The following is a 57,671-nucleotide window of genomic DNA, read 5'->3' on the forward strand; positions in this document are numbered from 1 at the left end:
CCGAGCCCACGATTCGAACTACGAAACCACGTACCTGCCCACCGGCAAGGTCCAGTTCCACCGACGCACGTGACGGCGGGGTGGAGAGCGACATGCGCCGCGTCAACGGGGGAACCCTCCGGTCATGGCCGGCAAGCTCGACATCTATCGCGGGATGCGCGACTTCTCGCGCACGCCAGAGCCGGCCGGTGCGGTGGGTGGGGCAGAGGGGGAGCGCCGGTTCGTCGTGCAGCGGCACCGGGCCAGTCGCCTGCACTACGACGTGCGCTTCGAGATCGACGGAGTCCTGGTGAGCTGGGCGGTGCCCAAGGGGCCGACGCTCGACCCGAAGGCGCGCCGACTCGCGATGCACGTCGAGGACCACCCGGTCGAGTACCTGCACTTCGAGGGCGTGATCCCGTCGGGGGAGTACGGCGGCGGCGACGTCATCGTGTGGGACACCGGCACGTGGGAGCCCGTCCACACCGACGACCCCGGCGCGGCCGTCCGCGACGGCGAGCTGCACGCGGAGATGCACGGCCACAAGCTGCGCGGGCGTCTTGTGCTGGTGCGCCGCGACGACCGGGGCGGGGCGGGCAGCGACGAGTGGATGCTGCTGCACAAGCACGACGACCACGCCGTGGGCGGCTGGGACCCGGAGGAGCACCCGCGCTCCGTGCTCAGCGGCCGCACCAACGAGGAGGTGGTCGAGGACCCGCACCGCATCTGGCGCTCCGAAGCCCCCGCCGCCGAGGCGAGCGTCTCCCTGCTGCCGGAGAGCCTGCCCGCCGAGGCCATCGACGAGCTCGAGTCGCTGGGATCGGGCGGCACCTGGGAGGTCTTCGGGCGACGGCTGAAGGTGACCAACCTCGACAAGGTCCTCTTCCCCGCCGACGATCGTGGCCGGTCGGTCACCAAGCGCGAGCTGCTCGCCTACACAGCCCGCGTCGCGCCGGTGGCCCTGCCCTACCTGGCGGGTCGGCCGCTCAACATGCACCGCTACCCCAACGGCGTCGGCGGCAAGGGCTTCTGGCACAAGCAGCGGCCCGAGCACGCACCCGGGTGGCTGCGCTGCTGGGAGAACCCCGACGCCGACGAGGGCGAGACCACGGCGTACGTCGTGCCGGACGAGCCGGCAGCGCTGGTCTGGGTCGCCAACTTCGGCGCCCTCGAGTGGCACCCGTGGACCTCGCGGGCCGAGTCGCCGCACGAGCCGACGTACGCGCTCATCGACCTCGACCCGGGCGAGCGGACGACGTGGGACGACCTGCTCGCGCTCGCGCGACTGCACCGCACCGCGCTCGACCACCTCGGCGTGACCGCCCGGCCGAAGGTGACCGGCCGGCGCGGCATCCAGATCTGGGTGCCGGTCACCCCCGGCTACACGTTCGAGGACACCCGGGCGTGGGTCGAGAAGGTCTCCCGGACCGTCGGCAAGGTCGTGCCCGAGCTGATCAGCTGGAAGTGGGAGGTCAAGCAGCGCAAGGGACTCGCGCGCCTCGACTACACGCAGAACGCGATCAACAAGACGCTCGTCGCGCCGTACTCGGCGCGTCCGGCGGCGGGCGCGCCCGTCTCGGTGCCCATCGCCTGGTCGGAGCTGGACGACCCCGGCCTCCGCACGGACCGCTGGACGATCCGGACGGTGCTCGACCGGCTGGTCGAGCGCGGCGACCCGTTCCGGGCCCTGCTCGGCGCCGCGCAGGAGCTGCCGGAGATCAGCTGAAGCGAGCTGAGCGCGGACCGCACCGAGCCGGTCATCCAATTGGGGGACGCGGCGCCGCGACGGGCGGCCTAGCGTCGAGGTCATGCTCGGCGCGGACTGGGGCGACCGTCCGCTCCTGCTGGCCGTCGACACCGAGCCGGTGCACCTGCACCGGATCGAGGGCGAGCTGCAGCGGGCGTTCGGCAGCGACTACGGGATCCGTGGCGAACTGCGCTGCGTGGACGCCGTCGCAGCCCTCGAGGGCGCCCACGCGAGGTCGGAGCGCGTCGCGGTCGTGCTCGTCGACGCCGGTCTTCCCGACGAGGAGCGGAGCCGGATCTTCGCGGCCGCGCGGACGCTGCACCCCGAGGCGCGGCGCGCGATGCTCGTGCCGTGGGGTTCGTGGGCGGACCGCGGCACCGCCCAGCGGATCCTGCGCGGCGTCGCGGTCGGAGACATCGACTACTACGTGCTGAAGCCGTGGACCCCCCGGGACGAGCTCTTCCACCGGACCATCGCCGAGTTCGTGCAGGACTGGTCGCGCAACGAGCCCCAGAGCTTCCGCGAGGTGGTGGTCGTCGCGGACCGGTCCTCCGCCCGCGGGTTCGCGATCAGCGACCTGCTCAGCCGCAACCGCATCCCCTACTCGTTCCGCCCCCGCGACTCCGACACCGGACGCCAGGTCTTCGACCGGTTCGGTGCCCCGGGGACCGAGGTCGTCGTCTGGCTGCGCGCCCTCGGCGGCCGGGCGCTCGCCGACCCGACCGACCTCGAGATCGTCGAGGCCTGGGGGATGTCGACCCGGCTGCCGGACGACGATCGCGAGTACGACGTGCTGGTCGTCGGGGCAGGGCCGGGCGGGCTCGGCGCCTCGGTCTACGCCGCGTCAGAGGGACTGCGCACGCTCGTGGTCGAGCGTGAGGCGCTCGGCGGCCAGGCCGGCACGAGCTCCCTGATCCGCAACTACCTGGGGTTCTCCCGCGGGCTCCGGGGCTCGGAGCTCACGCAGCGCGGCTACCAACAGGCGTGGGTCTTCGGCGCACAGTTCGTGCTGATGCGCGAGGTGGGCGGGCTGCGGCGAGCCGGAGACCGGTTCGTGCTCACGATCGCCGACATCGGCGAGGTGTCGGCGCGCGCCGTCATCCTGGCCTCCGGTGTCTCCTACCGCAGGCTGGAGGTGCCGGCTCTGGAGCAGCTCGCGGGGCGGGGTGTCTACTACGGCGCCAACGTGTCCGCGGCCCACGCGCTGACCGGACTGGTGGCCGCGGTCGTCGGCGGGGGCAACTCGGCAGGGCAGGCCGTGCTGCACCTCGCCCGCTACTGCTCCCGGGTCTACCTGGTCGTGCGCGGAGCCGACCTGGCACAGAGCATGTCGGCCTACCTCATCGACGCGATCGACGCGGAGCCGGTCATCGAGGTGCTCACCGAGAGCGAGGTCGTCGACGGGTCCGGCGACGGACGCCTCGAGCGGGTCCGGATCCGGCACCGGGCGAGCGGCCGGGAGCGCGAGGTCGCACTCAACGGACTCTTCGTGATGATCGGCGCCCAGCCGCGGACCGACTGGCTGCCGGCCGAGGTGGGGCGCGACGGCCACGGCTTCCTGCTCACCGGCGCCGACGCGGCGCGGTCGGAGGCGTGGCCGCTGGAGCGGCCGCCGCAGCCGTTCGAGACGACGCTCCCGGGGGTGTTCGCCGTCGGCGACGTGCGCTGCGGCTCGGTCAAGAGGGTCGCCTCGGCCGTGGGCGAGGGCTCGGTCGTGGTGTCCCAGGTCCACACCCACCTGAGCACCGCCCATGGCTGAGCGGCGGCCACCCGCACCCGCGCGACTCGTGAGCGGGGTGCTCGCCCTGCTGCTGCCGATGCTCGGGCTCGTGCTGCTGCTCACCCGGCCCGAGCTCGACGTGAGCTGGGAGCACCATCCCGCGCACTTCTGGGTGGTCTTCGCCACGGCCGCGGTGGCGGCGGGGCTCGCGTACGTGACCGGGGACGCCGCGATCCGGCGCGGCGACGCGCGGGTCCTGCAGGTGTCGCTGACGTTCCTCGCCTCGGCCGGGTTCCTCGCGCTCCACGCGCTGGCGACGCCGGGCATGCTGCTCGGCACCGCCAACCTGGGCTTCCAGCTCGCCACGCCGGTCGGCATCGCGGTCGGGGCCGTCTTCGTCGTGCTCTCCTGCCGCGACGTCCCCGGGGAGCGGGCCCAGGTGGAGGTACGCCGCGGGCGCGCGATGCGCGTCGCCCTGCTCGTCGCGATGGCGGTGTGGGGAGCGTGGTCGCTGGTCGGGCTGCCGCCGCTGGACCGGCCGCCCACCGCCGACGACCTGGCCACGGACCTGCTCGCACTGGTCGCGATCGTGCTCTACCTGCTCGGCGCCGCCCGCTACGTACAGCTCTGGCTGCGCCGCCCGGCCGTGGTGCTGCTCGCGATGCTGTCGGCGTTCGTGCTGCTCGCCGAGGCCATGGTGGCGATCGCCCTGGCCGACAACTGGCACCTCGCCTGGTGGGAGTGGCACCTGCTGCTGCTCGCCGCGTTCGTGCTCGTGGCCCTCGGTGCACGCGCCTCGTGGCACGAGGAGCGGTTCGCGGACCTCTACCTGCCGGCGACGACGTCGGGCACACGGGTGATCAGTGTGCTCTTCGCCGACCTGCAGGGGTTCACGACCTACTCCGAGGGCCACGAACCCGAGGAGGTCACCGCGATGCTCAACGCCTACTTCGCGGCGACCGTCCCGGCCGTCGTCGACCCTCACGGCGGCGACGTCGACCGGATCGTCGGCGACGCGCTGATGGTGACGTTCAACAAGCGCGGCGACCAGCGCGACCACCCGCGGCGCGCGGCGGCCGCCGGACTGGCACTGCAGGCCGCGGCCGCGCGGGTGCACGCCGAGCACCCCGACTGGCCGCGGTTCCGGGTCGGCATCAACACCGGACCGGTCGCCGTGAGCCTGCTCGGCACCGCCGGTGGTCGGACGCACACCGTGATCGGTGACGTCGTCAACACGGCCTCGCGCATCGAGGGCAGGGCGCCCGTCGGCGGCGTGGCGGTCGGCTCGGCGACCAAGGCACTGCTCCCGGGCGCGACGACGGTGCCGCTCGGCGATCTGGAGCTGAAGGGCAAGAGCGGGGCGGTCCCGGTGCACCTGCTCGTCGCGCTGGACGAACGGCCCGACCCGGCGCGCTAGCACCGGGTCGGGCCTGCGACGGTCAGTGGAACTTCCCGAGTCCCTCCCGCTCGAGAAGCATCGTCAGACCGCCGTTCCAGAACGAGAATCCTGCACCCGTGATCATCGCCAGGTCCAGATCCTCCGCGGCGACGACGACGCCCTCGTCGAGCATCCGCCGCGCCTCGTCCGCCAGGCCGGCGAGCACGCGGGCCCGGACCTGGTCGGCGGTGAGCACCACCGGCGACGCGGGCCGCTCCAGCAGCGACTCGACCTCGGGGTCGAGGTCGCCGTCGGGGCCGTAGTACGACGCCTTCCTCGCCGCGACCACCCGCTCGAGCGCGGAGGAGACGTAGAAGCGGTCCGGGAACGCGCCGTGCAGCGTCTCCACGTTGTGCAGCGCGATCGCCGGGCCCACCAGCGCCAGCAGCTGATGAGGCGGCATCGGCGCCACGCCCGCGAAGGCGCCGTCGACCACCGGCACCGGGGTGCCCTCGTCGACGATCCGGCCGACCTCTCCCATGAAGCGGCCCAGCAGCCGGTTGACGATGAACGACGGGCTGTCGTTGACCAGGATCGTGGTCTTCTTCAGCGCCTTGCCGGTCGCGAACGCCGTCGCCAGGGTCTCGTCGGAGGTCTGCTCGCCCTTGACGATCTCGAGCAGCGGCATGACCGCGACCGGGTTGAAGAAGTGGAAGCCGACGACCCGCTCGGGGTGCTCGAGGTCGGCCGCCATCTCGGTGATCGACAGCGACGAGGTGTTGGTCGCCAGGATGCACTCGGGAGAGACGACCTTCTCGACGTCGGCGAAGACCGACCTCTTGACCGACATCTCCTCGAAGACGGCCTCGATCACGAAGTCGGCGTCGGCGAACTCGCTCTTGTCGACGGCACCCGTGACGAGCGTCCGGAGCCGGTTGGCCCGGTCGGGCTTGATCCGGCCCTTGTCGAGCAGCTTGTCGATCTCGGCCTGCACGTAGCCGACGCCCTTGTCGACGCGCTCCTGGTCGAGGTCGGTCAGCACGACCGGCACCTCGAGGCGGCGCACGAAGAGCAGCGCCAGCTGCGAGGCCATCAGGCCCGCGCCCACGACGCCGACCTTGGTCACCGGACGGGCGAGCGCCCTGTCGGGCGCGCCGGCCGGGCGCTTGGCGCGCTTCTGCACCAGGTCGAACGCGTAGAGCGAGGCCAGCAGCTCCGGCGTACGCGACAGCGCCTCGAGCGCCTCGTCCTCGCGCGCGAAGCCGGCGTCCCGGTCGCCGTCGCGAGCGGCGTCGATGAGCTCGACGGCCTTGAGCGCGGCCGGGCTCGCGCCGCCGGTCTTCGACTCGGCGAGGGCGCGGGCGCGCGCGACGGCGGCGTCCCACGCCGCACCGCGGTCGACCTCCGGCCGCTGGACGACGATCTCGCCGCGGAGCACCGCGTCGGCCCAGAGCAGCGACTGCTCGAGGTAGTCCGCACCGGAGAAGACCGCGTCGGCGAGGCCGAGCTCGTACGCCGCGGCGCCGCCCAGCGTCCTGCCGTTGTTGAGCGGGTTCTCGAGGATCGCGGTCACCGCCTTGTCGGCGCCGACCAGGTTCGGCACCAGGAAGGCACCGCCCCAGCCGGGGATCAGGCCGAGCATGACCTCGGGCAGGCCGAGCGCCGGGGCACTGTCCATCACCGTGCGGTAGGTGCAGTGCAGCGCGACCTCGAGGCCGCCACCGAGGGCCAGGCCGTTGATGAACCCGAACGACGGCTTGCCGCCCCCTGCCGTTCCTCGGCCGAGCTTGCGGAAGACCGCGTGGCCGAGCTCCGCCACGACGCGCACGCCGTCGGGGCCGCCGCCGGCGATCGACGTCAGGTCGGCGCCGGCCGCGAGGATGAACGGCTTGCCGGTGACGCCGATCGCGGTGATCTCGTCGTCGGCGAGCGCGGCGTCGACGGCCTCGTTCAGGGCGAGCAGCGAGCGCGGGCCGAAGGTGTTCGGCTTCGTGTGGTCCTCGCCGTTGTCGAGCGTGATCAGGCCGAAGATCGCCCCGCTGGGGAGGGCGATCTTGCGCAGGTGAGCCCGGGTGACGCGCTCGGCGTCGGAGGAGATCTCCTGGGCGCGGGTCAGCAGGTTCGTCAGGTCGTTCATCAGGCGGCCTCTCCGGTCCAGTGCGGGTTCTCCCAGATGACGGTGCCGCCCATGCCGATGCCGATGCACATGGTGGTCAGGCCGTAGCGCACCTCGGGGCGCTCCTCGAACGCCTTCGCGAGCTGCGTCATCAGCCGCACGCCGGAGGACGCCAGCGGGTGGCCCATCGCGATCGCGCCGCCGTACGGGTTGACCCGCGGGTCATCGTCGGCGATCCCGAAGTGCTCGAGGAAGGCGAGCACCTGCACGGCGAACGCCTCGTTGACCTCGAACGCGTCGATGTCGTCGATGGTGAGGTCGGCCTGCCTGAGCGCCTTCTCGGTCGCCGGGATCGGGCCGGCGCCCATCACCTCGGGCTCGACGCCGACGAAGGAGTAGGACACCAGGCGCATCTTGACCGGGAGACCGAGCTCGCGGGCGGTCTCCTCGTCGGCGAGCAGCGCCGCGGTCGCGCCGTCGTTGATGCCCGCGGCGTTGCCGGCGGTCACCTTGCCGTGCGGGCGGAACGGCGTCTTGAGCACGGCCAGCGACTCCAGGGTCGTGCCCGGGCGCATCGGCTCGTCGATCGTGGCCAGGCCCCAGCCCTCCTCGGCGGAGCGTGTGGCGACCGGCACCAGGTCGGGCTGGAGCCTCCCGGCGTCGTACGCCGCCGCCGTCTTCTGCTGCGAGCGCACCGCGTACGCGTCGACGCGCTCCTTGGTGATCGTCGGGTAGCGGTCGTGCAGGTTCTCCGCGGTCTTGCCCATCACGAGGGCGTCGGGGTCGACGAGTCGCTCGGAGAGGATGCGCGGGTTGGGGTCGACCCCCTCGCCCATCGGGTGGCGGCCCATGTGCTCGACGCCGCCGGCGATCGCGACGTCGTAGGCGCCGAAGGCGATGCCGGAGGCGGTGGTCGTCACCGCGGTCATGGCGCCGGCGCACATCCGGTCGATGGCGTAGCCGGGGACGCTCTGCGGCAGTCCGGAGAGGAGCGCGGCGGTGCGGCCGATGGTCAGGCCCTGGTCGCCGATCTGCGTAGTGGCGGCGACGGCCACCTCGTCGACGCGCTCCGGCGGCAGCGACGGGTTGCGCCGCAGGAGCTCGCGGATGCACTTGATGACCAGGTCGTCGGCACGGGTCTCGGCGTACTGGCCCTTGGCCTTGCCGAACGGGGTGCGGACGCCGTCGACGAAGACGACCTCTCGCGACTGTCGGGGTCTACCCATGGTGAGGGGCTCTCCTCGGGAGGGATGCGATGGACGCCGCTACGTTACCAGCGGGTAATAACGGCGGGCGTGTGACCTCCCCCTCGCCCGGCGGTGCACCATGCCGACGACGACCCTCACTACGCTGTGCCCCATGCCGGACCGCCTGGTGCACATCGTCGACGACGTCCCCGAGCCGGAGGACGGCTCGTCCCTGACGATGGTGCTGGTGCTGGACGGGTTCCTCGACGCCGGCAACGCGGCCGCCCGGGCGGCGCAGCACCTCGTCGACCTGTCGGAGGGGCCCGTGGTCGCGACGTTCGACGTCGACCAGCTCCACGACTACCGCGCCCGCCGGCCACCGATGTCCTTCGTGCGCGACCACTACGCGTCGTACGACGCACCGCGGCTAGTCGTCCGGCTCCTGCGCGACGCCGGCGGCACGCCGTACCTGCTGCTGCACGGACCCGAGCCCGACACCAGGTGGGAGGCGTTCTGCCGCGCGGTCCGCGAGGTCGTCGAGCGGCTCGGCGTGACCCGCGTCATCGGGATCGGGTCGGTGCCGATGGCGGTGCCGCACACCCGGCCGATCACGCTCACCCCGCACGCCAACGACCCCGCACTGCTCACCGGCGCGAGCCCGTGGCGCGGCGAGCTGCGCATCCCGAGCAGCGCCCAGGCCCTGCTCGAGATCCGGTTGGGGGAGTGGGGCCACGAGGCGATGGGGTTCGTCGCGCACGTCCCCCACTACCTCGCGCAGATGGACTACCCGCTGGCGGCCGCCGCCCTGCTCGAGCAGGTGGAGATCGCCGGTCGGCTGACGATCGACCTCTCGGGCCTGCGCGCCGAGGCCGACGACAAGGACGCCGAGGTCGCCGGCTACCTCGCGGCCAACGAGGACGTCGCCGAGGTGGTCGCGGCGCTGGAGCGGCAGTACGACGCGTTCGAGCGCGCCGAGGACAGCGGCTCCAACCTGCTCGCGGCCGACCAGCCGCTGCCGACCGGGGAGGAGATCGGCCGCCAGTTCGAGCAGTTCCTCGCCGGCCTCGACGGTCCCGACGAGCCGCGCGACGGCGACCAGGAGGGCGACTGACGTGCCGCGCGACGCCGACGAGCTCCTCGAGCTGCTCGACCTCGAGCGGATCGACGACGACCTCTTCCGTGGTGCCCAGATGCCGACGACCCGGTCGATGGTCTTCGGGGGCCAGGTGGCCGCGCAGGCGCTGGTGGCCGCCTCGCGCACGGTCGACGAGCCGTACACCGCGCACTCGCTGCACTCCTACTTCCTCCAGCCGGGGGACCCGAGCGTCCCGACGATCTACGACGTCGAGAACCTCCGCGACGGCCGATCGTTCGTGACCCGCCGCGTCCTCGCGCAGCAGCACGGCCGCCCGATCTACGCGCAGACCGTGAACTTCCACCTCTCCGAGCCCGGCCTCGAGCACGAGGAGTCGATGCCCGACGTCCCCGGGCCCGACCACGAGTCGGTGCGGCCGGTGACCCGGCAGCAACGCGACGAGCTGCACGCCGACCAGTGGAGCGTCGCCGACATCCGCTTCATCGGCTCGTCGGCGTCAGGGCTGGAGCCCGACCCCCGGCACCCGGCGCGGCAGCGCGTCTGGCTCCGGGTGTCCTCGCCCCTGCCCGAGGACCAGTTCTGGCACCGCGCGGCCTTCACCTACCTCTCCGACATGACGCTGGTCGGGGCGGCGATGGCCCCCCACGACATCCGCTTCGGCAGGGGGGACGCGTTCGTCGCCTCGCTCGACCACGCGGTGTGGTTCCACCGGCCGTTCCGGGCCGACGAGTGGTGGCTCTACGACCAGGTGTCGCCGGCGGCCACCTCGGGACGGACCCTGGTCATCGCCCGGGTCTTCAGCCGGGACGGGTCGCTGGTGGCGTCCGTCGCGCAGGAGGCCGTGCTCCGGCCCCGGAAGGGGGCCTGATGGCCGAGCTCACCCCGACCGAGGAGCTCGTCGACCTGCTCGATCTCGAGGAACTCGACGTCGACCTCTACCGCGGCAAGCAGCCGGAGTCGGCACGCGCCCGCGTCTACGGCGGCCAGGTCGCGGCCCAGGCGCTGATCGCCGCCATCCGCACCGTGCCCGAGGAGTACGTCGTGCACTCGCTGCACTCCTACTTCCTGCTTGGTGGGGACTACTCGGTGCCGATCGTCTACGACGTCGAGCGCCCCCGCGACGGTCGCTCGTTCGTGACGCGCCGCGTGGTCGCCCGCCAGCACGGACGCCCGATCTACTACCAGTCGCTGAACTTCCAGCGGCCCGAGGACGGCTTCGAGCACCAGGACGCGATGCCCTCGGTCGGCGCCCCGGAGACCGGCTTCGACCTGCTCGAGGTGATGCGCCGTGGCGGCGACGCCGAGGCCGACGCGCTCGGCAAGGAGTGGGGCGCCCTCGACGTGCGCTGGCTCGGCAACACGCGGTTCGGTCTCGACCCCGACGACGGCCACGTCTCCCAGGCGCGGATGTGGGTCCGGCTGCGCGACGGCCTGCCCGACGACCCGGCGATCCACGCCGCGGCGTTCACCTATGCCAGCGACGTGAGCCTGCTCGGCGCGACCCTGTCGGTGCACGACGCGAACCCCTCGAAGACCCAGATGGCCTCGCTCGACCACACGCTGTGGTTCCACCGGCCGTTCCGGGCCGACGAGTGGTGGCTCTACGACCAGTGGTCGCCCTCGGCCCAGGGCGCGCGGGGCCTCGCCTTCGGCCGGATCTTCACCGCCGACGGCACGCTCGTCGCCACGGCCGCCCAGGAGGGACTGATCCGGCCGCGCCGGCCCTGAGCCCGCCCGGCCGTCCCCGGGCCGTCCTAGGCTCGCGCCATGCCGGATCCGCTGCGGCTCACCCGCGCCGACGCGCGTCGCATCGCCGTGCGCGCCCAGCTGCTGACGGCCGACCGGCCGCGCGACGTCGTCGACACGGTCCGCCACCTCGCGGTCGTCCAGGCGGAGCCGACCAGCGCGATCGCGCCGAGTGCCGACCTGGTGCTGTGGAGCAGGCTCGGGCCGTCGTACGACGTCGCGACGCTGCGCGAGGCGCTCGACGAGCAGGTGCTGATCGAGCACCACGGCTTCATCCGGCCCACCTCCGACATGGCGCTCTTCCAAGCCGAGATGGCGGCGTGGCCCGGCGCCGGTGCGCTCAAGGACTGGGAGGTCGCGCGGGCCGAGTGGGTCGAGGCCAACTCCGGGTGCCACCGCGACCTGCTCGACCGGCTGCGCCGCGACGGCCCGCTGCCGACCGGCGAGCTGCCCGACAGCTGCGAGGTGCCGTGGCGGTCGTCGGGCTGGAACAACGCGCGCAACGTCCAGATGCTCCTGATGCTGATGGTCTCCCGCGGCGAGGTCGCCTGCGTCGGGCGCGAGGGACGCGAACAGCTGTGGGACCTGGCCGATCGGGTCTATCCCGACGACCCCTACCCGGATGTCGAGGAGGCCCGGCTCCTGCGCGACCGGCGGCGGCTCGCCGCCCTCGGGATCGCCCGGCCGAAGGCCGCCGCGTCGCCGGGGGAGCAGCACGACGTGGGCACGGCGGGCGTGCCGGCAGTCGTCGAGGGGGTGCGCGGCACCTGGCGGGTCGACCCCGCGCTGGCCGACCTCGTGGGCGCGGACCTCGCCGGGCGTGCGGCGCTGCTGTCGCCGTTCGACCGACTGGTGCAGGACCGCAAGCGGCTGACAGAGGTCTTCGAGTTCGACTACCTGCTCGAGATGTACAAGCCCGCGTCCCGGCGGCGGTGGGGCTACTACGCGCTGCCGATCCTGTGCGGCGACCGGCTGATCGGCAAGCTCGATGCGAGCGCCGACCGGGCCGAGGGCGCGCTGGTCGTGCGGGCGGTCCACGAGGACGAGCCCTTCCCGCGCCACGTCGCGGCGGCGGTCGACGCCGAGATCGGGGCGCTCGCGGAGTGGCTCGATCTCGACCTCGTCCGCCTCGACCGGGCACCGGCCTGACCGCGAGCTGGTCTGGTCCACCTTGCTGCTCCGCCGCGATCCTGCCGATGGGGCTGCCATGAGGTACCCACAGCATGGACCGAGCGCCGACGAGCTGACGCTGTCGGCGGTGCCGCTCGTGCACGACGTCGTCGGGGAGGTCTCCGCGCGCGTCCCGTCGTGCGTCGACCGCGACGATCTGCTCTCGGTCGGCCTGGTCGCGGCGGCGGAGGCCGCCCGCGCCTACGACCCGACGATCGACGGTGACTTCCTCGTCTACGCCAACGCCGTGGTCCGCGGCGAGATCCTCGTCGTCCTCCGCTCCACCGACCTCCGCGCGACCCGCCCCGAGCCGGTCGCGGTCGGGACCGTCGCACCCGACGCCCGGCTCGCCGGCCTGCGCCGGGCGATCGACACCCTGGAGGCGCGCCACCGGCAGGTGCTCGACGGCTACTTCCTCGACGAGCGGGCCACCGCGGCGCTCGCGGCCGACCTCGGGCTGACCGAGGCGCGGGTCGTGCAGCTGCGCACCGAGGCGCTGCTGTGGTTGCGCGACACGCTGCGCGCCAACGCCATCGACCCGGCGGGCGGCACGCAGCGGGGCGGCCTGCGCGCGGCGTACGCCGCCGCCTCCGGCCTGCGCCGTCTGGTGCCGGCGGGGTCGACGCCCGACGACGACCCGCTGCCGCGCGGCGCCGCCTGAGGTTCCCTCAGGCCGGTGTCGCGGCCCCCGCCAGGTGCGGAGCGCCGTTCGACGGCGACGAGAGCGAGAACGCGTACGCCCCGGGGCCGGCCTCCGGCGCGCGGCGAGACCCGAACGCCACGGTGCCCGGCAGCAGGATCGGCCTCTTGAACGCGGCCGCGACGGTGACGGCGCGGGGGAGCCGGTTCTCCAGCGCGCCGACGCAGCGAGCCAGCGACCACATGCCGTGGGCGATCTGGCGGGGGAAGCCGAACGCCTTCGCGGTGAGCGGGTAGAGGTGGATCGGGTTGCGGTCGCCCGACACGGCGGCGTACCGACGGCCGAGGTCGGACCGGAGCCTCCACTCGGTGCCGGTGGGCGGCGCCTCGGGGAAGGTCGGACCCGTCGGCGCGCCCTCGGACCCGTGGCCGCGACGCAGGAACGTCGAGGTCTCCTCCCACACGAGCTCGCCCCGCGCGTGCACCTGGGTGACCAGGTCGAAGACCCGGCCCTTGGCGTGCGGGCGGAGGCCGTCGGGGTGGGCGGTGACCTGGACCCTCTCGGTCGGCGCGATCGGTCGGTGCTGCGTGAAGGAGTTCTCGAGGTGGACGGTGCCGATCGCGGGGAAGGGGAAGAACGCGTCGGCCATGATCCGCAGGTGCAGCCCGAACGCCAGCAGGTGCGGGTAGGTCAGCGGCACGGTGTCCTTGCGGGGGAAGCCGCACAGGTCGGCGTACGCCGCGACGTGGTCGGGGTCGATCAGGACGTCGTGGCGCTCGAGGCGCAGGTCGGGCAGGTCGCCGCCCGGACGGACCTTGGGGAGCGCTGCCTTGAGCAGCAGCGGGATGCCGACCACGTCAGGCACCCAGCATCATCTGGCCGCAGACCCGCACGACGTTGCCGCTGACGGCCGTCGAGCCGGGGCTGGCGTACCACGCGATCGTCTCGGCGACGTCGACGGGCAGGCCGCCCTGGGCCATCGCGTTGAGTCGCTGTCCGACCTCGCGCGTCGCGAACGGCACCGCGGCGGTCATCTGGGTGATGATGAAGCCGGGCGCGACCGCGTTGACGGTGATGCCGCGGCCCTCTCCGTCGGCCAGCTCGTCGGCGAGGGAGTCCACGAGGCCGATGACGCCCGCCTTCGACGTCGCGTAGTTGGTCTGCCCGACGTTGCCGGCGATGCCCGCGATCGACGCGACCCCGATGATCGAGCCGTTGTCGTTGACGACCCTCTCGTCCAGCAGGTGCCGGGTGATCCGCTCGGGAGCGACCAGGTTGACCTCGATCACCTGCTCGAAGCGCTCCTCGGTCATGTTGACGAGCCGCTTGTCACGAGTGATGCCGGCGTTGTGCACGACCACGTCGACCCCGCCGTGTCGCTCTCGCAGGTGCCGTGAGATCCGCTGCGGCGCGTCCTTGGCGGTGATGTCGAGCAGGAGGTGGTCGCCGTCGAGCTCCTTCATCACCGCCTGCAGCTCGCTGGCCGCCTGGGGCACGTCGACGCCGACGAGCGTCGCGCCGTCGCGGTGGAGCACGCGTGCGATCTGCTCGCCGATGCCGCGGCTGGCGCCGGTGACCAGGGCGACGCGGCCCTCGAGCGGCCTGGTCCAGTCGGCCACCGCGCCCGCGTCGGTGGCGCCGTGGACGCCGATGCGCACCACCTGACCGGAGACGTACGCCGACTTGGGGGACAGCAGGAAGGCGAGCGTGCTGTGCACCGCGGACTCGGCGCCGTCGGCGACGTACACCAGCTGCACGGTGCCACCGCGCCCGATCTCCTTGCCGAGGCTGCGCGTGAACCCCTCGAGCGCCCGCTGGGCGACTCGCTCCCCATCCGCGGCCTGCTCCGGCGGGGTGCCGAGCACGACCACCCGGGGACAGCGGTCGAGGCGGCGCAACAGCGGAGTGAAGAAGTCACGCAGCGCGACCAGCTGGTCGGACGAGGTCAGCCCGGTCGCGTCGAGCACCAAGCCCTTGAACGTGGCCTCCCCGGAGGTGTCGGTCGTCGCGATGATGCCCAGCGAGTCGAGGATGCCGACCAGGTCGTCGGCCAGGCGGCCCCGGCCGCCGACCGCGACCGTGCCGTCGACGAGCGGGGCGCCCGCGACGTACCGCTCCAGCTCCGCCGGCTGGGGGAGCCCGAGCAGCTTGCTGACCTGCCGGCCGATGGCGGACTCGGTGAATCCCCGGTAGAGATCGCTCATGACGGCAATGCAACTCCTCGTGCAACTCCGAGTCCAGATTTCGTGACCTGGCACTCATGTCCTTCACTCGTTCCCGCCCCCGACGCAGGATGAACCCATGGCCACCAGCACCCGCCGCGTCGCCGTCATCGGCGGCAACCGCACGCCGTTCGCCCGCTCGAACACCGCCTACGCCGACGCCTCCAACCAGGACCTGCTCATCGCCGCCGTCGACGGACTCGTCGCGCGGTTCGGGCTGGAGGGGGAGCGGCTCGGCGAGGTCGTCGCCGGGGCGGTCCTGAAGCACGCACGCGACTTCAACCTCGCTCGCGAGTCCGTGCTCGGCTCGCGGCTCGCCCCGGAGACCCCGGCAGTCGACATCCAGCAGGCGTGCGGCACCGGGCTGCAGGCGGCGATCCAGGTCGCCGACAAGATCGCGCTCGGGACGATCGAGGCCGGCATCGCCGGCGGCACCGACACCACCTCCGACGCCCCGGTCGCGATCAGCGACCGGCTGCGCCGGAAGCTGATGAAGGTCAACGCGGCGCGCGACACGGCCGGCAAGGTCAAGGCGCTCGGCGCGATCAGGCCGGGCGACATCGGCCTCGAGATCCCGCAGAACGGCGAGCCGCGCACCCGGCTCTCCATGGGCGAGCACGCCGCGCTGACCGCCGTCGAGTGGGAGATCGCGCGCGCGGCGCAGGACGCGCTGGCCGCCGCGTCGCACCAGCACCTGGCGGCGGCCTACGACCGGGGCTGGCTCGACGACCAGGTGACGCCGTTCCGGGGACTCGAGCGCGACAACAACCTCCGCCCGGACTCGAGCGTGGAGAGGCTGGCGGACCTCCGGCCCGTCTTCGGCCGCGGCGGGGCCGCGACGATGACCGCCGGCAACTCGACTCCGCTCACCGACGGTGCGTCGGCGGTGCTGCTCGCCTCGGAGGACTGGGCGTCGTCGCGCGGGCTGGAGCCGCTGGCGTGGTTCGTCGACTCCGAGACCGCCGCCGTCGACTACGTGCACGGCGGCGAGGGACTGCTGATGGCGCCGGCGTACGCCGTGCCGCGGATGCTCGCCCGCCACGGCCTCACCCTGCAGGACTTCGACTTCTACGAGATCCACGAGGCCTTCGCCTCGCAGGTGCTGGCCACACTCGAGGCGTGGGAGGACCCGATCTTCTGCAAGGAGCGGCTCGGTCTCGACGCGCCCCTCGGCGCGATCGACCGGTCGCGCCTGAACGTGAACGGCTCCTCGCTCGCCGCCGGCCACCCCTTCGCCGCCACCGGTGGGCGCATCCTCAACGTCGCCGCCAAGCTGCTGGCCGAGCGCGGGTCCGGCCGCGCGCTGATCTCGATCTGTGCTGCCGGCGGTCAGGGCGTCGTGGCGATCCTGGAGCGCTGACCCGCCCGAAAGTTTCGGGCGGGTCAGCGGGTGGCGAGGGCCAGCGCCGATGCGACGAGGTAGTCGCGCACCTGGTCGGGCGAGATCGCGCCGACGGTGGGGATCCCCGGGGCGACCTCCTTCACGAGGATGCCGACCCGGGCGAGCTGGAGGGCGCCGAGGCCGCTCGCGTAGAGGGTGTTGGCGAGCAGCACCGGGTCCGCGACGCGGAACTCGCCCGCCTCGACACCGTCCTCGAGCACCTGGGTCAGCAGCGAGAGGCAGCCGGAGATGCCGCGGCCGAGCCGGAAGAGCGCACTCTCGGAGATCTCGTCGAGCAGGTCGGGGCCGGTGCGCCGCATGATCGTCTGCGCGCAGTCGACGAACGCGGGGTGGGAGACGCCGTAGTCGACGAAGGCCGTGACCACCGCGCGCAGCTGCTGCGCCGGGTCGGCGGCACCCTCGACCGCGCGGGCCAGGGCGACCCGGAGCTCCTCGAGGTACTCGACGAGCGTCAGCGCGAAGAGCTCCTCCTTGCCGGTGAAGTGCCGGTAGACGATCGCCCGGTTGATCCCGACCGCCTTCGCGATGTCCTCGATCTGGGCGTCGCGGACCCCGCGCTCGTCGAAGAGCCCGCGCGTCGCCGCGATGATCTCCTTCTCCCGGGCGCGGCGCCGGGCAGCTGCGGCCGTACGTCGGCCGTCGGTCTCGGGAGCAGTCGCCATGGCGTCATCGTACGAGCCGTGCAACCCCGTGTTGCACGCGTGTCACGGAATCGGGCGAGCGACCCGAATCAGCCCAGGAAGCCCCGCACCGTGTCGATCGTGTCGATCTCGGAGACGGGCTTGTCGTCGCGGTAGCGGACCACCCGCGCGAATCGGAGCGCGACGCCGCCGGGATAGCGGGTGGAGCGCTGCACGCCGTCGAAGGCGATCTCGACGACCTGCTCGGGCCGCACGTGGACGACGTGTCGGGAGCGATGGATCTCCAGCCCGAGGAAGCGCTCGGTCTGCCAGGTCAGCATCTCGTCCGTCATCCCCTTGAACGTCTTGCCCAGCATCACGAGGTCACCGGTGGCCGGGTCGCGGGCGCCCAGGTGGATGTTGGAGAGCCAGCCGTGGCGGCGGCCCGAGCCCCACTCGACGGCGAGCACGACCAGGTCGAGGGTGTGCACGGGCTTGACCTTGACCCACGCGGCGCCGCGGCGGCCGGCGTCGTAGGTCGCGGTCAGCGACTTCACCACCACGCCCTCGTGGCCGGAGCCGATCGTGTTGCCGAGGAACGCCTCCGCCTCGTCGGGCGAGGCGGTCACCAGGCGTGGCACCCGGTGTGTCTCGGGGACCAGCCGGTCGAGCGCGGCGGCGCGCTCGGATGCGGGCGAGTCCAGCAGGTCGCGGCCGTCGAGGTGTAGCACGTCGAAGAAGTACGGCGTCACGAAGACCCCCTCGGCCATGGCCGCGCGCGACGCGGTCTCCTGGAAGGGCCGGGGCCGGCCGGCCTCGTCGAGGGCCAGGGCCTCGCCGTCGAGCACGAACGACGTGGCCGGCAGCGACCGGGCCACGTCGACCACCTCGGGCAGCCGCGCGGTGATGTCCTCGAGCGATCGCGTCGCCACGACGACGTCGTCGCCGGAGCGGTGCACCTGGATCCGGATGCCGTCGAGCTTCACGTCGACCGCGACCGGCGCGCCGCCCCCGGCCTTGGCGAGTGCCTCGGCGACCGACGGCGCGCTCGAGGCGAGCATCGGCAGCACCGGCCGGCCGACCTCGAGCCCGACCGCCGCCAGCGCGTCGACGCCCTCGAACGCCGAGCGGGCGACGGCGACCGTCGAACCGCCGAGCATCGCGGCGCGGCGCACGGCCGCCAGCGGGACCTCGGCGGCCGTCGCCAGCCCCTCCTGCACGAGCGAGTCGAGCGCGCCCTGGCGCACCTCTCCGGTGACGACGCCGCGCAGCCACTGCTGCTCCTCCGCGGTCGCCCGCCCGAAGAGCTCGGCGACCGCCGCCGCCCGCGCGCTCTGCGAGCCCGGGCCGGACAGGCCCGCGATTCGGTCGAAGGCGTCGTGCACCTCCATGACCGTCAGCGTCGACGACGGCGCCGGATCCGGCAGCGAGGTGAGCCCGCGCCAGCCCAGGCCGGTGCGACGCTGGCGCAGTGTGCCGCCGACGTACGCCGTGACGGTCTCGACCTCGTCGGTCGAGTTGGTGGCGGCGCTGCCCAGCAGCGCGGCGATCGCCGCCACCTTGGCCTTGCGCGACCGGGTGGCGGCGACCGTCGCGGAGGTGGCGACGAGGTCCGCGAGCAGCATGGAGTCCATTCAAGCCGACCCCGACGACACTAGTGTCGGAGCCGTGGGACGGAGGCAACGACTGCTCCTCGAGGCCGAGCGCCGCTGGGATGGGCTGCGCCGCAGCCGACGAGCCGGTCGGACGCCCGCCCACTTCCGGATCGACACCTACCTCGGTCACGGCGGAGCCGAGGGTGTGGTGGTCCGCGGCCGGGTCCTCGACAACCCGCCGCCCGCCCCGGTCATGGAGGGAGAGGGGCTCGGGGCGGCGCTGCGCCGGAGCGTGAGCCAGTTCGTGACCGACGAGCTGCCCGGCGTCCCACTCCGGATCGCCGTCGGCGACGCCACCGCGGAGGTCGTCACCGACGGCGAGGGCTACTTCCGCGCCGAGCTGCGCCCGAGCGACGTGGTCAGCCCGTGGCAGGAGGGCTGGGTCGAGCTGGCCGGCGAGTACCGAGGGCTGACCGGGCACCGCGCGCCGGTGCGGGTGCGGGTGCCCGGGCCCGAGGCCCGGTTCGGCATCGTCTCCGACATCGACGACACGATCCTCGAGACCGGCGTGCAGCGGGTCGGGCAGATGCTGCGGCAGACCTTCGCCGGCTCGGCGCTGACCCGGACGCCGTTCCCGGGTGCGGCGGAGCTCTACCGTGACCTCGTCGCCGCGGGGCAGGGCAACCCGGTCTTCTACGTCTCGTCGAGCCCGTGGAACCTGCACGCGTTCCTGCTCGGCTTCCTCCGCCACCGCGACTTCCCGCTCGGTCCCGTGCTGCTGCGCGACCTGATCGGCGGCCACGACGGCCGCGCCCGCAAGCACGAGCGCATCGAGGAGGTGCTGCGGCTGCACCCGCGGCTGCCGTTCGTGCTCATCGGCGACTCGGGGGAGAAGGACCCGCAGGTGTACGCCGACATCGTGCGCGCCCATCCCGGCCGGATCCGGGCCGTCTACATCCGCGAGGTGCGGCTGGACCCCGGCGACGGCCGGGTCGAGCAGGTCACCGACGCCTGGGAGGAGGACGTCCCGTTCGTGCTGGCGGCCGACAGCGACGGCGTACGTCGGCACGCCGAGCGCATCGGTCTGCTCACCACCCCGGCGGCAGGTTCGTGAAGTCCGGCTCGCGGCCCTCCGCGAACGCCGCCAGCGCCTCGAGGTTGGCCGGACCGCCCATCAGCGCGCCGAAGGCGGCGTTCTCCCGCTCGCGGGCCGCGTCGATCCCCGACCGCAGGGGCGCGGTCATGGCGCGCTTGACCGCCACCAGCGACGAGATCGGCCGGGCGGCCAGCAGCTCCGCGTGGCGGCGGGCCTCCGCCAGCAGCTCGTCGGGCTCGCAGACCCGCCAGACCAGGCCCATCTCGCGCGCCTGGTCCGCCGAGATCCACTCCGCCGACAGCAGCACCCAGGCCGCGTCCTGGCGCCCGAGCAGCCGGGGGAGCAGGTACGACGAGGCCGCCTCGGGCGCGACGCCCAGGCTCGTGAACGGGCACTTGAGCCGCGCCGTGCTCGACATGAAGGCGAGATCGGCGAAGCCGAGGATCGTGGCGCCGATGCCCAGGCCGACGCCGTTGACCGCACAGACCAGTGGCTTCGGGAGCTCGACGAGCGCGTCGACGAGCCCCAGGAAGCCGTGCACGCCCGGCACGAAGCCGGGGTCGGTCGCCCGCGCGTGCATCTCGACCAGGTCGGTGCCGGCGCTGAACGCCCGGCCGCTGCCGGTCAGCAGCACCACGGCGACACCCGGGTCGTCGGCGGCGGCCCGCAGCGCCTCGGTCGTCGCGTCGTAGAGCGCCTCGTCGAACGCGTTCAGCGCGTCCGGTCGGTCGAGCGTGAGCGTGCGGACCCGGTGGCGGTCCTCGATGCGGAGCGACATGCGCCGAGAGTAGAACATGTTCCAGGTCGGTCGGCGGGGGCGACGTCGACTAGCGTCGGGGCCGTGGTGGGGTCCCGGGTTCGTGTGTGGCGCCCGGACTGGCCGTGTCCGGTCGCGGTCGTGCTCGCCGTCCACAAGCGAGGCGGCGGCGACCCGACGTACCGCATCGACGGCGAGCGCCACTGGCGCGGCATCCGTACGCCGCAGGGCGCCGCCACCCTGGCGGTCGAGGCGCGCTCCGGTGAGCGCACCGTGCGCGCCGAGGCGTGGGGTCCCGGCGCCGACTGGGTGCTCGAAGGCCTGCCGGCGCTGCTCGGTGCCGACGACGACGTCGCGACCTTCGAGCCGCGGCACCCGATCGTGGCGGAGGGCTGGCGCCGCTACGGCGACTGGCGGATCGGCCGCAGCGGCCTGGTGATGGAGGCCCTGACGCCGGCGGTCATCGAGCAGCGGGTGACCGGCCAGGAGGCGTTCGCGGGGTTCCGGATGCTGGTGCACCGGTACGGCGAGCGCGCCCCGGGACCGGGAGCCGACCTCCGGTTGTGGGTGCAGCCGGGCGCGGACACGATCCGGCGGGTCCCGTCGTGGGAGTGGCTGCGGATGCACGTGGACCCGGCCCGGTCGCGGGCGCTGGTCACCGCCGCGCGGGTGGCCGACTCGCTCGAGCGGACCGTCGGCCTGCCCGGCGACGAGGTCGAGCGCCGGCTCACCAGCCTGCCCGGCATCGGGGTCTGGACGGCCGCCGAGGTGCGCCAGCGCGCGCACGGCGACGCCGACGCGGTCTCCTTCGGCGACTACCACGTGGCCCCCGACGTGGGCTGGGCCGTGGCCGGCCGTCCCTTCGACGACGACGAGCTCGCCGACTTCCTCGAGCCCTGGCGGCCGCACCGCGGACGGGTGCCCGTGCTGCTGGGCCTCGCCGCCGGACGGCGACCGCGCCGCGGCCCTCGGATGGCCCCGCGGACGCACCTGCCCGCCCGAGTCACCCGCGGCTAGGTCCGGGGAGGCCAGGTCAGCTCAGGTCGGCTCAGGTCAGCCAGGCGTCGTCGGAGAGCTCCTCCGCCGCCGCGTTGAAGGCGGTCAGGCCCCGCACCGTCGCGTCCACGTCGGCGGACTCCATCTGCGACAGCACGGTGGTGATCTCCGCGTGGCGTGCGGCGGTCACCTCGGCGACGACCGCCGCTCCGGCGCGCGTGATCGCGATCTCGACCGCCCGCCCGTCGTCGGGTGACGGCCGGCGGTCGACGAGGGCCGCCCGGTGCAGCCGGGTGCAGTGCCGGCTCGCGTTCGACTGGTCCACACCGAGATGGGTGGCGAGGTCGCCGACCGACTGCGGTCCCTGGCTCGCCAGGATCACCAGGACGCGGTGCTGGGCGACGGTGACGTCGACCGAGGCGGACTGCACCGACCGCAGCGCCACGGCGAGCAGCGCCCGGCTGGCGGTCAGCACGGCGTCGGCGGCATCCGACTCCAGGTCCTCGCGGGTGCGCGGCGACCGGGTCATCGGCTCGTCCCTCCTGGGTCAGCTGGACCCAGATTACATGCGCATGCGCATGCTCACTTCGGGAACCAGTCCTTCGTGACCACCATGATCACACCATCCACCGACGCGGCCGTGCGGGCGCTGCGCGACCGCGTCGACGGCGAGGTGCGCTTCGACGCCGGCTCCCGCGCGGCGTACTCGACCGACGCCTCGAACTTCCGGCAGGTCCCGATCGGGGTGGTGATCCCGCGGACGATCGAGGCCGCCGTCGCAGCGGTGGCGGTGTGCCACGAGCACGACCTGCCGGTGGTCTCCCGCGGCGGGGGCACCAGCCTCGCCGGTCAGTGCACCAACACCGCGGTGGTCCTGGACTTCTCCAAGCACTGCAACCGGCTGGTCTCCGTCGACGTCGACGCCCGCCGCTGCGTCGTGGAGCCGGGCATCGTCCTCGACGACCTGAACCGGCAACTCGCGCCGACGGGCCTCCGCTTCGGGCCCGAGCCCGCGACCCACCAGAACTGCACGCTCGGCGGCATGATCGGCAACAACTCCTGCGGCGCGACGGCCCAGCGCACGGGCAAGGTCGTCGACAACGTCGCCTCCCTGGACGTCCTGCTCCACGACGGCACCCGCTTCGTGTGCGGACCGACCGACGACGAGACCTACGCCGCGATCGAGCGGCGCGGCGACCGGCGCGCCCACGTCTACCGCGCGCTGCGGCGGCTCCGCGACGAGCACGCCGACCTGATCCGCGCGCGCTACCCGGACATCCCGCGCCGGGTCTCCGGCTACAACCTCGACTCGCTGCTGCCCGAGCACGGCTTCGACGTCGCCGGCCTCCTCGTGGGGAGCGAGTCGACCCTGGTGACCGTGCTGCGCGCCGAGCTGGAGCTGGTGCCGGTGGTGCCGGCCCGCAGCCTCGTGGTGCTCGGCTTCCCCGACATCGCGACCGCGGCCGACGCGGTGCCGGCGATCGTCGAGCACGAGCCGATCGCCCTCGAAGGCGTCGACCGCTTCCTGATCCGCGACCAGCAGCTGAAGGGGATGAACGCCGAGGCGCTCGACCGGCTGCCCGAGGGGACCGGCTTCCTGCTGGCACAGTTCGGTGGTGACGACGCCGACGAGGCGGACCGCCGGGCGCAGGAGATGCTCGACGCGCTCGGCGAGAGCGACCACGGCCCCGAGGTCGCGTTCGTCGACGACCCGGAGCGCGAGGACGAGCTCTGGCAGGTCCGCGAGTCCGGCCTCGGCGCGACCGCCCACGTGCCGCACCGTCGCGACACCTGGGAGGGGTGGGAGGACTCCGCCGTGCCCGTCGACCGGCTCGGCGACTACCTGCGGGACCTGCGCGGCCTCTACGAGGAGTTCGGCTACGCCTCCGACGTCGGGCCGAGCCTCTACGGGCACTTCGGGCAGGGTTGCGTCCACACCCGCATCCCGTTCGACCTCTTCTCCGCGGGCGGCGTCGCGACCTACCGGCGGTTCCTCGAGCGCGCGGCCGACCTGGTGGCGGCGTACGGCGGCTCGCTGTCGGGCGAGCACGGCGACGGGCAGACCCGGGGCGAGCTGCTGCCCCGGATGTTCGGCGCCGAGGTGGTCGGGCTGTTCGAGGAGGTCAAGGCGCTGCTCGACCCCGGCGACCGGATGAACCCGGGCAAGGTCGTGCGGCCCGCCCGGCTCGACGAGCACCTGCGGCTGGGCGCGTCGTGGTCGCCGCGTCCGACTGAGGGCCTCTACTTCGGCTACCCGCACGACGGTCACTCGTTCCAACAGGCCGCCAACCGGTGCGTCGGGGTCGGCAAGTGCCGCAAGCACGAGAACGACGGCGGCACGGTCATGTGCCCGTCGTACCAGGTCACCGGCGAGGAGGAGCACTCCACCCGGGGCCGGGCGCGGCTGCTGTTCGAGATGCTCGACGGGCACGGCGACGGCCCGGTCACCGACGGGTGGCGGTCGACGGAGGTCCGGGACGCGCTGGACCTGTGCCTCGCGTGCAAGGGGTGCAAGACCGACTGTCCGGCCAACGTCGACATGGCCACCTACAAGGCGGAGTTCCTCGCCCAGCACTACCGCCACCGGCTGCGGCCCCGCGCCGACTACGCCACCGGCTGGCTGCCCCTGGTCGCGGGAGCGGTGACCCGGTCGGGCGCGGCGCGGGCGGTCAACGCGCTCGGGCGGCGCCGGCCGCTGGCCCGGCTCGCCACCCGGGCGGCCGGGCTGGAGGACCGCACGCTGCCGGAGTTCGCCGAGGAGACCCTCCAGCAGTGGTGGGCCCGCCGCGAGCACCCGGCGCGGGGCGACACCCGCGGCACCGTGCTGCTGTGGCCGGACACCTTCACCAACGACTTCGACCCGCGCATCGGCCGCGCCGCGGTCCGGGTGCTCGAGGAGGCGGGCTGGCGGGTCGAGATCCCGACCGGGCCGGTGTGCTGCGGGCTCACCTGGATCTCGACCGGCCAGCTGGCGGTCGCGCGCCGGGTGCTGCGGCGCACGGTGCGCCGACTCGCGCCGCACGTGCGCGCCGGCGGCCTCGTGGTCGGCCTCGAGCCGAGCTGCACCGCGGTCTTCCGCTCCGACCTGCCCGAGCTCTTCCCCGACGACCAGGACGTGCACCGGCTCCGCGACCGGACCGTCACCCTCGCCGAGCTGCTCGGCGACCACACCGACGGCTGGACCCCGCCGCGCCTCGACGGTGTCCGCGCCATGGCGCAGGTGCACTGCCACCAGCACGCGGTCCTGGGCTGGGACGCGGACCGCGACCTGCTCGAACGCTGCGGGGCGGAGGTCGAGCGGCTCGACTCCGGTTGCTGCGGGCTCGCCGGGAACTTCGGCTTCACCGCCGGCCACGGCGAGGTCAGCCGGCTCATCGCCGAGCAGACGCTGCTCCCGCGGCTGCGGGAGGCCGACCCGGGCACCGGGCTGCTGGCCGACGGATTCTCCTGCCGCACGCAGGTCCACGATCTCGGCCCCGGTGCGGTGGAGGGCATGCACCTGGCTGAGCTGCTCGCGAGCGGATACCGGGAGACACAGACGGAGGAAGACACCCGAGGAGGAGAGGTATGACGACCAAGGTTGCCGACCTGGTGCTGGCCCGACTGCGCGAGTGGGGGGTCGAGCAGGTCTTCGGCTATCCGGGCGACGGGATCAACGGGCTCCTCGGTGCGTTCTCCCGCGCCGACGACCAGCCGCGCTTCATCCAGGCACGACACGAGGAGATGGCGGCCTTCGAGGCGGTCGGCTTCGCCAAGTTCGGCGGTCGGCCCGGCGTGTGCATGGCGACGTCCGGCCCGGGCGCGATCCACCTGCTCAACGGCCTGTACGACGCGAAGCTCGACCACGTGCCCGTGGTCGGGATCGTCGGCCAGACCAACCGGACCGCGATGGGCGGGAACTACCAGCAGGAGGTCGACCTGCTCAGCCTGTTCAAGGACGTCGCCAGCGACTACGTGCAGATGGTGACCGTGCCCGAGCAGCTGCCCAACGTGCTGGACCGCGCGATGCGGATCGCGATGAGCCGCCGCGCGCCGACCGCCATCATCATCCCCAACGACGTGCAGGAGCTGGAGTACTCCGCGCCGAGCCATGCCTTCAAGATGGTGCCGTCGAGCCTGGGCATCAGCTGGCCGAGCGTCGTGCCGGACGACGCCGGGCTGCGGCAGGCTGCCGACCTGCTCAACGCCGGCAGCAAGGTCGCGATGCTGGTCGGCCAGGGCGCCCGCGGGGCCCGCGACGAGGTCGAGAAGGTCGCCGACCTGCTCGGCGCGGGCGTGGCGAAGGCCCTGCTCGGCAAGGACGTGCTCTCCGACGAGCTGCCGTTCGTCACCGGGGCGATCGGCCTGCTCGGCACCCGTCCCAGCTACGAGATGATGCGTGACTGCGACACGCTGCTGACGGTCGGCTCGAACTTCCCCTACACCCAGTTCATGCCCGACCTCGACCAGGCGCGGGCCGTCCAGATCGACATCGACGGCAGCCTGATCGGGATGCGCTACCCCTACGAGGTCAACCTCGTGGGCGACGCCGCCCGCACGCTGGAGGCGCTGATCCCGCTGCTGCGGCGCAAGGAGGACCGGTCGTGGCAGGAGAAGATCCAGTCCGACGTCGCCCGCTGGTGGGACGTCATGGACGGCGAGGCGCACGTGGCCGCGAAGCCGATCAACCCGATGCGGATCTTCAGCGAGTTCTCGGTCCGCGCGCCGGAGGACGCGATCATCGCCGCGGACAGCGGCTCCGCGGCCAACTGGTATGCCCGGCAGATCCGGATGCGCGGATCGATGCGCGGCTCGCTCTCGGGCACCCTGGCGACGATGGGGCCGGCGGTCCCGTACGTCGTCGGCGCCAAGTTCGCGCACCCGGACCGTCCTGCGATCGCCTTCGAGGGCGACGGTGCCATGCAGATGAACGGGCTCGCCGAGCTGCTCACCATCGCGCGCTACCACCAGACCTGGAGCGACCCCCGGCTCGTGGTCGCGGTGCTGCACAACAACGACCTCAACCAGGTCACCTGGGAGCTGCGCGCGATGGGCGGGACCCCGGCGTTCGTGGAGTCCCAGGCGCTGCCGGAGATGTCGTACGCCGACTTCGCGGCGTCGATCGGGCTCGGGGCGCTGACCGTCACCGACCCCGAGCAGCTCGCGGGCGCGTGGGAGACCGCCCTCGGGGCAGACCGGCCGTACGTCCTCGACATCCACTGCGATCCCGACGTCCCGCCGATCCCGCCGCACGCCGACCTCGAGCAGATGAAGGACCTGGCCGAGGCGCTGATCAAGGGCGACACCTCGCGATGGGGCGTGATCAAGGAGGGCATCAAGACCAAGGCGCAGGAGCTGCTGGCACAGCGCGACGGCGATGGCTGATCCGACCCTCGCGGAGGTCACCGCCCGCGCCTACACGGTGCCGACCGACGCACCGGAGGCGGACGGCACGCTGGCGTGGGACTCGACGACGATCGTGGTGGTCGAGGTCCGCACGTCCGATCCCGCGCTGCCGTGCGGGCTCGGGTGGACCTATGCGCCCGGGGCGGCCGTCGGCGTCGTCGACGGCCTGCTCGGGCCGGCCGTGGCGGGGCGGCCCGTCCTCGACGTCCCCGGCTGTTGGGAGGCGATGTCGCGGGCGGTGCGCAACGCCGGCCGGACCGGCCTGGTGATGATGGCGCTCTCCGCGGTCGACACGGCGATCTGGGACCTCAAGGCCCGGCTGCTCGACCTCCCGCTGCACCGCCTCTTCGGCGCGACCCGCGACACGGTCCCGGTCTACGGCAGCGGCGGGTTCACGACGTACGACGAGGCGCGGCTGCGCGCGCAGCTGACCGGGTGGCTCGACCAGGGCATCGACCGGGTCAAGATCAAGATCGGCGAGGACCGGGGGCGCCGGACCGACCGGGACCTCGAGCGCGTCGCGTTCGCCCGGCAGGTGGTCGGGGACGACACGGACCTCTACGTGGACGCGAACGGCGGCTACGAGCGCAAGCAGGCGATCCGGATCGGCGAGCGGCTCGACGCGCACGGCGTCGGCTGGTTCGAGGAGCCGGTGAGCTCCGAGGACCTCGACGGGCTCCGCTTCGTGCGCGAGCACGTGGACGCGGACGTGACCGCCGGCGAGTACGGCGACCGGCTGGCGTACTTCTCGACGATGCTCCGGGCCGGCGCCGTGGACTGCCTGCAGGTCGACGTCAGCCGGTGCGGCGGCTACACCGAGTGGATGCGGATCTGTGCGGTCGCGGCGGCGTCGGGGCTGAGCGTCTCCGGACACTGCGCGCCCGGCCTGCACGTGCCGGTGGCCATCGCGACCCCCGACTTCCGGCACCTCGAGTGGTTCCACGACCACGTCCGGATCGAGAGCGAGTTCTTCGACCCGGCACCGGTGGCGACCGGCGGCTCGATCCGCCCGACCGAGGAGCCCGGCCGCGGCCTGGTCCTCCGGTCGGCCGACGTCGAGCGCTACCGGAGCGCGTGATGGGCGACGACCCGGTCGGCGGCGACGGCCTGCGCTTCCCGCCGGAGACGCTGCGGCAGTATGCGCTGGTCGCCGACGGCGAGCGGGGGGCGCTCATCGGTCCTCGCGGCGACGTCGCCTTCCTCTGCGCGCCGCGGTGGCACGACGACGCCGTCTTCAGCAACCTGCTCGGCGGGCGGGGCTCCTACGCCGTGCAGCCCGCCGACCCGCGGATGGTCTGGGGCGGCAGCTACGAGCCCGGCACCCTGATCTGGCGCAGCCGCTGGGTGGTGGGCGGCTCCGTCGTGGAGTGCCGGGACGCCCTTGCCTTCCCGGGGGATCCGGAGCGGCTGGTGCTGCTGCGTCGCATCGAGGCCGTCCGCGGCGACGCCGCCGTACGCGTGCACCTGGCCTGCCACGGCGGGTTCGGCACCGAGCGGATGGACCTGCGTCCGGAGGGCCCGGACCTGTGGTCCGGCCGGACCGGCGCGCTCCACCTGCGGTGGACGGGCGCGCCGGTGTCGGCGGCCCGCGACGTGGCCGACGGGAGCCTCGAGCTCGCGCTCGACGTGCCGGCGGGTGGATCGCACGAGCTGGTCCTGGAGATCGCCGGGCGCCCCCTCGACGAGGATCCCCCGGATCCGGCCCGCACCTGGGACGCCACGGCGCGGGCCTGGGACTCGGCCGTGCGGCCCGATGTGGGCTCGCTCGCCCCTCGTGACGCGACGCACGCCCGGGTCGTGCTGCGTGGTCTGACCAGTCGCAGCGGTGCGATGGTGGCGGCCGCGACCACGAGCCTGCCCGAGCGAGCCGAGCAGGGCCGGGACTACGACTACCGGTTCGCGTGGATCCGGGACCAGTGCCTCACCGGACAGGCGGCGGCGCGCGCCGCCGACGACCCGCTCCTGGCGTGCGCGGTCGACTTCGTCGGCGCCCGGTTGCGCGAGGACGGCGGCCGCCTGACGCCGGCGTACACGGTCGACGGCGAGCCGGTGCCCGACCAGCGCGGTCTCGACCTCCCCGGCTATCCCGGTGCACCGGAGGTCCGCGCGGGCAACCGGGTCCGGGAGCAGTTCCAGCTCGACGCCTTCGGCGAGGCGCTGCTCCTCTTCGCTGCCGCCGACCGGCGCGACGTGCTCGACGCCGACGGGTGGCGCGCCGCCGAGACCGCCGCGGCCGCCATCCTGCGCCGGCAGGCAGAGGCCGACGCCGGGATCTGGGAGCTCGACCCCCAGCGGTGGGCACACTCCCGGCTGACCTGCGCCGCCGGGCTGCGTGCGATGTCCGCCCGGCGCGGCGACCTGGCGTCGTGGGAGCAGCTCGCCGAGCGTCTGGTCGCCGAGGTCGAGCGGGACAGCCGCCACCCGAGCGGCCGCTGGCAACGATCGCCGACCGACCCGGGCGTGGACGCCGCCCTCCTGCTGCCCGCACTGCGCGGGGCGGTCCGGGCCGACGATCCGGCGTACGTCGCGACCTGGCAGGCGGTCCGGGACGAGCTCACCGAGGACGGCTACGTCTACCGCTTCCGGCAGAGCCCGGGCCCGCTGCACGCGGACGAGGGGGCCTTCCTCCTGTGCGGCTTCGTGCTGGCGATGGCGACCCACCAGCAGGGGGACCCGGTCGAGGCGGTCCGCTGGTTCGAACGGTCCAGGGCCGCGGTCGGGCCGCCGGGCCTGTTCACCGAGGAGTTCGACGTGGAGCAGCGACAGCTGCGCGGCAACCTGCCCCAGGCCTTCGTGCACGGCGCCTTCCTCGAGGCCGCGCACGCCCTGACCGAAGACCCCGACCCGAGGAGGACCACGTGAGCACCGGCAGACGGCACCGACGACCCCGCGTGGTGGTGGTCACCGGCGCGTCGGGTGGGATCGGCCGAGCGAGCGCGCAGGCATTCGCGGCACACGGCGACCACGTGGCGCTGGTCGCGCGCGGCGAGCGCGGACTCGCGGGCGCCCGGCGCGACGTCGAGCGGCTGGGCGGCCGCGCCGGCGTCTACCCCGTCGACGTCGCCGACGCCGCGGCCCTCGACGAGGTCGCCGACCGGGTCGAGGACGAGCTCGGCCCGATCGACGTGTGGGTCAACGTCGCCTTCACGTCCGTCTTCGCGCGCTTCGTCGACATCGAGGCCGACGAGTACCGCCGGGTGACCGAGGTCAGCTACCTGGGCTACGTCAACGGCACCCGCTCGGCGCTCCGCCGGATGCTGCCCCGGGACCGCGGCACGGTGGTCCAGGTCGGCTCGGCCCTCGCCTACCGGGGGATCCCGCTGCAGAGCGCCTACTGCGGCGCGAAGCACGCGATCCAGGGCTTCAACGAGGCGGTCCGCGCGGAGCTGCTGCACGACGGCAGCCGGGTGCGGACCACGATGGTGCAGATGCCGGCCGTGAACACCCCCCAGTTCTCCTGGGTGCTCTCGCGACTGCCGCACCAGGCTCAGCCGGTGCCTCCGATCTACCAGCCCGAGGTCGCCGGCCGCGCCGTCGTCTTCGCCGCCGACCACCCGCGCCGGCGGGAGTACTGGGTCGGCGGCAGCACGGCCGGCACGCTGATCGCGAACGCCGTCGCGCCCGGCGTCCTGGACCGGTACCTGGCCCGCACCGGGTTCGCCTCCCAGCAGACCGGACGGCCCAAGCCCGACGACCAGCCGGCCAACCTCTGGGAGCCCGCCGACGGCCCGCACGGCCATGACTACGGCGCCCACGGCCCCTTCGACGACCAGGCCGGCTCCTCGTCGGCACAGCTGTGGGCCTCCCAGCACCACGGGGTGCTCGGGGCGGCGGCGGGCACGGCCGTCGCCGCGCTCGGCGCGCTGCTGGTCCGCCGGCGGATCGGCTCGTGAGAGGCGCGACCGCGGCTCGTTCGATCGCCGGCGGCGTCTGCCTCGTGATGCCGGGTCCGGTCCTGCGGGCCATCGGTGGCGCGGACGCCGCGGACCCGACGGTGCGGTGGCTCGCGCGCCTGCTCGGAGCCCGCTACCTCGCGCAGGCGGCCGTCGGCTGGGCGATCACCGGCGCTCGCGCGGCGCGCGTCGGCGTGGCGATCGAGGCCGCGCACGCGGCCAGCATGGTGCCGTTCGTGGTGGGCAGCCACCGGCACCGACGCACCGCCGTGGTGAGTGCGACCGTCGCCGGCGCGATCGCCCTCCTCGAGCTGCGGACCGGCGAACACCCGTAGGATCGACAGCCAGGGCGGGCATGAGGGCGCTAGGGCCCGCCGCAACAGGAACACGAGTGGGGATGCTGATGCCGATCCGTGCGCGGCGGGTCGCGCGGATCGGGCTGCGCTGGCTCGCCTGGGTGCTCGTCGGGGTGGTCGTCAGCCTGCCCTTGGCGGCCGAGCGGGCGGTCGAGCACGCGCGGATCGACGACCGCCTGGGCACACTGCCGGTCCAGGTGAGGCTCGCCCACAACGGCTACACGACCTTGGACACCGGCATCCTCGGGAAGCTCTACTGGCAGCGCACCGGGGCCCTGGGGTTCGGTGCGTCGCTGCGCTCGACCGGGCCGCCGATCGCTGGCGGGACCCTCGCGTCGTACGTGTCACCGAAGTTCGTGAGCGCCAACGCCAGGTTCCTCGAGAGCCCGGACCGGCTCGCGGCGACGTACGGCGCCGAGATGCGCCGGCAGGTGGTCGTCACCGGTGTCTGGTACGCCGTGATCGGCGGCCTGCTGGTCGGCACGGTGCTGTTCGCGGGCGCGAGCGCCGGCGCCGCGAGGCGACGCTCCCGGCGGGTGCGGTGGATCGCCGGTACCGCGGTGGTCGTCATCGCAGCCGGCTGCTCGACCACGGCCGCCGTCATCGAGTTCAGGCACTGGGACGGCAGCCAGGTCGCCGAGCGGAGCTACCCGATGCCGACCCGGCCAGAGCTCTCCTTCAGCAGCCCGCAGACCCGCGAGATCGCCGAGCAGGTCCGGCCCTTCATCGAGAAGAACACCACCCGCATCCGGGAGCGCAACAGCCGGTACGAGGAGACGTCGGCGACCTCCGTCCGGGAGCAGCTCGCCGACCACCTGTCCTCGCTGGCTCCGCGGGAGGGGGAGGAGATCGTGATCGCCGAGGCCGATCCGCAGGGCAGCGAGGTCGGCACCGACGTACGCCGTGACCTCTACGCGGCGCTGGCGGACGCCCTCGACGCGGCCGGCGCCGACCCGGACTCGGTGGTGCTGCGCACGATCGCCGGTGACATCAGCTCCAACGGCACCGTCGCCGAGAAGGACTTCGTCCACGACGAGGTGGCCGCGTCGTCGGACATCCCGGTGGTCGCGGCGAAGGGCGACCACGACACCGACGTCACGGTCGACCAGCTCCTCGACGCCGGCGCGACGGTGCCGGACACCGAGGTCGTCGACGCGGCCGGCCTGCGGATCGCGAGCGCCCGCGACCCGGCGTTCAAGGCGCTCTTCGGCGGACTGGTCGTCAACGACTCCGGCACCACCGAGGAGGAGACCGGCGCCGCGCTGCGCGAGGTCGTCGACGACGAGGACGCCGGGTCGGTCGTCGTCGTGCTGCACCAGCCGCGCGCGGTCGACGGCTACCTCGAGGGCGAGCTGGAGGCGGCGAAGCTGGCCGGCGACTCGCTCACGACCCCGGTCGACGACGGCGTCCCGGACCTGCCCCCGGGCATCATCACCTACGGCCACCTGCACGACCCGGCCGGGCCGTGGGTGATCTGGAACACCGACGGTGACGAGGTGACCTGGACCGTCGTCACCCAGCTCGGCACCGCCGGCGGCGTGGAGGAGAACCCGACCTTCAACAGGTTCTCCACGCCGTTCTCGACCCCGCTCAAGGCCCTGAGCGTGCAGCTGCAGTACGTGAACGTCGAGTCCGGCCTGCAGACCGGCTACCTGCCGATCAGCTTCGCGACCGACGGGACCGCCACCGTCGGACCTCGCACCGAGGTCGGGCTGCCGGGCGGGATGCCGGGACCGGCACGGTGAGTGCGAGGCGACAGCGGTCATCGGCCGGCCGCACGGCTCCGGTCACAGCAGCGGGCGCAGGGGAGCGAGGATCATCTCGGTGAACTTCCGGTGCAGGTCCCGCGCCTCCCACTCGCCGCGGGTGAGCTCGAGGCAGTTGGACTCGTCGGCGGCGTAGATGCGCTCCTGCTCGGCGGCGAACGCGGGATCGATGACCTCGACGTTGATCTCGTAGTTGCCCTGCAGGCTCAGGCGGTCGACGTTCGCGGTGCCGATCGTCGCCCAGATGCCGTCGATCGTCGAGGTCTTCGCGTGCACCATCGCGTCCTTGAACCGGAAGATCCGCACCCCCGCGTCGAGCAGCTGGGAGAAGTACCCGCGCGAGATCCAGTCGGCGACGATGTGGTTGGACTTCAGCGGCACGAGCAGGCGGACGTCGACGCCGCGACGCGCGGCGTCCTTCATCGCGTCGACGAAGTCCTGGTCCGGGCAGAAGTAGGCGTGGGTCATCCAGACCCGGCTCGAGGCGCGGTTGATCGCCTCGATGTACATGGACCGGATCGGGAACATCCACAGCCTCGGCACGTTGCGGTGGAACCGGATCCGCGGCTCCCAGGTCGAGGCGGTCTCGAGCAGCAGTGGCCGCTCCGACGTACCGATCCGGCGCCGGCGGCTGAGGTTCCAGAAGTCCGCGAACGCGCGCTTGAGGTCCCAGACGCCCGGCCCGGTGATGCGCACGTGGGTGTCGCGCCACTCGGTGGCGTACGCCGTGCCGATGTTGTAGCCGCCGACGAACCCGACCGCGTCGTCGACCACGAGGATCTTGCGGTGGTCGCGGCCGTAGCGCGCGAGGTCGTAGAACTTCCAGCCGGCCGGGTAGACCGGGTAGCGCAGCACCTTCATCGTCGGCGGGAAGCGCTTGAACCGCGGTGAGACGACGAGGTTCGCGAAGCCGTCGTAGACGCAGTAGACCTCGACGCCCCGGTCGGCCGCCGCGGCCAGCGCCCCCTTGAACCGCTCGCCGACCTCGTCGCCCTTCCAGATGTAGGTCTCGAAGAGGATCTGTCGCTCGGCCCTCTCGATCGCCTCGAGCATCGCGTCGTACAGGTCCTGCCCGAACGTGTACGTCGTGAGCGTGCCGTCGCCGACCTCCACCTCCTGCGGCGGGGTCACCGGGAACGGCTTCGGCCGCTTGCCGCGTCGCCGGTAGGAGTCGACAAGGGACATCCCGATCGCGAGGGCCAGCTGGACGCCGACGACGGTCAGCATGGTCCGGCGGACCACTCGCAGCACCCGTCCGAGGCTGGGGGAGGGGGCGCGGCTCACGGGCCCAATCTAGCGAGCGCCCCGCGGGCGCGACCGGTCGCCTCGTCGACGGGTCGGGGGACTGTCGGTGCCTCCGTCTACGCTCGATGACATGCGACCAGTGACCGACCTGGAGCGCCGGGTGGCGCCGTTCAAGGTCGTCTCCGACTACCAGCCCTCCGGCGACCAGCCGACCGCGATCGCGGAGATCAGCAAGCGGGTCAAGGGCGGGGTCGAGGACGTCGTGCTGCTCGGTGCGACCGGCACCGGCAAGACCGCGACCGTGGCGTGGGTCGCCGAGCAGCTGCAGCGCCCGGTGCTGGTGATGCAGCCCAACAAGACCCTGGCCGCGCAGTTCGCCAACGAGCTGCGCCAGCTCTTCCCCGACAACGCGGTCGAGTACTTCGTCTCGTACTACGACTACTACCAGCCCGAGGCCTACGTCCCGCAGACCGACACCTACATCGAGAAGGACTCCTCGATCAACGAGGAGGTCGAGCGGCTGCGGCACTCGGCGACCAACAGCCTGCTCACCCGGCGCGACGTGATCGTCGTCAGCACCGTCTCCTGCATCTACGGACTCGGCACGCCGCAGGAGTACGTCGACCGGATGATCCGCCTCAAGGTCGGCGAGGAGCACGACCGCGACTCGATCCTGCGGCGTCTCGTCGAGATCCAGTACACCCGCAACGACATGTCCTTCACCCGCGGCACCTTCCGGGTGCGCGGCGACACCCTCGAGATCTTCCCCGTCTACGAGGAGCTCGCGGTGCGGGTGGAGTTCTTCGGTGACGAGATCGAGCGGCTGATGACGCTGCACCCGGTCACGGGCGAGGTCGTCACCGAGGACCAGGAGCTCTACATCTTCCCGGCGACCCACTACGTCGCCGGACCGGAGCGCATGGAGCGCGCGATCCAGGGGATCGAGCTGGAGCTGGAGGACCAGCTGGCGAGGTTCGAGCGCGAGGGCAAGCTGCTGGAGGCACAGCGGCTGCGGATGCGCACGACGTACGACGTCGAGATGATGCGCCAGGTCGGCTCGTGCTCGGGCATCGAGAACTACTCGATGCACATCGACGGCCGCACGCGCGGCTCGGCGCCCAACTGCCTGCTCGACTACTTCCCCGAGGACTTCGTGCTCGTCGTCGACGAGTCGCACGTCGCCGTGCCGCAGATCGGCGGCATGTACGAAGGCGACATGTCGCGCAAGCGCAACCTGGTCGACCACGGCTTCCGGCTGCCGAGCGCGATGGACAACCGGCCGCTGCGGTGGGAGGAGTTCCTCGACCGCGTCGGGCAAACCATCTACCTCTCCGCGACGCCGGGTGACTACGAGCTCGACAAGGTGCAGGGCGACACGGTCGAGCAGATCATCCGCCCGACCGGGCTGGTCGACCCCGAGGTCGTCGTGAAGCCCACCAAGGGCCAGATCGACGACCTCATCCACGAGATCAACGAGCGGGTCGAGAAGAACGAGCGCGTGCTCGTCACGACGCTGACCAAGAAGATGTCCGAGGACCTCACCGACTACCTCCTCGACGCCGGTGTCCGCACCCGCTACCTGCACTCCGAGGTCGACACGCTCAAGCGCATCGAGCTGCTCCGCGACCTCCGCCTGGGGCAGTACGACGTGCTCGTCGGCATCAACCTGCTCCGCGAGGGCCTCGACCTGCCCGAGGTGTCGCTGGTCGCGATCCTCGACGCCGACAAGGAGGGCTTCCTGCGCTCCGACAAGTCGCTGATCCAGACGATCGGCCGCGCGGCGCGCAACGTGTCGGGGCAGGTGCACATGTACGCCGACAAGATCACGCCGTCGATGGAGTCGGCGATCGACGAGACCAACCGGCGCCGTGCCAAGCAGGTCGCCTACAACGAGGCCCACGGCATCGACCCGCAGCCGCTGCGCAAGAAGATCGCCGACATCACCGACATGCTCGCCCGCGAGGACGAGTCCACTCAGGCGCTGCTGGAGACCTGGCAGACCCAGGACCCGAAGAACCGCAAGGCCCCCGTGCCCGCGCTGTCCCGCGCCGCGGGGGGCGAGTCCGGGCAGCACACGAAGGACCTCGCCGGCCTGCCGAGCGCGGAGCTCGCCCAGCTCATCCAGGAGCTGACCGATCAGATGAAGGGTGCGGCCGCCGAGCTGCACTTCGAGGTCGCCGCCCGGCTGCGCGACGAGATCGGCGACCTGAAGAAGGAGCTGCGACAGATGATGGAGGCGACGAAGTGAGTGCTGTGAAGCAGGTCCAGATCACCTTCGACTGCGCGGATCCCCGCGCGCTGTCGCTGTTCTGGTGCGAGGTGCTGGGCTACGTGTTCCCTGCGCCCCCGCCCGGCTTCGAGTCGTGGGACGCCTTCTCCGAGACCCTGCCCGAGGCGCAGCGCAACAGCGCGTCCGCCTGTGTCGACCCCGACGGCGTCGGCCCGCGGCTGTTCTTCCAGCAGGTGCCCGAGGGCAAGGCGGCCAAGAACCGCGTCCACCTCGACGTCCGGGCCGCCCCGGGTCTGGTCGGCGACGACCGGATGACGGCTCTCGAGGCGGAGTGCGAGCGCCTCGTCGCCCTCGGCGCCAGCCGCCAGCGGCGCTTCGAGCCGGACCCGCCGATGAGCAACGGCTTCGTCGTGATGCAGGACCCGGAGGGCAACGAGTTCTGTCTCGACTGAGGCGGTTTCGAGACGGTTGCTGCGCAACCTCCTCAACCACCGTGGGCGGTGGTTGAGGAAGGCGCGCTGGCGCCTGTCTCGAAACCGCCTCAGCCTCCGTGCGGTACGAGGGTGCCCCGGCGCCGGAGCCTGGCAACCACCGACCTAGAATCGGGGGAGTGACTGAGCGGCCGACGACCGTGACGGTCCGCGCCTGGTCGGTGTGGATCGTCGGGTTGCTGGTCTACCTGGTCGCCGTGTTCCACCGCTCCTCGCTGGCCGTGGCCGGCCTGGCCGCCACGGAGCGCTTCGACATCTCCGCGTCCCAGCTCGCGACCTTCACGATGCTCCAGCTCGTGGTGTACGCCGGCATGCAGATCCCGGTCGGCCTGCTGGTCGACCGGTTCGGCTCGCGCAGCGTGCTGCTCTGCGGCACGCTGCTGCTCACGCTCGCCCAGACGGGCTTCGCCCTCGCCGACAGCTACCCGGCGGCGCTGGCCGCCCGGGTGTTCGTCGGGATGGGGGACGCGATGACGTTCATCTGCGTCCTCCGGCTGGTGGCGACCTGGTTCCCGGCGCGACGGATCCCGCTCGTCACGCAGCTCACGGGCACGCTCGGGCAGCTCGGCGCGGTGCTGGCCGCGGCGCCGATGACCTGGGCGCTCGGCCAGCTCGGCTGGACGCCGGCGTACCTGCTCGCCGCCTCGATAGGTCTCGCCCTCGCGGTCGCCGTGCTGCTCGTGCTCCAGGACTCGCCGACCCACCGACACCTCCGCGGCCCCGCGATGTCGTGGCCGGCGATCCGGACGAGCCTGGCGGCGTCGTGGGCGCACCCGGGGACCCGGCTGGGCTTCTGGATGCACTTCACGACGCAGTTCAGCGCGACGGCGCTGACGCTGCTGTGGGGCTACCCGTTCTTCGTCCGGGGCGAGGACCAGTCGTCGGCGTCCGCCGGCCTGCTGCTCACGCTGATGGTGCTCGCCGTGATGGCCGCCGGACCGACCCTGGGCTGGCTGGTCGGCGCCCACCCGTGGCACCGCTCGACGATGGTGCTCGGCGTCGTCAGCACCATCGTGGCCGTGTGGACCGCCGTGCTCGCGTGGCCCGGCCAGGCGCCGTTCGGGCTGCTGGTCGTGCTCGTGGTCGTCGTGGGCGTCGGTGGCCCCGCGTCGATGATCGGCTTCGACGTCGGCCGCACCTCCAATCCGCACGAGCGACTCGCCAGCGCCAGCGGGATCATCAACCAGGGCGGCTTCCTCGCCAGCCTGCTGCTGGTCATCGCGATCGGCATCGTGCTCGACTGGCGTACGCCGGGCGGTGGATCCGACTACACGCCCTCGGCCTTCCGCTGGGCGATGTGCACGCAGTACGTCCTGTGGGCGCTCGGGCTCGTGCAGGTCTACCGCTTCCGGGTGCGCACCCGTCGCGTGGTCGACCGCGACGAGCTCGAAGGAATCGCCCGGGCGATCGGCTGAAGGTCGCGGGATCCGGCGAGCTCGACCTCGACGGCGTCTTCCGACTGGCCTTCCCGTGGTCGTCGACGAAGCCCGCGAGCACCGAGCCGCAGCCCGGAGCGATCGCGGTGACGGCCGATCCCGAGGTGCTCTGCGCCATCTGACCGACGTTTGGGCGGCGCTGCGGGTGGCTACGTTGCGGCCATGACGAACATCGACCTGGGGCGTCCGGTGCAGGGGGACGTCGTCGACGTGATCCTCGACGACCACCGCCGGTTCGAGGCCCTGTTGCGCGACCTGCGCGACAGCAGCCAGGACCGGGACGCCGTACGACACGCCTTCGCCACCCTGCACGTCGCCCACGCGGAGGCGGAGGAGAAGTACGTCTATCCGAAGCTGCGGCGCAAGCACGCGGTCGACGAGCACGAGGCGGAGCACGGCGAGGAGGAGCACGCCGAGGGCAACGCCGCGCTGCTCAAGGTGCTCGAGCTCAAGGGCACCGACACCGAGGCGTTCGCCGACGCCGTCGAGGAGCTGGCGAGAGTCGTCAACCACCACCTCACCGAGGAGGAGCTGACCATCCTCAACCCCGCCCGCGACGAGGTCGGGCCCCAGGTGCGCGCCGACCTGGGGGAGCAGTTCTGCACCGAGCGCAACAGCCAGATCGACGCCGACTGCGGCTCGATCGACAACGTCCGACGGATCGTCTCCGCGGCGCGCAAGGAGGGCTTGCTGGACGAGTACGAGGGCCGCGACGACGACTGACTCTCCGGCGCGCGGGCTACGGCGTCCGGCGTACGACGGCCAGGCTGACCAGCCGGGCCACCACGAGCGCGACGTAGAAGACGCCGGCGATCATCTCGACCATCACGAAGGACCGCGCGTGTCCCTGCACGGGCACGACGTCGGACAGCCCGACGCTGGTGAGCGTGCTGAAGGAGAGGTAGAGCAGCTCGAACCAGCTGCGGTCGCCCAGCCCCTCTGCGCCGAGGAAGGAGTCCGGCCAGATCGCCTGGCACCCGGCGTACACGTAGGCGAACCCCCAGGCGACCACGGTGAACGCGGCGCCGGTCGCGAACAGCTCGTCACGGGTGACCCGCTCGTCGTGGAAGAGGTACCGGATCATCGCGTAGGAGATGTAGAAGTAGAACGGCGCGTGCAGGAGCGCGGAGACCAGCACGATGCCGTCGCTGTCGGGCTGGATGGCCTCGAGGACCGTCATCACCATCGCCGGGCCGCCGAAGACGAGCGCGATCCAGGTCAGCGCCGGCGTGGGGCGGACGGCGGCGAGCGCCGCGAGCACGATGCCGAGCTGGACGACGCCCACCACGGCGCGGCCCCACGCGGTCGAGTCGAGGAACGGGTAGGCGAGCACCGCGACGAGCTGCGCCGCCAGCAGGGTGGCCGACGGGTGAGTGCGCACTGTCTCCCAGTGCAGCCTCACCGGCCCCAGCTCTTCCGCCGCTGGTCCTTCTCGCGCCTGCGCTCGAGCCGGCGGACCTCGCCGTCGACGATCTCCTGGCGCGAGGCCGCGGTGCGCACCAGGTGCAGCAGGCTGAAGACGATCACGAAGATCGGCCAGAAGAAGTAGGGGTCCCATCCGCCGTCGGCGAAGGACGTCGCGAACCAGATGCCGGTGGTCAGCGTGCTGGCCCCGATGAACGAGAACACTGCCTCGCGTCGCTTCGACCGCCAGTGGCGGTGGGCCATCCGCTCCAGGTCGGACCGCGACGCCGCGACGAGGCTGCCGCCGGGCTCCGGCCTCGCCGGCACCAGGTCGCGGAGCAGCGGATCGATGTCACCCAGGGTCCGCACCGTCCGCGCGGCGTCGCCACGCTCGTCGAACTCGGCAAGGTCGAGGCGCCCGTCGGCGTACGCCTCGGAGAGGACCTGGAGCAGGACCGAACGGTCCTGGTCCGAGGCGCGCAGCGCCTGGTACTGCCGATCCCGCGGGTCGTGCGTGAACGACGACCAGACCTCCCTGTCCACGCCGCCATCGTAGGAGGTCGGCCACGGACCGGCGGCTGAGGTGCGGGGGTTGCCGGGCTCGCCGTTTCCCCGCGCACGTTCCTCGCTGCAGAGCACCTCGACCACCGGCCAGGTTTCCGGGCCGTCACCTCCGGGGATCACGGTCGTTGACCAGACGAGAACGGGTTCTAGCTGGGAGGCGCTGGCCCCGTTGTTGCGCGAAACGAGAACACGTTCTAGTCTGCGTGCGGTCTAGACCAGTGCTGGGGAGGTAAGGGTGGCGTTCTCCGCTGCGTCCGTCGTACGCGGTCCCGGCGAGATCGCCGTGATGGTCATCGAGGTGACCAAGCGGATCTTCACCCGGCCGTTCCAGTTCCGTGAGTTCGTCGAGCAGGCGTGGTTCATCACCAGCGTCACCCTGATGCCGACGATCCTGGTCTCGATCCCGTTCGGCGCGGTGATCTCGCTGCAGGTCGGCAACCTGACCGGACAGCTGGGGGCGCAGTCGTTCGCCGGTGCGACCGCCGTGCTCGCGGTGGTGCGCGAGGCCGCCCCGATCGCGGCCGCGCTGATCATCGCCGGGGCGGCCGGCTCGGCGATCTGCTCCGACATGGGCGCCCGCAAGATCCGCGAGGAGATCGACGCCATGGAAGTGCTCGGCGTCGACCCGCTCGAGCGGCTCATCGCGCCGCGGGTCGTCGCCACGATGTTCGTCGCCGTGATGATCAACGGCATCGTGATCGGCGCCGGCATCGGGGGCGGCTACTTCTTCACCGTGATCGTGCAGGGCGGGTCGGCGGGGGCCTTCCTGTCGTCGTTCACGGCGTTGGCCAGCATCAACGACCTGTACATCTCGATGGTCAAGGCGCTGGTCTTCGGCTGGCTCGCCGCGATCGTGGGCGCCTACAAGGGCCTGAACGCCGGGGGTGGGCCCAACGGGGTCGGTCGCGCGGTCAACGAGTCGGTGATCGTCGCGTTCATGCTGCTGTTCTTCCTGAACGCCGTCATCACCGCGATCTACTTCCAGGTCGTCCCACCCCCGGGGCTCTGACTCGGATGGCATCGATCACCGCGATGGGCGGCGCCTTCGTCAAGGGCCGGCGCGACTCCCTGGAGCACCACGGCGACCAGCTGCTCTTCTACGTCAAGGCACTCGCCTGGGCGCCGCGGGCCGTCAAGCGCTACCCGCGCGAGATCGTGAACACGCTCGCCGAGGTCACCTTCGGAGCCGGGGGCCTGACGCTCATCGCCGGGACCGTCGGCGTCATCGCGTTCCTGGCGTTCTTCGCCGGGACCGAGGTCGGCATCCAGGGCTACGCGTCGCTGAGTCAGATCGGCGTCGCGAAGTTCAGCGCGTTCATCTCGGCGTACTTCAACACCCGCGAGGTCGCGCCGCTCGTGTCGGCGATCGCGCTCGCGGCGACCGTCGGGTGCGGCTACACCGCCCGGCTCGGCGCGATGCGGATCTCCGAGGAGATCGACGCGCTCGAGGTGATGGGCATCCCGTCGCTCCCGTTCCTGGTGACGACCAGGATGATCGCGGCCTTCATCGCGGTGATCCCGCTCTACATCGTGGCGCTGAGCGCGTCGTACCTCTCGCCACGCCTGATCACCACCCTCATCTACGGCCAGTCGTCGGGCACCTACGACCACTACTTCCTGCAGTTCCTGCCTCCGGTCGACATGCTGTGGTCGTTCTTCAAGCTGCTGTTCCTGGCGACCGCCGTCATCCTGATCCACTGCTACTACGGCTACACCGCCTCGGGCGGCCCGGCGGGAGTCGGGATGGCGGTGGGCCGGGCGATCCGCACCAGCATCGTGACGATCGTGGTCGCCGACTTCTTCCTCAGCTTCGCGATCTGGGGCTCGACCACGACCGTGCGGATCACGGGGTAGGCGCCACCGATGCTGGTGAACATCTACCACGACAGCCGCCGGGAGCACGCCCGGCTGCTGGTGGCGGGCGTCGCCTTCCTGACGGTGATCGCGCTGCTCGTCGCGCTCTCGATCGCGATCTACAACAAGGCCTTCGACAAGGTCACGACCGTCACGATCCAGGCCGACCGGGCCGGCCTGCAGCTCGCGAAGTTCGGCGACGTCAGGCTGCACGGCGCGCTCGTCGGGCAGGTGCGCAAGGTCGGGCAGGACGGCAAGCAGGCGGTGATCACCGTCGCGCTGGAGCCCGACGAGGCGGAGCAGATCCCCGACAACATCGGCGTGGAGATCCTGCCGACGACGCTCTTCGGCCAGAAGTTCGTCTCCCTGGTGCTGCCAGACCAGCCCTCCGGCACGCCCCTGGCCGACGGTGCCGTCATCCCGGCGGACCGGGTCGAGACGAACGTCGAGCTCAGCCGCATCCTCGCCACGCTCTTCCCACTGCTGCGCACGGTGCGGCCGGCCGACCTCAACGCGACCCTCAACGCGCTGGCCACGGCCCTCGGTGGCCGCGGCGAGCAGCTCGGGCAGACCATGGACGAGCTCGACGGCTACCTGGGCGAGATCGACGACCACCTGCCGACGCTGCGGCGCGACCTGGTCAAGCTCGCGGACGTCGCCGACACCTACGACCTGGCGGCGCCCGACCTGCTCGACGTGCTCGACAACGTCACGACGACGAGCAGGACGATCGTCGACAACGAGAAGCAGCTCGGCACGTTCTTCGCCGACCTCAGCGGGGTCGCCGACACCTCCACCGACCTCCTCCGCGACAACGAGAGCAACCTGATCCGCCTCGGCCAGTTCGCCGAGCCGATGCTCGACCTGCTGGCGGTCTACTCCCCGGAGTTCCCGTGCCTGCTCGAGGGCGCGGACCGCTACGCCCCGCGCCTGGCCCGCACCTTCGAGGGCGACCAGGTCAAGCAGTACGTCGAGCTGGGCGCGCCGCAGTACTCCGCCTACGACGAGGACGACCGGCCGACGTACGGCGAGGTCGGCCACGGCCCGTGGTGCGCCGGGCTGCCGAACCCGCCGGTGCCCGCCCCCGCCGCGCCGCTCGACCAGGGCAGCGACATCGACGAGCACCCGCCGACCCGGCTGGTGCCCGACCTGCTCGGCCTCAACCGCGTCGGCGCCGACTACGCGGGCAGCCCGGGGGAGCAGCAGATCGTCAACGCCCTGCTCTCCCAGCGCACCGGCACCGGCGCCGACGAGTTCGGCGCGCTCGGGTCGCTCATGTACGGCCCGCTGGTCCGCGAGGCGTCCAAGGGCGGGCGGTAGCGATGTCCCGCAACTCGACCACGATCGCCGCCGGCGTCAAGCTCGGCATCTTCACGGTCGTCTCACTGCTGGTCACCGGCCTGCTCGCGGCGATCATGGGCAACATCGGCTTCGGCGCCGGTACGACCTATCGCGCCGTCTTCAGCACCGCCTCGATGCTCGAGAAGGGCGACGACGTGCGCATCGCCGGCGTCAGCGTCGGCGAGGTGAAGGAGGTCGAGCACTACCAGCGCAGCGCGGCGATGGTCACCTTCCGGATCCAGTCGGACGTGCCGCTGACGACGTCGTCGCGCGCCGAGATCCGCTTCCTCAACCTGGTCGGCGACCGCTACCTCGCGCTCGAGGAGGGAGGGGGCCGATCCGCACGGCCGCTCGGGGACGGCGGGACCCTCCCGATCGAGCAGACCAAGCCCGCGCTCGACCTGACGACGCTCTTCAACGGCTTCCAGCCCCTCTTCCAGGCGCTCGACCCCGAGCAGATCAACGACCTCAGCCTGAACCTGGTGCAGGTCCTGCAGGGAGAGGGCGGCACAGTCCAGGGGCTGCTCCAGAAGACCGCGTCCCTGACCAACACGCTCGCCGACCGCGACCAGCTGATCGGCCAGGTCGTCGACAACCTCACCCAGACCCTCACGACCGTCGACAGCCGGCACCGACAGCTCAGCGACCTCGTCATCGGGCTCAAGGACTGGATGACCGACCTCGCCCGCGACCGGTCCACGATCGGCTCCTCGTTGACGAACATCTCCGACCTCACCGTGGTCGTCGCCGACCTCCTCCGCGAGGGCCGACCGCTCATCAAGTCCGACGTCGCCAAGCTGCGCAAGCTCGCGGCCCTGATGAACGAGGACAAGTCCCGCGCCCAGGTCATCGAGATGCTCGACCGGCTGCCCGAGTCGATGACCGACCAGACCCGCACCGGGACCTACGGCAGCTGGTACAGCTACTACCTCTGCGGGGTCAACGCCCGCATCACGCTGCCGAACGGGCTCGGTGACATCCCGGGGATCAAGCAGCTGATGAACGCGCTCAACCACCTCGACTTCCGGTCCACCGCGCCCCGCTGCAACGGAGCGGAGGCGACCGAGTGAGCTCACGAAAGTACAGCGACGCCCGGGTCCTGCGCCTCGGCGCGATCACGCTCGTCGTGATGGCGCTGATCATGGCCGCCGCGTTCAACCTGGGCCGCTTCCCCGGCTTCGCCGGCGGCACCTACCGGGCCGAATTCAAGGACGCGAGCGGCATCCACAAGGGCAACATGGTGCAGGTCGGCGGCATCCGCGTCGGTCGCGTGCAGGACGTCACCCTCGAGGACAGCAACCGCGTGGTCGTCACCTTCGAGGTCGACAGCGGCGTGGAGTTCGGCACCGAGAGCCGCGCGTCGATCGAGGTCCTCAACCTGCTCGGCGAGAAGTTCCTGCAGCTCGAGCCCGCCGGGTCCGGACAGCTGGGCGAGGACGACGTCATCCCCGTCGCACGCACCGAGGCGGCGTACGACATCGTCGGCGTCTTCGGCGACCTGACGACCACGACCGAGCGGATCGACACCGGCCGCCTCGCGAAGGCGCTCGACGTGGTGGCCGACACCACCAACCAGGCCGCGCCCGAGATCGAGGCCAGCTTCCGCGGCATCGCGCGGCTCTCGCGCACGGTCGCGAGCCGGGACCAGCAGATCCAGACCCTGCTCCAAGGCGCCCAGAGCGTCAGCAAGGTGCTCGCCGCGCGCAGCGACGACATCGTCGCGCTGATGAAGAACAGCGACCTGGTCTTCCAGGAGGTGCAGCAGCGCAAGGAGGCCATCCACCTCCTGCTGGTCAACGCCCGCGACCTCGCCCGCCAGCTGAAGGGCGTGGCCGCGGACAACCAGGCCCAGATCGGCCCGGCGCTGCAGGAGGTCGACGGCCTGCTGTCCCTGCTGAACTCCAAGGAGAAGGAGCTGAAGGCGACGCTCAACGCCCTCGGCCCCTACGTCGACATCCTCAGCAACATCATCGGCACCGGGCCCTGGTTCGACGCGTACGCGTCCAACCTGCTCGCGATCCCGACCGGTGAGTTCCTCCCGACCAGGCTGGAGGACTGAACCATGGCCGCGCTGCCCGACCAGCTCAACACCTTCGCCGGCCGCGTGATCGCGGGCGTGCTGGCGCTGGTGCTCGTCTCCGGCATCTACTTCTTCGCCATCGGCGACGACACCGAGACCAAGTCCGTGACCGCTCACTTCCCCCGGGCGGTCAGCATCTACCCGGGCAGCGACGTGCGCATCCTCGGCGTGAACATCGGCGAGGTGACCGAGGTCGTGCCCGAGGGCAACTCGGTGCGGGTCGACATCGCGTACGACGCGGCGTACGACGTGCCGTCGGACGCCAAGGCCGTCATCGTCACCCCGACGCTGGTCGCCGACCGGTTCGTGCAGCTCACGCCCGCCATCGGCGAGGGCGACGAGGTCATGGCCGACGGCGCCGACATCCCGCTGCCCGACACCGGCGTGCCCGTCGAGCTCGACCGGATCTACGCGAGCCTGCGCGACCTGTCGCAGGCGCTCGGCCCGAACGGCGTCAACAAGGACGGCACCCTCGACCACGTCCTCGAGGCCGGGGCCCACGCGCTCGACGGCAAGGGCGAGCTCGGCAACGACATGCTCGAGCAGCTCTCGGCCGCGGCCGAGACCTTCGGCAAGGGCAGCGGTCCGCTCTTCGAGACCGTCACGCAGCTCGCCACGGTGACCTCGACGCTGGCGGAGAACGACGGGCTCGTCCGGGCCTTCGTCAAGGACCTCGCCGGGGTCTCCGCGCAGCTGTCGGGGGAGCGCACCGAGATCCGGCAGGCGCTGGCGTCCGTCGCCGACGCCGTCGGCACGGTGAAGACCTTCGTCGGCAAGAACCGCGACGCCCTGGTGACCGACATCGAGAAGCTCACCCGGGTGATGCAGACGATCAACTCCGAGAAGTCCAGCCTCGACACCGCTCTCCGGGTGGCGCCGACCGCGATCGGCAACCTGGCGCTGGCGTTCAACAACCAGACGGGGACGATCGGGTCCCGCATCGGGCTCAGCGGCAACGTGTGGGACGCCGACCGCCTCCTGTGCGCGATCGTGCAGAACGCCAGCATCGGCCGCGGCCTCGCCAACCTGGCGTGCGGGCTCTTCAAGACTCTCCTGGAGCCGGTCGAGGACCAGCTGCCGACCATCCCGCCCGCGGTGCCGCAGGGCGCGCAGCGCGAGCAGTCGCAGAGTGTGCCGCGAGCCAACCGCCCCGCGCCCCGGGGCCTCGGCGCCCTGATGGGAGGGGGTGGCTCGTGACCAACCTCCTCCGCTGGTCCGTGCTGGTGGTCGTCCTCGCCGTGCTCTCGAGCGGGTGCAGGTTCGACGGCGCCTACGACCTGCCGCTGCCCGGGTCGCCCGTCGACGACGACGACTCGTTCGAGGTGACGGCCGAGTTCGCCGACATCCTCAACGTCGTCCCGCGCTCGCCGGTCATGGTCGACGACGTCACCGTCGGCGAGGTCACCGAGGTCGAGCGGGTCGGGTGGCACGCCCGCGTCTCCATGCGCATCAAGGACGACGTGGAGCTGCCCGACAACGCGGTCGCCCACATCCGCCAGGTCAGCCTGCTCGGCGAGAAGTACGTCGCGCTCGAGGCGCCGCCGGGGGCGTCCACCGGACGGCTGTCCGGTGGCGACACGATCCCGCTGGCCGACACGGGTCGCAATCCGGAGGTCGAGGAGGTGCTCGGCGCGCTGTCGTTCCTGCTGAGCGGCGGTGGCGTCGCCCAGCTCGGCACGATCACCCGCGAGCTCAACAACGTGATGGACGGCCGCACCGGCCGGCTGCGCCACCTGCTCGGGTCACTCGAGAGCGTCGTGGACACGATCGACGCCCAGAAGGAGGACATCATCCGGGCGATGGAGTCGGTCAACCACCTGACGGCGACGCTCAACAAGGAGAAGAAGACGATCACCGATGCGCTCGACGCCACCGGGCCGGCGGTCGAGGCGCTGGCCGCGCAGCACGACGAGCTGATCGCGATGCTGTCGTCGCTCGACGAGCTCGGCAGGGTCGGCACGCGGGTGATCGGCGCGAGCAAGGACGACCTCCTCGCCTCCCTCGACCACCTCCAGCCCGTGCTCGCGCGGCTGCACGAGGCGGGCGACTCGCTGGCCCCGGGGCTCAACCTGCTGGTCAGCTTCCCCTTCCCGAAGGAGGCCGGGGAGATCGTCAAGGGCGACTACGCCAACACCTCCATCCGCCTCGACATCAACCTGGAGAACTTCCTGCCCACCGGCTCCGAGGGAGGCGGGCTGCCGCCCGTCCTGCCCGACGTCGCCGACCTGCTGCCGAAGGTCGGTCAGTGTCTCGAGAGCGGCGACCTGCGCAGCGAGGCGTGCCTGGCGGTCGTGGACAGCCTGCGCCTCTTCAAGAACCTCAAGACCGAGTGCCACCAGGACCAGTACGCCGGCAACCCGGTGTGCGTGGTCGTCAACGCCCTGCCCGGCGAGGGCGACGGGCTCGACCTGCCGGGCGTGCTCGACTACCTCGGCGGCATCCTGGGTCTCCCCGGCGCCGGAGGTGCGCCACCGGCCGCCGACCCGGGCGCCGGTGGCGGCCTGCTCGACGGGCTGCTCGGCGGCCTCGTGGGTGGCGCGAGCCCCGGCACCGGGGCTCCGAGCCCGTCGGCCCTCTACGGCGGCCTGTCATGAGCGGCCTCCGGATCCGCATCGGCGCCTTCCTCGTGCTCAGCGCCGTCGGCATCGTCTACATCGCCGGCTCGTACCTCGGCCTGGTCGACCGCGTCCTCGGCCGCGGGATCGTGGTGCACGCCGAGCTGCCGGCCTCCGGCGGGCTCTTCGAGGGCAGCGAGGTGACCTACCGCGGGGTGAAGATCGGCAAGGTCGCGAAGATGCAGGCGACCACCGAGGGCGTCACGCTCGACCTCGCGCTCGAGGACGGCACGAACCTGCCGCAGGACGCGCCGATGTACGTGCACAACCTCTCGGCGGTCGGTGAGCAGTACCTCGACTTCGAACCACCCGACGACCAGGGCCCGTACGTCGAGGCGGGCGAGACGCTCACCGGCACCCAGGAGTCCCTGCCGGTCGACGAGGGCGACCTGCTCGTCGAGCTCGACCAGTTCGTCGGCTCCGTCGACCGCGACAGCCTCGAGACGGTCGTGCGTGAGCTCGGCACGATGTTCGACGACACCGGCGTGCCGCTGCAGCGGCTGCTCGACAGCGGCAGCGAGTTCATCCGCCAGGCGTCGTCGCACACCGACGCGACCGTCCGGCTGCTCGACCGGGCCGAGACGGTGCTCGACACGCAACAGGGGCAGGGCGAGAACATCCGGTCGCTCGCCCGTGACCTGCGCACGCTCACCGACTCGCTCGCCGCCAGTGACGACGACCTCGAGAAGGTCCTCGACGGCACCCCCGGCACGGCACGCGAGCTCGACGCGATGCTGAAGGACCTCGCCCCCACCCTGCCGGTGCTGCTCGGCAACGCGGTGGGCGTCAGCCAGGTCGTCGTCTCGCACCTCGACGGTCTCGAGCAGCTGCTCGTCACCTATCCGCGGGTGATCTCGACCGGCTTCACCGGCACCCCGCCCGACGGCTACGGCCACGTGAACATGCAGCTCGACTACTCCCAGCCGCCGTGCGCCGAGGGCTACAAGCCGCGTGGCGACTGGCGCGGGACGTCCGACCTGTCGGACGCCCCGATCTACCCGGCGCAGTGCACCCAGGGGCCACCCTTCGTGATGCGCGGCTCCCAGCACGTGCCCGGCGGCAAGTACAACCCGTCGCCCGGCCGGCTCTACCGCACGTCGTACGACCCCGGCACCGGACTCGTCCGGGGTGCGGTGGACCGTCATGGCCGCCCCGTACGATTCCTCGATCAGGGCAACCTGTCGATCCTGGGAGGGGACGCGTGGAAGTGGCTCCTGGTGGGTCCGGTGACGGACCGGTGAGGCGGCCGGGCCGGCGCGGGCTGACGCTCGCCCTCGGCGCGCTCGCGCTGCTGCTGGCGGGTGCGTGCGTCTTCGGCGCCGTGCTGGTCGTGGAGGAACGCGACGACCGTCGGCACGCCGAGGCCGAGCAGGAGCGGTACGGCGACGTGCTCGCCGCCGCCCGCGACGAGATCGAGGCGTTCGTCAACATCGACTACCGCAAGGCCCAGGAGAGCATCGACGCCGTCGCCGCGGGCGCGACCGGTGACTTCGCCAAGCAGTACGACTCCAGCACCAAGGAGGTGCTCGAGATCCTGACCCGCGCGAAGTCGGTGATGGACGGTGAGGTGCTGTGGGCCGGCGTCGTCGACGCCGACAGCGACAGCGCCTCGGTGATCGTGGCCACGACCGGCACGGTCTCCAACACCTCGACCGACCGGAAGCCCGTGGCCCGGCAGTTCCGCATCAAGGTCGACCTCGTGCGCGAGGACGACGAGTGGCTGGCCAACAACGTGGAGTTCGTCGGATGAAGACCCCACGCAAGCGCCCCGGCCGGCCCCGCAAGGTCGCCGGCCGATCCCGGTCCGCGGAGACGCCGGAGACCTCCTCGACGACCGAGGAGGAGGGGGCCGGTGGTTTCGAGACGGTTGCTAGCGCAACCTCCTCAACCTCCGGGGAGTCGGCGTCGGTGGTTGAGGAAGGCGCGCTGTCGCCTGTCTCGAAACCACCGCACGGGGAAGACGCGGCCGGTGGTTTCGAGACGGTTGCTGGCGCAACCTCCTCAACCACCGAGGGGCGAGCGCCTGTCTCGAAACCACCCCGGCGGCGGACGCCGGTGATCCTCGCGGCGGCGGTCGTGGTGCTCGCGCTGGTCGGCGTGGGGGAGGTCGTCTACCTCGCGCGCGACCCGGAGCCGACGGTGTCGGCGGCGCGCCCGGTCGTCACCGGCGAGCTCACCCACCGGTCGGCGGTCGACGCGGCGGCCCGGGCGACCGAGCAGATCCTGTCGACGTCGTACCAGGACTACGACGCCCAGGTCGAGCAGGCCACCGAGCAGATGACCGACACGTTCGCGGAGGAGTACCGCACCACCTCCGACGGCATCAAGGACCAGTTCATCGAGCAGCAGACCAAGCTGCAGGTGAAGGTGGTCGCCCAGGGCGTCGTGCAGGCCTCGCCGAAGCAGGTGCAGGCGCTGCTCTTCCTCAACCAGTACGTCGAGAAGCGCCAGGACGGCAAGCCGGCGACGGCCTACGCGCAGTACCGCGCGCTCGTGACCGTCGTGCGCACCGACCACGGCTGGCTCGTCTCCGACATCGAGACGAAGTAGACACCGCGAAATTAGAACAGGTTATAGTTGAGTCGTCCCCTCGAGAGGAGAAGGATCGCCGCGTGACCCAGAACGCAGTCGAGGCCGACCTCCTTGTCATCGGCGCCGGCCCGACCGGCCTGTTCGCCACCTACTACGCGGGCTTCCGCGGCATGCGCGTCGCCGTCGTCGACTCGCTGCCCGAGCTGGGCGGCCAGATCACGGCGATGTACCCGGAGAAGCAGATCCTCGACGTCGCCGGGTTCCCGACGGTCAAGGGCCGCGAGCTCGTGGAGGGACTGGTCGAGCAGGCCTCGGTCGCGGAGCCGACGTACCTGCTCGAACGGACCGCCTCGACGCTGGTCGAGGACGAGGACGGCGTGACCGTGGGCATGGACGACGGCACCGAGGTGCGGGCGAAGGCGGTGCTGATCACCGCCGGCATCGGCAAGTTCAGCCCGCGGCCGCTGCCGGCCGGCGAGGGATGGCTGGGCCGCGGCCTCGAGTTCTTCGTGCCGAGCTTCCAGCCGTACGTCGGCAAGGACGTCGTCATCGTCGGCGGTGGTGACAGCGCGTTCGACTGGGCGCTCCACCTCGAGCCGGTCGCGCAGTCGGTGACCCTCGTGCACCGGCGCGACGCGTTCCGCGCCCACCAGCGCACCGTCGAGGCCGTGCGTGCGTCGAAGGTCGAGATCGTGACCAAGGCCGAGGTCTCGGCGATCCACGGCAACGGCACCGTCGAGTCGGTCGAGATCACCGTCGACGGTGAGGCGACGACCCGACCGGCGCAGGCGATCGTGGCCGCGCTCGGCTTCGTCGCCGACCTGGGACCGATCCAGCAGTGGGGGATCGAGGTCGAGAAGCGGCACGTGGTCGTGAGCGCGGCGATGCGCACCAACCTCCCGCGGGTGTTCGCCGCCGGCGACATCACCGAGTACCCCGGCAAGGTCCGGCTGATCGCCGTCGGCTTCGGCGAGGCGGCGACGGCGGTCAACAACGCGGCGGTCGTGATCGACCCGAGCGCCCACGTGTTCCCCGGACACTCGAGTGAAGGGAGCTGAACCCATGAAGATCAAGGTCGACTTCGACCTCTGCGAGTCCAACGGGCTGTGCGAGGCGATGGCTCCCGATGTCTTCGAGCTGGACGATGACGACTTCCTCCAGCTCAGGACCGAGGAGACCACGCCCGACAACGTCGACGCCGTCAAGCGCGCCGTGGCCGCCTGCCCGCGCGCGGCCATCTCCCTGGAGGACTGAACCCCTTGACCACCTCACTCGACGGCAGGGTCGCGATCGTCACCGGTGCCGGCGCCGGCCTCGGACGCGCCGAGGCCCTCGCGCTGGCGGACGCCGGTGCACGGGTCGTGCTCAACGACCTGCCCGGCGGCGCCGACGGTACGGCGGAGGAGATCCGCACTCGTGGCGGCGAGGCGAGCATCGTTCCCGGTGACGTGGGGGAGCGGGCCACCGCCGACGCCATGCTCGCCGCGGCCGTCGAGGGCTTCGGCCGGCTCGACGTCGTCGTCAACAACGCCGGCGTCACCCGCGACCGGATGCTCTTCAACATGAGCGACGAGGAGTGGGACCAGGTCATCCGCATCCACCTGCGCGGCCACTTCCTCCTCTCGCGCAACGCGGCGGCCCACTGGCGGTCGCACGCGAAGGAGACCGGTCGGCCGGTCACCGCCAGCGTCGTGAACACCGCGTCGGAGGCCTTCCTCTCCGGACCACCGGGCCAGGCCAACTACGGCGCCGCCAAGGCGGGCATCGCCGCGCTCACGGTCTCGACCGCCCGCGCGCTGGCGAGCTCCGGCGTACGCGCCAACGCGATCTGTCCGCGCGCCCGCACCGCGATGACCGCCGACGTCTTCGGCGCCGACACCTCCGGACTCGACGTCGACCCGTACTCGCCCGAGCACGTGGCCCCGCTGGTCGCCTACCTCGCGTCCGACGCGGCCGAGCGGATCACCGGCCAGGTCTTCGTCGTGTACGGCGGGATGGTCGCGCTGGTCGCACCCCCGACCGTCGCGGAGCGGTTCGACACCGCCGGCACGCGATGGACTGCGGACGACCTCGACAAGCAGCTCGGCAGCTACTTCAGCGACCGGGACCCGAGCGTCGGCTTCGCGGCCGACTCGATCATGGAGCTGACCGTCTGATGGGACGCCTCGAGAGCAAGGTCGCCATCGTCACTGGAGGGGCGCAGGGTCAGGGCGCGGCGATCGTGCGCGCCTTCGTCGCCGAGGGCGCCCGGGTCGTGATCGCCGACGTGGCCAAGGACCCCGGCCAGGCGCTGGCCGACGAGCTCGGCGCCGAGGCCCACTTCGCCGACCACGACGTCAGCGACCAGGCGTCCTGGCAGCGCGTCGTCGAGGACGCCGACGAGCGCTTCGGGCCGGTGGACGTGCTCGCCAACAACGCGGGCATCCTGCGCTTCGGCGACATCGAGCGGATGCCGGCCGAGGAGGTGGAGCTGCTCTGGCGGGTCAACCAGCTCGGCTGCTTCCTCGGCATGCAGGCGGTCTCCCGGACGATGCGGACGAACGGCGGCGGCTCGATCATCAACGCCTCCTCCGTCGAGGGGCTCGCCGGCATGGCCGGGTGCACGGTGTACGCCGCGACGAAGTGGGCGATCCGCGGCATGACCAAGTGCGCGGCGATGGAGCTCGGACCTCAGGGCATCCGGGTCAACTCGGTCCACCCCGGCATGATCGACACCCCGATGACCCGGGTGCACGGCGGCGACGCGGCGATGGAGTTCGGCGCCTCGAAGGTGCCGCTGCGCCGGGTCGGCCACCCCGAGGACATCGCGCCGCTCTACGTCTACCTCGCGAGCGACGAGTCGGCGTACGTCAACGGCGCCGAGATCTCGATCGACGGCGGGGTCACCGCGACCCACGCCTTCGGCGGCTGACCACCGATGGCCAACCAGCGCGCGCAGGTCGTGATGTCCCACGACGAGCAGGTCGAGTTCCTGCACCGCCAGCGGTCGTCGACGCTCGGCACGTTCGGCCCGCAGGGGCAGATCCACCTGGTCGGCATGTGGTACGCCGTCATGGACGACCACATCTGGTTCGAGACCAAGAAGAAGGCGCAGAAGACGGTCAACCTGCGCCGCGACCCGCGGTGCTCGTTCCTGGTCGAGGCCGGCCACACCTACGACCAGCTCCAGGGTGTCGCGATCGAGGGCACCGGCGTGGTGATCGAGGACGAGGGCGTCGTCTGGGACGTCTGCGTCAACATCTTCGAGCGCTACAACGGCCCCTACTCGGAGGAGATGCGGCCGTTCGTCGAGTTCATGGCCCACAACCGCGCCGCGATCCGCCTCGACCCCGACCGGGTGCGGTCGTGGGACCACCGCAAGCTCGGCATGCCGGCCATGGAGCTCGGCGGGTCGACGGCGGCGTACGTCGGCTAGTGGCCGTCTCCGCTCGTTCGTCGGGGCCGCCGCCGCCCAGGCACGCACATCGCTGCGTTGGCAGCGCTCGAAAGACTCCAGTCTGCCTTCGCGCCGCCGCCTTGCGCTGCACGCACCCGGACGACGGCTACCCTCGACGAACTTCCGTCGATGACCACTAGCTCGTCAGGATCACCAGCTGCTGGGTGGCGCGCGTCATCGCGACGTAGCGGTCGACGGCGCCCTCCACGTCCTCGCCGAACGACTCGGGGTCGACCAGCACGACCAGGTCGAACTCCAGGCCCTTGGACAGCTCGGGCGTGAGGGAGCGCACCCGGTCGGAGCCGGGGTACGCCGGTGCACCGATCACGCAGCCGATGCCGTCGGGGTGGGCGTCGACCCAGTCGGCGACGATCGTGTCGAGGTCCGCGGCGTTCCCATGGCGGACCGGCAGGCCGGAACTGCGGACAGACGTCGGCACGTTCGCGTCCGGGATCGCCGCACGGATGACGGGCTCGGCCTCGGCCATGACCTCCTCCGGGGTCCGGTAGTTGACGGTGAGCGAGGCGTGGTTGACGTGGTCGAGGCCGATCCGGGCGAGCCGCTCCCGCCATGACTCCGCGAACCCGTGCCGCGCCTGGGCGCGGTCGCCGACGATGGTGAGGCTGCGCGACGGGCAGCGGACCAGCAGCATCTGCCACTCGGCGTCGGTGAGCTCCTGGGCCTCGTCGACCACGACGTGCGCGAAGGGGCCGGCGAGCAGGTCGGGGTCCGTGGGCGCCACGGCACTCTCGTCGACCAGGGCGCTCTTGAGGTCGTCGACGCGCAGCATGGACATCACGTGCATCTCGGAGTCGTCGGTCGCGATCAGGTGGTCGACCACGTGCGACATCTCCTCGGCCTGTGCGGTGAGCGCCGCCTCGCGCTGCCGGCGCTTGCGGGACGCCTCGGGGTCGCCGAGGCGCTGGCGCGCGGCGTCGAGCAGCGGCAGGTCCGACAGCGTCCACGCCTGCGGATCGGCGCGCTGCAGCAGGCGGACCTCGTCGGGGTCGAGCCACGGTGCGCACCGGCGCAGGTACGCGGGCACCGACCACAGGTCGGCGACCAGGTCGTAGGGATCGACCACTGTCCACGCCCGGTCGAAGGCGTCGACCAGGTCACGGTTCTGTCGCAGCGCCCGACGAAACTGGTCCTCGGTGACGTCCTCGCCGAGGTCGACCTTGTCGATCAGGATGGCGACGAGCGCCTCCCAGATGTCGTCGCGCGCCTCGTTGTGCGGAGTGCCGGGGTCGGCCGCCGCGAACGCCTCCGCCCAGTCGTCGGCACCGAGCCAGACGTCGGCGTACGCCGTCTCGACCTCCATCCCCGCCGTCGGCGCCTCCTCGTAGAGGCGGACCGCCGGCTCGACCGCGCGGACCATCCGCGCCGACGACTTCAGGTGCACGACCCGGGGGTCGGTCTCCGCGGGCGCGCTCGCGCCCTCGGGCACGAGGTCGCGCAGGGTGCAGGTCTGCACACCCTCCTCGCCGAGGCTCGGCAGCACGTCGGCGACGTAGGCCAGGTAGGGCCGGTGCGGGCCGACGAACAGCACACCGCCCCGGCGCTCCCCGAGTCGCGGGTCGGCGTACAGGAGGTACGCCGCGCGGTGCAGCGCGACGACGGTCTTGCCCGTGCCGGGCCCACCGTCGACGACGAGCGCGCCGCGGGAGCTCGCGCGGATGATGGCGTCCTGGTCGGCCTGGATGGTGCTCAGCACGTCGCGCATCCGCGGTGAGCGGCTGCTGCCGAGGGTCGCGATGAACGCCGACTGGTCGTCGAGCGCGGCGTTGCCGTGTCGCTCGATCCCGTCGGCTGCGAACACCTCGTCCCAGTAGTCGGTGACCCGGCCGGCGGTCCAGCGGTAGCGACGTCGGCTGGCCAGTCCCAGCGGGTGGGCGTGGGTGGCCGCGAAGAACGGCTCGGCGGCGGGGGAGCGCCAGTCGACCAGCAGGCGGTGCCCGTCGCGGTCGGTCAGGCCGAGCCGGCCGATGTAGATGGCTTCGCCGTCGGTGCGGACGACGTGACCCAGGCACAGGTCGAGGCTGAAGCGGCGCAGCGTGCGCAGCCGAGCCGTCAGCCGGTGAACCTCCTGGTCGCGGTCGAGGGCCTCCTGGTAGGCGCGTCCGGGCGCCCTCCGCGCGGCGTCGAGGCGCGCGTCGAGGTCGGCGACCGACTCCTCGAGGCTCCGCGCGATGGCCGCGAAGTGTCGCTCGTCGTCGGCGATCAGCGCCGGGTCGGACTTGGGGGCGAGGTGCTCGGGCAGCGCGAACGCACTGCTCGTCAAAGGCATCACGAAGTGTCAGCTCCAGGGGCGTCGAATGGCCGGAAGCGGTGATTCTGCGGCACGACGGGGGCCTTGCCGCAAGGCCCCCGGTCCGCTATACCTTGGTAGTGGCGAGAGAGCCTCGGCTCCTCGCCGTTGTCATGTGCCCCGGTGGTTGAGGAAGGCGCCCTGGCGCCTGTGGCACCGGTGGTTGAGGAAGGCGCCCTGGCGCCTGTCTCGAAACCACCGCAGGGTGGTCGGGTACGTCGGGCCGGGCGTGATGCTCCTCGGCAGTGATCCTGGCGTCCTCCCGGCGGCGCCAGTGTGGGGGTGTCAGATGGTCTGTGTAGGGGGTCGGTCCTGAGGAAGGACCACCATGACCGACACGATGTCCGCTGTGACGGACGAGACCACTGGGACTGACGTGAACGAGATGCCTGCTGCGAAGCGGCCGAGTCGGCTGGCCGAGCGCCGCGCGATCCGCGCTGCCTCGCCGGCGCGGGCGGCGGTAAGTGAGCTGGCGGAGTCGGGCGCGTTGGACGGGCTGTTCGCCAAGATCGATGGCGGCGAGCTCGACCTGACCGGCGACGGCGGGTTCGTCACGGAGCTGATCAAGGCCAGCCTCGAGCGGGGTCTGGCGGTCGAGCTGACCGACCACCTGGGCTATGAGAAGGGCGACCCGGAAGCGGCGGCGTTCCCCAACTCCCGCAACGGCTCCACGCCCAAGACGTTGGCGACCCAGGCCGGCGACGTCGACCTGCGGGTGCCCCGCGACCGTGACGGCACGTTCAGCCCGCGGCTGGTGCCCAAGGGCGTGCGGCGTCTGGGTGGGCTCGACGACATGATCATCAGCCTCTACGCCGGCGGGATGACCGTGCGCGACATCGCCGATCACCTCGAAGCCACGCTCGGTACCGAGCTGTCACACGAGACGATCAGCAACATCACCGACGCGGTGTGCGAGGAGATCCTCACCTGGCAGGCGCGGCCCCTGGACGCGCTGTACCCGGTGATCTACCTCGACGCGATCGTGGTCAAGGTCCGCGACGGCGCCCACGTGCGGAACAAGGCCGCTCACATCGCCGTCGGCGTGGACATGGACGGCATCAAGCACGTGCTGGGGATCTGGCTGCAGCACACCGAGGGCGCGAAGTTCTGGGCCGGCGTGTGCGCGGACCTCGCCAACCGCGGCATCCGCGACGTGCTGATCGTGTGCTGCGACGGCCTCACCGGGCTGCCGGACGCGATCGAGGCGACCTGGCCCCAAGCGACCGTCCAGACTTGCGTGGTGCACCTGATCCGCGCCTCGATGCGGT

The 57,671-nt window shown here is 72.2% G+C and carries 50 protein-coding genes (1 of these 50 running past the window's edge); 38 read left to right on the forward strand and 12 right to left on the reverse strand.

Annotated features, from left to right (window positions below; translation table 11 throughout):
- Positions 1–124: 124 nt before the first annotated feature.
- From PZ894_RS00015 to PZ894_RS00025, 3 genes are all read left to right on the forward strand, one after another.
- Positions 125–1,705 carry a DNA polymerase ligase N-terminal domain-containing protein gene (locus PZ894_RS00015; protein ID WP_275741180.1) on the forward strand — a complete coding sequence of 527 codons (1,581 nt, stop codon included), beginning with the start codon at positions 125–127 and terminating at the stop codon, positions 1,703–1,705.
- An 82-nt stretch (positions 1,706–1,787) separates the two neighbouring features.
- Entirely contained in the window at positions 1,788–3,485 is a 1,698-nt protein-coding gene (locus tag PZ894_RS00020; protein WP_275741182.1) for an FAD-dependent oxidoreductase, read from the forward strand.
- Positions 3,478–4,863 (forward strand): adenylate/guanylate cyclase domain-containing protein, encoded by a 1,386-nt coding sequence (locus tag PZ894_RS00025; RefSeq protein ID WP_275741184.1) that lies wholly within the window; start codon positions 3,478–3,480, stop codon positions 4,861–4,863. The genes PZ894_RS00020 and PZ894_RS00025 overlap by 8 nt, the downstream gene beginning before the upstream one ends.
- A 22-nt stretch (positions 4,864–4,885) precedes the next feature.
- Here the strand turns inward: PZ894_RS00025 and PZ894_RS00030 are convergent, their stop codons facing one another.
- Both PZ894_RS00030 and PZ894_RS00035 read right to left on the reverse strand, forming a co-directional pair.
- A complete protein-coding gene (locus tag PZ894_RS00030) occupies positions 4,886–6,961 on the reverse strand; it encodes a 3-hydroxyacyl-CoA dehydrogenase NAD-binding domain-containing protein (protein WP_275741186.1) in 2,076 nt (691 codons plus the stop codon).
- Complete coding sequence (locus PZ894_RS00035) at positions 6,961–8,166, reverse strand: thiolase family protein (protein ID WP_275741188.1); 1,206 nt, start codon at positions 8,164–8,166, stop codon at positions 6,961–6,963. The genes PZ894_RS00030 and PZ894_RS00035 overlap by 1 nt, the downstream gene beginning before the upstream one ends.
- 133 nt (positions 8,167–8,299) lie before the next feature.
- Here PZ894_RS00035 and PZ894_RS00040 point away from each other — a divergent pair, with 133 nt between their 5' ends.
- The 5 genes from PZ894_RS00040 to PZ894_RS00060 are packed head-to-tail and all read left to right on the forward strand — an operon-like array spanning position 8,300 to position 12,800.
- Positions 8,300–9,238 carry a PAC2 family protein gene (locus PZ894_RS00040; RefSeq protein ID WP_275741190.1) on the forward strand — a complete coding sequence of 313 codons (939 nt, stop codon included), beginning with the start codon at positions 8,300–8,302 and terminating at the stop codon, positions 9,236–9,238.
- A gap of 1 nt (position 9,239) precedes the next feature.
- Positions 9,240–10,091: an acyl-CoA thioesterase domain-containing protein gene (locus tag PZ894_RS00045; RefSeq protein WP_275741192.1), complete on the forward strand. Its 852-nt coding sequence runs from the start codon at positions 9,240–9,242 to the stop codon at positions 10,089–10,091.
- Positions 10,091–10,951, forward strand: coding sequence for an acyl-CoA thioesterase II (locus PZ894_RS00050; protein WP_275741194.1), 861 nt, complete (start codon positions 10,091–10,093; stop codon positions 10,949–10,951). The genes PZ894_RS00045 and PZ894_RS00050 overlap by 1 nt, the downstream gene beginning before the upstream one ends.
- A 39-nt stretch (positions 10,952–10,990) precedes the next feature.
- Entirely contained in the window at positions 10,991–12,118 is a 1,128-nt protein-coding gene (locus PZ894_RS00055; RefSeq protein ID WP_275741196.1) for a crosslink repair DNA glycosylase YcaQ family protein, read from the forward strand.
- Between the two features lie 58 nt (positions 12,119–12,176).
- Positions 12,177–12,800, forward strand: a complete 624-nt coding sequence (locus tag PZ894_RS00060) for a sigma-70 family RNA polymerase sigma factor (RefSeq protein ID WP_275741199.1) — start codon at positions 12,177–12,179, stop codon at positions 12,798–12,800.
- 7 nt (positions 12,801–12,807) lie between these two features.
- On the opposite strand, the gene PZ894_RS00065 is transcribed toward PZ894_RS00060, so the two are convergent.
- A complete protein-coding gene (locus tag PZ894_RS00065) occupies positions 12,808–13,644 on the reverse strand; it encodes a MaoC/PaaZ C-terminal domain-containing protein (protein WP_275741201.1) in 837 nt (278 codons plus the stop codon).
- On the reverse strand, positions 13,637–14,983 hold the full coding sequence (locus tag PZ894_RS00070) for a 3-oxoacyl-ACP reductase (RefSeq protein WP_275741202.1): 1,347 nt from the start codon (positions 14,981–14,983) through the stop codon (positions 13,637–13,639). Before PZ894_RS00070 ends, PZ894_RS00065 begins: the two co-directional genes overlap by 8 nt.
- Before the next feature lie 97 nt (positions 14,984–15,080).
- On the opposite strand from PZ894_RS00070, the gene PZ894_RS00075 reads away from it, so the two are divergent.
- Positions 15,081–16,361, forward strand: coding sequence for an acetyl-CoA C-acetyltransferase (locus PZ894_RS00075; RefSeq protein WP_275741204.1), 1,281 nt, complete (start codon positions 15,081–15,083; stop codon positions 16,359–16,361).
- A 23-nt stretch (positions 16,362–16,384) separates the two neighbouring features.
- On the opposite strand, the gene PZ894_RS00080 is transcribed toward PZ894_RS00075, so the two are convergent.
- Together PZ894_RS00080 and PZ894_RS00085 are read right to left on the reverse strand one after the other, a co-directional pair.
- Positions 16,385–17,065: a TetR/AcrR family transcriptional regulator gene (locus tag PZ894_RS00080; protein ID WP_275741205.1), complete on the reverse strand. Its 681-nt coding sequence runs from the start codon at positions 17,063–17,065 to the stop codon at positions 16,385–16,387.
- A 68-nt stretch (positions 17,066–17,133) separates the two neighbouring features.
- Positions 17,134–18,657: an ATP-dependent DNA ligase gene (locus PZ894_RS00085; RefSeq protein ID WP_275741207.1), complete on the reverse strand. Its 1,524-nt coding sequence runs from the start codon at positions 18,655–18,657 to the stop codon at positions 17,134–17,136.
- A 34-nt stretch (positions 18,658–18,691) separates the two neighbouring features.
- On the opposite strand from PZ894_RS00085, the gene PZ894_RS00090 reads away from it, so the two are divergent.
- On the forward strand, positions 18,692–19,732 hold the full coding sequence (locus PZ894_RS00090) for a phosphatase domain-containing protein (protein ID WP_275741209.1): 1,041 nt from the start codon (positions 18,692–18,694) through the stop codon (positions 19,730–19,732).
- Here PZ894_RS00090 and PZ894_RS00095 read toward each other — a convergent pair.
- A complete protein-coding gene (locus tag PZ894_RS00095; protein WP_275741211.1) occupies positions 19,707–20,492 on the reverse strand; it encodes an enoyl-CoA hydratase-related protein in 786 nt (261 codons plus the stop codon). The genes PZ894_RS00090 and PZ894_RS00095 overlap by 26 nt on opposite strands.
- A gap of 120 nt (positions 20,493–20,612) precedes the next feature.
- Here PZ894_RS00095 and PZ894_RS00100 point away from each other — a divergent pair, with 120 nt between their 5' ends.
- Positions 20,613–21,488 carry a DNA-3-methyladenine glycosylase 2 family protein gene (locus tag PZ894_RS00100; protein WP_275741213.1) on the forward strand — a complete coding sequence of 292 codons (876 nt, stop codon included), beginning with the start codon at positions 20,613–20,615 and terminating at the stop codon, positions 21,486–21,488.
- A gap of 31 nt (positions 21,489–21,519) precedes the next feature.
- Here PZ894_RS00100 and PZ894_RS00105 read toward each other — a convergent pair whose 3' ends face one another.
- Complete coding sequence (locus PZ894_RS00105) at positions 21,520–21,996, reverse strand: MarR family transcriptional regulator (RefSeq protein ID WP_275741216.1); 477 nt, start codon at positions 21,994–21,996, stop codon at positions 21,520–21,522.
- 84 nt (positions 21,997–22,080) lie between these two features.
- On the opposite strand from PZ894_RS00105, the gene PZ894_RS00110 reads away from it, so the two are divergent.
- From PZ894_RS00110 to PZ894_RS00140, 7 genes are all read left to right on the forward strand, one after another.
- A complete protein-coding gene (locus tag PZ894_RS00110) occupies positions 22,081–25,038 on the forward strand; it encodes an FAD-binding and (Fe-S)-binding domain-containing protein (protein ID WP_275741279.1) in 2,958 nt (985 codons plus the stop codon).
- Positions 25,035–26,831: a thiamine pyrophosphate-requiring protein gene (locus PZ894_RS00115; RefSeq protein ID WP_275741219.1), complete on the forward strand. Its 1,797-nt coding sequence runs from the start codon at positions 25,035–25,037 to the stop codon at positions 26,829–26,831. Before PZ894_RS00110 ends, PZ894_RS00115 begins: the two co-directional genes overlap by 4 nt.
- Positions 26,824–27,930 (forward strand): enolase C-terminal domain-like protein, encoded by a 1,107-nt coding sequence (locus tag PZ894_RS00120; protein WP_275741221.1) that lies wholly within the window; start codon positions 26,824–26,826, stop codon positions 27,928–27,930. Before PZ894_RS00115 ends, PZ894_RS00120 begins: the two co-directional genes overlap by 8 nt.
- Positions 27,930–29,714 carry a glycoside hydrolase family 15 protein gene (locus tag PZ894_RS00125; RefSeq protein ID WP_275741223.1) on the forward strand — a complete coding sequence of 595 codons (1,785 nt, stop codon included), beginning with the start codon at positions 27,930–27,932 and terminating at the stop codon, positions 29,712–29,714. Before PZ894_RS00120 ends, PZ894_RS00125 begins: the two co-directional genes overlap by 1 nt.
- On the forward strand, positions 29,711–30,745 hold the full coding sequence (locus tag PZ894_RS00130; protein ID WP_275741225.1) for an SDR family oxidoreductase: 1,035 nt from the start codon (positions 29,711–29,713) through the stop codon (positions 30,743–30,745). Before PZ894_RS00125 ends, PZ894_RS00130 begins: the two co-directional genes overlap by 4 nt.
- On the forward strand, positions 30,742–31,080 hold the full coding sequence (locus tag PZ894_RS00135) for a hypothetical protein (RefSeq protein ID WP_275741227.1): 339 nt from the start codon (positions 30,742–30,744) through the stop codon (positions 31,078–31,080). The genes PZ894_RS00130 and PZ894_RS00135 overlap by 4 nt, the downstream gene beginning before the upstream one ends.
- A gap of 68 nt (positions 31,081–31,148) precedes the next feature.
- Positions 31,149–32,846 (forward strand): hypothetical protein, encoded by a 1,698-nt coding sequence (locus tag PZ894_RS00140; protein ID WP_275741229.1) that lies wholly within the window; start codon positions 31,149–31,151, stop codon positions 32,844–32,846.
- A 42-nt stretch (positions 32,847–32,888) separates the two neighbouring features.
- Here PZ894_RS00140 and PZ894_RS00145 read toward each other — a convergent pair whose 3' ends face one another.
- Complete coding sequence (locus tag PZ894_RS00145) at positions 32,889–34,151, reverse strand: phospholipase D-like domain-containing protein (protein WP_275741230.1); 1,263 nt, start codon at positions 34,149–34,151, stop codon at positions 32,889–32,891.
- A 91-nt stretch (positions 34,152–34,242) separates the two neighbouring features.
- Between PZ894_RS00145 and uvrB the strand changes: the two genes are divergently transcribed.
- From uvrB to PZ894_RS00165, 4 genes are all read left to right on the forward strand, one after another.
- A complete protein-coding gene (gene uvrB / locus PZ894_RS00150; protein WP_275741232.1) occupies positions 34,243–36,360 on the forward strand; it encodes an excinuclease ABC subunit UvrB in 2,118 nt (705 codons plus the stop codon).
- A complete protein-coding gene (locus tag PZ894_RS00155; RefSeq protein WP_275741234.1) occupies positions 36,357–36,794 on the forward strand; it encodes a VOC family protein in 438 nt (145 codons plus the stop codon). The genes uvrB and PZ894_RS00155 overlap by 4 nt, the downstream gene beginning before the upstream one ends.
- Positions 36,795–36,952: 158 nt before the next feature.
- The gene (locus PZ894_RS00160) at positions 36,953–38,248 is read left to right on the forward strand and encodes an MFS transporter (RefSeq protein ID WP_275741236.1); all 1,296 of its coding nucleotides are present in this window, start codon (positions 36,953–36,955) and stop codon (positions 38,246–38,248) included.
- A 183-nt stretch (positions 38,249–38,431) separates the two neighbouring features.
- Positions 38,432–38,992 (forward strand): hemerythrin domain-containing protein, encoded by a 561-nt coding sequence (locus tag PZ894_RS00165; protein WP_275741238.1) that lies wholly within the window; start codon positions 38,432–38,434, stop codon positions 38,990–38,992.
- A 16-nt stretch (positions 38,993–39,008) separates the two neighbouring features.
- Here PZ894_RS00165 and PZ894_RS00170 read toward each other — a convergent pair whose 3' ends face one another.
- The gene (locus PZ894_RS00170; RefSeq protein ID WP_275741241.1) at positions 39,009–39,671 is read right to left on the reverse strand and encodes a potassium channel family protein; all 663 of its coding nucleotides are present in this window, start codon (positions 39,669–39,671) and stop codon (positions 39,009–39,011) included.
- Entirely contained in the window at positions 39,668–40,216 is a 549-nt protein-coding gene (locus PZ894_RS00175) for a DUF1707 domain-containing protein (RefSeq protein ID WP_275741243.1), read from the reverse strand. The genes PZ894_RS00170 and PZ894_RS00175 overlap by 4 nt, the downstream gene beginning before the upstream one ends.
- Positions 40,217–40,523: 307 nt before the next feature.
- Between PZ894_RS00175 and PZ894_RS00180 the strand changes: the two genes are divergently transcribed.
- The 15 genes from PZ894_RS00180 (at position 40,524) to PZ894_RS00250 (ending at position 54,074) form a co-directional block, all read left to right on the forward strand.
- Positions 40,524–41,246, forward strand: a complete 723-nt coding sequence (locus PZ894_RS00180; RefSeq protein ID WP_345799127.1) for an ABC transporter permease — start codon at positions 40,524–40,526, stop codon at positions 41,244–41,246.
- Positions 41,247–41,251: 5 nt separating this feature from the next.
- The gene (locus PZ894_RS00185; RefSeq protein WP_275741248.1) at positions 41,252–42,091 is read left to right on the forward strand and encodes an ABC transporter permease; all 840 of its coding nucleotides are present in this window, start codon (positions 41,252–41,254) and stop codon (positions 42,089–42,091) included.
- Between the two features lie 9 nt (positions 42,092–42,100).
- Positions 42,101–43,411 (forward strand): MCE family protein, encoded by a 1,311-nt coding sequence (locus PZ894_RS00190; RefSeq protein WP_275741251.1) that lies wholly within the window; start codon positions 42,101–42,103, stop codon positions 43,409–43,411.
- Between the two features lie 2 nt (positions 43,412–43,413).
- A complete protein-coding gene (locus PZ894_RS00195) occupies positions 43,414–44,502 on the forward strand; it encodes an MCE family protein (RefSeq protein ID WP_275741253.1) in 1,089 nt (362 codons plus the stop codon).
- Positions 44,499–45,491, forward strand: a complete 993-nt coding sequence (locus PZ894_RS00200; protein ID WP_275741255.1) for an MlaD family protein — start codon at positions 44,499–44,501, stop codon at positions 45,489–45,491. Before PZ894_RS00195 ends, PZ894_RS00200 begins: the two co-directional genes overlap by 4 nt.
- 3 nt (positions 45,492–45,494) lie before the next feature.
- Positions 45,495–46,709, forward strand: coding sequence for an MCE family protein (locus PZ894_RS00205; protein ID WP_275741257.1), 1,215 nt, complete (start codon positions 45,495–45,497; stop codon positions 46,707–46,709).
- A complete protein-coding gene (locus PZ894_RS00210) occupies positions 46,706–48,106 on the forward strand; it encodes an MCE family protein (protein WP_275741259.1) in 1,401 nt (466 codons plus the stop codon). The genes PZ894_RS00205 and PZ894_RS00210 overlap by 4 nt, the downstream gene beginning before the upstream one ends.
- Entirely contained in the window at positions 48,103–49,368 is a 1,266-nt protein-coding gene (locus PZ894_RS00215) for an MlaD family protein (protein WP_275741261.1), read from the forward strand. Before PZ894_RS00210 ends, PZ894_RS00215 begins: the two co-directional genes overlap by 4 nt.
- Positions 49,365–49,877, forward strand: coding sequence for a hypothetical protein (locus PZ894_RS00220; RefSeq protein WP_275741263.1), 513 nt, complete (start codon positions 49,365–49,367; stop codon positions 49,875–49,877). The genes PZ894_RS00215 and PZ894_RS00220 overlap by 4 nt, the downstream gene beginning before the upstream one ends.
- A 305-nt stretch (positions 49,878–50,182) precedes the next feature.
- A complete protein-coding gene (locus PZ894_RS00225) occupies positions 50,183–50,677 on the forward strand; it encodes a hypothetical protein (RefSeq protein WP_275741265.1) in 495 nt (164 codons plus the stop codon).
- 62 nt (positions 50,678–50,739) lie between these two features.
- Positions 50,740–51,717 (forward strand): NAD(P)/FAD-dependent oxidoreductase, encoded by a 978-nt coding sequence (locus PZ894_RS00230; RefSeq protein WP_275741267.1) that lies wholly within the window; start codon positions 50,740–50,742, stop codon positions 51,715–51,717.
- Between the two features lie 4 nt (positions 51,718–51,721).
- A complete protein-coding gene (locus PZ894_RS00235) occupies positions 51,722–51,913 on the forward strand; it encodes a ferredoxin (RefSeq protein WP_275741269.1) in 192 nt (63 codons plus the stop codon).
- 5 nt (positions 51,914–51,918) lie between these two features.
- Positions 51,919–52,815: a 3-oxoacyl-ACP reductase gene (locus tag PZ894_RS00240; RefSeq protein ID WP_275741271.1), complete on the forward strand. Its 897-nt coding sequence runs from the start codon at positions 51,919–51,921 to the stop codon at positions 52,813–52,815.
- The gene (locus PZ894_RS00245; protein WP_275741273.1) at positions 52,815–53,570 is read left to right on the forward strand and encodes a glucose 1-dehydrogenase; all 756 of its coding nucleotides are present in this window, start codon (positions 52,815–52,817) and stop codon (positions 53,568–53,570) included. Before PZ894_RS00240 ends, PZ894_RS00245 begins: the two co-directional genes overlap by 1 nt.
- Before the next feature lie 6 nt (positions 53,571–53,576).
- Entirely contained in the window at positions 53,577–54,074 is a 498-nt protein-coding gene (locus PZ894_RS00250) for a TIGR03618 family F420-dependent PPOX class oxidoreductase (protein WP_275741275.1), read from the forward strand.
- Between the two features lie 157 nt (positions 54,075–54,231).
- Here the strand turns inward: PZ894_RS00250 and helR are convergent, their stop codons facing one another.
- The gene (gene helR / locus PZ894_RS00255; protein WP_275741281.1) at positions 54,232–56,382 is read right to left on the reverse strand and encodes an RNA polymerase recycling motor ATPase HelR; all 2,151 of its coding nucleotides are present in this window, start codon (positions 56,380–56,382) and stop codon (positions 54,232–54,234) included.
- 406 nt (positions 56,383–56,788) lie between these two features.
- On the opposite strand from helR, the gene PZ894_RS00260 reads away from it, so the two are divergent.
- Positions 56,789–57,671, forward strand: the 5' portion of a protein-coding gene (locus PZ894_RS00260) for an IS256 family transposase (protein ID WP_275741277.1). It continues 491 nt past the right edge of the window; only the first 883 of its 1,374 coding nucleotides appear in the window; the start codon lies at positions 56,789–56,791; its stop codon lies off the right edge, out of view.

Source organism: Nocardioides sp. YIM 152315, from assembly GCF_029210375.1.
Taxonomy (GTDB): domain Bacteria; phylum Actinomycetota; class Actinomycetes; order Propionibacteriales; family Nocardioidaceae; genus Nocardioides.

Coding starts and splice junctions, on each gene's coding strand:
- PZ894_RS00245 (WP_275741273.1), top strand. CDS start 52,815: ATGGGACGCCTCGAGAGCAAGGTCGCCATCGTCACTGGAGGGGCGCAG.
- PZ894_RS00185 (WP_275741248.1), top strand. CDS start 41,252: ATGGCATCGATCACCGCGATGGGCGGCGCCTTCGTCAAGGGCCGGCGC.
- PZ894_RS00215 (WP_275741261.1), top strand. CDS start 48,103: ATGAGCGGCCTCCGGATCCGCATCGGCGCCTTCCTCGTGCTCAGCGCC.
- PZ894_RS00015 (WP_275741180.1), top strand. CDS start 125: ATGGCCGGCAAGCTCGACATCTATCGCGGGATGCGCGACTTCTCGCGC.
- PZ894_RS00205 (WP_275741257.1), top strand. CDS start 45,495: ATGGCCGCGCTGCCCGACCAGCTCAACACCTTCGCCGGCCGCGTGATC.
- PZ894_RS00020 (WP_275741182.1), top strand. CDS start 1,788: ATGCTCGGCGCGGACTGGGGCGACCGTCCGCTCCTGCTGGCCGTCGAC.
- PZ894_RS00125 (WP_275741223.1), top strand. CDS start 27,930: ATGGGCGACGACCCGGTCGGCGGCGACGGCCTGCGCTTCCCGCCGGAG.
- PZ894_RS00025 (WP_275741184.1), top strand. CDS start 3,478: ATGGCTGAGCGGCGGCCACCCGCACCCGCGCGACTCGTGAGCGGGGTG.
- PZ894_RS00165 (WP_275741238.1), top strand. CDS start 38,432: ATGACGAACATCGACCTGGGGCGTCCGGTGCAGGGGGACGTCGTCGAC.
- PZ894_RS00120 (WP_275741221.1), top strand. CDS start 26,824: ATGGCTGATCCGACCCTCGCGGAGGTCACCGCCCGCGCCTACACGGTG.
- PZ894_RS00060 (WP_275741199.1), top strand. CDS start 12,177: ATGAGGTACCCACAGCATGGACCGAGCGCCGACGAGCTGACGCTGTCG.
- PZ894_RS00195 (WP_275741253.1), top strand. CDS start 43,414: ATGTCCCGCAACTCGACCACGATCGCCGCCGGCGTCAAGCTCGGCATC.
- PZ894_RS00040 (WP_275741190.1), top strand. CDS start 8,300: ATGCCGGACCGCCTGGTGCACATCGTCGACGACGTCCCCGAGCCGGAG.
- PZ894_RS00035 (WP_275741188.1), bottom strand. CDS start 8,166: ATGGGTAGACCCCGACAGTCGCGAGAGGTCGTCTTCGTCGACGGCGTC.
- PZ894_RS00070 (WP_275741202.1), bottom strand. CDS start 14,983: ATGAGCGATCTCTACCGGGGATTCACCGAGTCCGCCATCGGCCGGCAG.
- PZ894_RS00085 (WP_275741207.1), bottom strand. CDS start 18,657: ATGGACTCCATGCTGCTCGCGGACCTCGTCGCCACCTCCGCGACGGTC.
- PZ894_RS00105 (WP_275741216.1), bottom strand. CDS start 21,996: ATGACCCGGTCGCCGCGCACCCGCGAGGACCTGGAGTCGGATGCCGCC.
- PZ894_RS00080 (WP_275741205.1), bottom strand. CDS start 17,065: ATGGCGACTGCTCCCGAGACCGACGGCCGACGTACGGCCGCAGCTGCC.
- PZ894_RS00115 (WP_275741219.1), top strand. CDS start 25,035: ATGACGACCAAGGTTGCCGACCTGGTGCTGGCCCGACTGCGCGAGTGG.
- helR (WP_275741281.1), bottom strand. CDS start 56,382: ATGCCTTTGACGAGCAGTGCGTTCGCGCTGCCCGAGCACCTCGCCCCC.
- uvrB (WP_275741232.1), top strand. CDS start 34,243: ATGCGACCAGTGACCGACCTGGAGCGCCGGGTGGCGCCGTTCAAGGTC.
- PZ894_RS00050 (WP_275741194.1), top strand. CDS start 10,091: ATGGCCGAGCTCACCCCGACCGAGGAGCTCGTCGACCTGCTCGATCTC.
- PZ894_RS00140 (WP_275741229.1), top strand. CDS start 31,149: ATGCCGATCCGTGCGCGGCGGGTCGCGCGGATCGGGCTGCGCTGGCTC.
- PZ894_RS00110 (WP_275741279.1), top strand. CDS start 22,081: ATGATCACACCATCCACCGACGCGGCCGTGCGGGCGCTGCGCGACCGC.
- PZ894_RS00055 (WP_275741196.1), top strand. CDS start 10,991: ATGCCGGATCCGCTGCGGCTCACCCGCGCCGACGCGCGTCGCATCGCC.
- PZ894_RS00235 (WP_275741269.1), top strand. CDS start 51,722: ATGAAGATCAAGGTCGACTTCGACCTCTGCGAGTCCAACGGGCTGTGC.
- PZ894_RS00190 (WP_275741251.1), top strand. CDS start 42,101: ATGCTGGTGAACATCTACCACGACAGCCGCCGGGAGCACGCCCGGCTG.
- PZ894_RS00095 (WP_275741211.1), bottom strand. CDS start 20,492: ATGTCGCTCCGCATCGAGGACCGCCACCGGGTCCGCACGCTCACGCTC.
- PZ894_RS00030 (WP_275741186.1), bottom strand. CDS start 6,961: ATGAACGACCTGACGAACCTGCTGACCCGCGCCCAGGAGATCTCCTCC.
- PZ894_RS00250 (WP_275741275.1), top strand. CDS start 53,577: ATGGCCAACCAGCGCGCGCAGGTCGTGATGTCCCACGACGAGCAGGTC.
- PZ894_RS00180 (WP_345799127.1), top strand. CDS start 40,524: ATGGTCATCGAGGTGACCAAGCGGATCTTCACCCGGCCGTTCCAGTTC.
- PZ894_RS00075 (WP_275741204.1), top strand. CDS start 15,081: ATGGCCACCAGCACCCGCCGCGTCGCCGTCATCGGCGGCAACCGCACG.